Annotated in this window: 47 protein-coding genes and 2 pseudogenes (2 of these 49 only partly in view); 23 read left to right on the forward strand and 26 right to left on the reverse strand. The window is 44.4% G+C overall.

Annotated elements, in window-relative coordinates; all coding sequences use genetic code 11:
- Positions 1-333: the 5' portion of a hypothetical protein gene (locus ACYX4W_RS19345; protein WP_476056419.1), read on the reverse strand. 942 nt of this gene lie to the left of the window's left edge; 333 of the gene's 1,275 nt are visible here — the first part of the coding sequence; it begins with the start codon at positions 331-333; its stop codon lies beyond the left edge, outside the window.
- 667 nt (positions 334-1,000) lie between these two features.
- Between ACYX4W_RS19345 and ACYX4W_RS19350 the strand changes: the two genes are divergently transcribed.
- On the forward strand, positions 1,001-2,029 hold the full coding sequence (locus ACYX4W_RS19350; protein ID WP_476074248.1) for an alpha/beta fold hydrolase: 1,029 nt from the start codon (positions 1,001-1,003) through the stop codon (positions 2,027-2,029).
- A 118-nt stretch (positions 2,030-2,147) separates the two neighbouring features.
- Here ACYX4W_RS19350 and ACYX4W_RS19355 read toward each other — a convergent pair whose 3' ends face one another.
- The 4 genes from ACYX4W_RS19355 to ACYX4W_RS19370 all read right to left on the reverse strand — a co-directional run bounded on the left by ACYX4W_RS19355 (position 2,148) and on the right by ACYX4W_RS19370 (position 7,374).
- On the reverse strand, positions 2,148-3,419 hold the full coding sequence (locus tag ACYX4W_RS19355) for a beta-propeller fold lactonase family protein (protein ID WP_476074249.1): 1,272 nt from the start codon (positions 3,417-3,419) through the stop codon (positions 2,148-2,150).
- 167 nt (positions 3,420-3,586) lie between these two features.
- Positions 3,587-4,084, reverse strand: a complete 498-nt coding sequence (pedF, locus tag ACYX4W_RS19360; protein WP_014950662.1) for a cytochrome c-550 PedF — start codon at positions 4,082-4,084, stop codon at positions 3,587-3,589.
- Between the two features lie 293 nt (positions 4,085-4,377).
- A complete protein-coding gene (locus ACYX4W_RS19365) occupies positions 4,378-6,165 on the reverse strand; it encodes a PQQ-dependent methanol/ethanol family dehydrogenase (RefSeq protein ID WP_014977357.1) in 1,788 nt (595 codons plus the stop codon).
- A gap of 300 nt (positions 6,166-6,465) precedes the next feature.
- Positions 6,466-7,374, reverse strand: a complete 909-nt coding sequence (locus tag ACYX4W_RS19370; protein WP_476074250.1) for a substrate-binding periplasmic protein — start codon at positions 7,372-7,374, stop codon at positions 6,466-6,468.
- Between the two features lie 184 nt (positions 7,375-7,558).
- Here ACYX4W_RS19370 and ACYX4W_RS19375 point away from each other — a divergent pair, with 184 nt between their 5' ends.
- The 15 genes from ACYX4W_RS19375 to ACYX4W_RS19445 all read left to right on the forward strand — a co-directional run bounded on the left by ACYX4W_RS19375 (position 7,559) and on the right by ACYX4W_RS19445 (position 26,542).
- On the forward strand, positions 7,559-8,908 hold the full coding sequence (locus ACYX4W_RS19375; RefSeq protein WP_476074251.1) for a type 1 periplasmic-binding domain-containing protein: 1,350 nt from the start codon (positions 7,559-7,561) through the stop codon (positions 8,906-8,908).
- Complete coding sequence (locus ACYX4W_RS19380; RefSeq protein ID WP_476074252.1) at positions 8,905-9,882, forward strand: PQQ-dependent catabolism-associated beta-propeller protein; 978 nt, start codon at positions 8,905-8,907, stop codon at positions 9,880-9,882. Before ACYX4W_RS19375 ends, ACYX4W_RS19380 begins: the two co-directional genes overlap by 4 nt.
- Positions 9,873-10,595: an ATP-binding cassette domain-containing protein gene (locus ACYX4W_RS19385; protein ID WP_476074253.1), complete on the forward strand. Its 723-nt coding sequence runs from the start codon at positions 9,873-9,875 to the stop codon at positions 10,593-10,595. The genes ACYX4W_RS19380 and ACYX4W_RS19385 overlap by 10 nt, the downstream gene beginning before the upstream one ends.
- Positions 10,595-11,377 carry an ABC transporter permease gene (locus ACYX4W_RS19390; protein ID WP_476075505.1) on the forward strand — a complete coding sequence of 261 codons (783 nt, stop codon included), beginning with the start codon at positions 10,595-10,597 and terminating at the stop codon, positions 11,375-11,377. The genes ACYX4W_RS19385 and ACYX4W_RS19390 overlap by 1 nt, the downstream gene beginning before the upstream one ends.
- Positions 11,374-13,209: a leucyl aminopeptidase gene (locus tag ACYX4W_RS19395; protein WP_476074254.1), complete on the forward strand. Its 1,836-nt coding sequence runs from the start codon at positions 11,374-11,376 to the stop codon at positions 13,207-13,209. The genes ACYX4W_RS19390 and ACYX4W_RS19395 overlap by 4 nt, the downstream gene beginning before the upstream one ends.
- A gap of 104 nt (positions 13,210-13,313) precedes the next feature.
- Positions 13,314-13,385 (forward strand): pyrroloquinoline quinone precursor peptide PqqA, encoded by a 72-nt coding sequence (pqqA, locus tag ACYX4W_RS19400; RefSeq protein WP_071953288.1) that lies wholly within the window; start codon positions 13,314-13,316, stop codon positions 13,383-13,385.
- Positions 13,386-13,457: 72 nt separating this feature from the next.
- Positions 13,458-14,378 (forward strand): pyrroloquinoline quinone biosynthesis protein PqqB, encoded by a 921-nt coding sequence (gene pqqB, locus ACYX4W_RS19405; RefSeq protein WP_474834831.1) that lies wholly within the window; start codon positions 13,458-13,460, stop codon positions 14,376-14,378.
- A gap of 2 nt (positions 14,379-14,380) precedes the next feature.
- Positions 14,381-15,136, forward strand: a complete 756-nt coding sequence (gene pqqC, locus ACYX4W_RS19410) for a pyrroloquinoline-quinone synthase PqqC (RefSeq protein WP_476074255.1) — start codon at positions 14,381-14,383, stop codon at positions 15,134-15,136.
- A gap of 2 nt (positions 15,137-15,138) precedes the next feature.
- Positions 15,139-15,540 carry a pyrroloquinoline quinone biosynthesis peptide chaperone PqqD gene (pqqD, locus tag ACYX4W_RS19415; protein WP_476074256.1) on the forward strand — a complete coding sequence of 134 codons (402 nt, stop codon included), beginning with the start codon at positions 15,139-15,141 and terminating at the stop codon, positions 15,538-15,540.
- Positions 15,530-16,690: a pyrroloquinoline quinone biosynthesis protein PqqE gene (gene pqqE / locus ACYX4W_RS19420; RefSeq protein WP_476074257.1), complete on the forward strand. Its 1,161-nt coding sequence runs from the start codon at positions 15,530-15,532 to the stop codon at positions 16,688-16,690. Before pqqD ends, pqqE begins: the two co-directional genes overlap by 11 nt.
- 87 nt (positions 16,691-16,777) lie before the next feature.
- On the forward strand, positions 16,778-17,410 hold the full coding sequence (locus tag ACYX4W_RS19425) for an insulinase family protein (RefSeq protein WP_476074258.1): 633 nt from the start codon (positions 16,778-16,780) through the stop codon (positions 17,408-17,410).
- Entirely contained in the window at positions 17,382-18,581 is a 1,200-nt protein-coding gene (locus ACYX4W_RS19430) for a hypothetical protein (RefSeq protein ID WP_476074259.1), read from the forward strand. Before ACYX4W_RS19425 ends, ACYX4W_RS19430 begins: the two co-directional genes overlap by 29 nt.
- 120 nt (positions 18,582-18,701) lie before the next feature.
- Positions 18,702-21,194 carry a TonB-dependent receptor gene (locus ACYX4W_RS19435; RefSeq protein WP_476074260.1) on the forward strand — a complete coding sequence of 831 codons (2,493 nt, stop codon included), beginning with the start codon at positions 18,702-18,704 and terminating at the stop codon, positions 21,192-21,194.
- 509 nt (positions 21,195-21,703) lie between these two features.
- Positions 21,704-23,260 carry a rhamnogalacturonan acetylesterase gene (locus ACYX4W_RS19440; RefSeq protein WP_476074261.1) on the forward strand — a complete coding sequence of 519 codons (1,557 nt, stop codon included), beginning with the start codon at positions 21,704-21,706 and terminating at the stop codon, positions 23,258-23,260.
- A 363-nt stretch (positions 23,261-23,623) separates the two neighbouring features.
- Entirely contained in the window at positions 23,624-26,542 is a 2,919-nt protein-coding gene (locus ACYX4W_RS19445; RefSeq protein WP_476074262.1) for a TonB-dependent receptor, read from the forward strand.
- 98 nt (positions 26,543-26,640) lie between these two features.
- On the opposite strand, the pseudogene ACYX4W_RS19450 reads toward ACYX4W_RS19445, so the two are convergent.
- Positions 26,641-27,034: pseudogene (locus ACYX4W_RS19450) on the reverse strand (YaaA family protein); the annotation flags it as partial.
- A 277-nt stretch (positions 27,035-27,311) separates the two neighbouring features.
- Here ACYX4W_RS19450 and ACYX4W_RS19455 point away from each other — a divergent pair.
- Complete coding sequence (locus ACYX4W_RS19455; protein ID WP_476074263.1) at positions 27,312-27,614, forward strand: ATP-binding protein; 303 nt, start codon at positions 27,312-27,314, stop codon at positions 27,612-27,614.
- Between the two features lie 105 nt (positions 27,615-27,719).
- On the opposite strand, the gene ACYX4W_RS19460 is transcribed toward ACYX4W_RS19455, so the two are convergent.
- The 15 genes and pseudogenes from ACYX4W_RS19460 to ACYX4W_RS19530 all read right to left on the reverse strand — a co-directional run bounded on the left by ACYX4W_RS19460 (position 27,720) and on the right by ACYX4W_RS19530 (position 45,489).
- The gene (locus ACYX4W_RS19460) at positions 27,720-28,358 is read right to left on the reverse strand and encodes an RpiB/LacA/LacB family sugar-phosphate isomerase (RefSeq protein ID WP_474805005.1); all 639 of its coding nucleotides are present in this window, start codon (positions 28,356-28,358) and stop codon (positions 27,720-27,722) included.
- Positions 28,359-28,534: 176 nt separating this feature from the next.
- The gene (locus ACYX4W_RS19465; protein ID WP_476074264.1) at positions 28,535-29,680 is read right to left on the reverse strand and encodes an alpha-hydroxy acid oxidase; all 1,146 of its coding nucleotides are present in this window, start codon (positions 29,678-29,680) and stop codon (positions 28,535-28,537) included.
- 137 nt (positions 29,681-29,817) lie between these two features.
- Positions 29,818-31,113: an L-rhamnose catabolism isomerase gene (gene rhaI / locus ACYX4W_RS19470; protein ID WP_474854605.1), complete on the reverse strand. Its 1,296-nt coding sequence runs from the start codon at positions 31,111-31,113 to the stop codon at positions 29,818-29,820.
- 10 nt (positions 31,114-31,123) lie between these two features.
- Positions 31,124-33,316, reverse strand: coding sequence for a bifunctional rhamnulose-1-phosphate aldolase/short-chain dehydrogenase (locus ACYX4W_RS19475; protein WP_474804999.1), 2,193 nt, complete (start codon positions 33,314-33,316; stop codon positions 31,124-31,126).
- A 315-nt stretch (positions 33,317-33,631) separates the two neighbouring features.
- Complete coding sequence (locus tag ACYX4W_RS19480) at positions 33,632-34,417, reverse strand: DeoR/GlpR family DNA-binding transcription regulator (protein WP_474804997.1); 786 nt, start codon at positions 34,415-34,417, stop codon at positions 33,632-33,634.
- Positions 34,418-34,503: 86 nt separating this feature from the next.
- A complete protein-coding gene (locus ACYX4W_RS19485) occupies positions 34,504-35,892 on the reverse strand; it encodes an FGGY-family carbohydrate kinase (RefSeq protein WP_476074265.1) in 1,389 nt (462 codons plus the stop codon).
- A gap of 43 nt (positions 35,893-35,935) precedes the next feature.
- Positions 35,936-36,877, reverse strand: coding sequence for a sugar kinase (locus ACYX4W_RS19490; protein ID WP_476074266.1), 942 nt, complete (start codon positions 36,875-36,877; stop codon positions 35,936-35,938).
- 45 nt (positions 36,878-36,922) lie between these two features.
- Positions 36,923-37,246 (reverse strand): annotated as a pseudogene (locus ACYX4W_RS19495) (IclR family transcriptional regulator domain-containing protein); the annotation flags it as partial.
- The gene (locus ACYX4W_RS19500) at positions 37,189-37,695 is read right to left on the reverse strand and encodes an IclR family transcriptional regulator (protein ID WP_474804991.1); all 507 of its coding nucleotides are present in this window, start codon (positions 37,693-37,695) and stop codon (positions 37,189-37,191) included. The pseudogene ACYX4W_RS19495 and the gene ACYX4W_RS19500, both read right to left, overlap by 58 nt.
- Positions 37,696-37,751: 56 nt before the next feature.
- Positions 37,752-38,513: a 2-dehydro-3-deoxy-D-gluconate 5-dehydrogenase KduD gene (gene kduD, locus ACYX4W_RS19505; protein WP_476074267.1), complete on the reverse strand. Its 762-nt coding sequence runs from the start codon at positions 38,511-38,513 to the stop codon at positions 37,752-37,754.
- A gap of 50 nt (positions 38,514-38,563) precedes the next feature.
- Complete coding sequence (locus ACYX4W_RS19510; RefSeq protein WP_476074268.1) at positions 38,564-39,910, reverse strand: oligogalacturonate lyase family protein; 1,347 nt, start codon at positions 39,908-39,910, stop codon at positions 38,564-38,566.
- Entirely contained in the window at positions 39,891-41,438 is a 1,548-nt protein-coding gene (locus ACYX4W_RS19515) for an MFS transporter (RefSeq protein WP_474854593.1), read from the reverse strand. The genes ACYX4W_RS19510 and ACYX4W_RS19515 overlap by 20 nt, the downstream gene beginning before the upstream one ends.
- Positions 41,439-41,470: 32 nt before the next feature.
- Positions 41,471-42,577, reverse strand: a complete 1,107-nt coding sequence (gene bglB, locus ACYX4W_RS19520) for a beta-galactosidase BglB (protein WP_476074269.1) — start codon at positions 42,575-42,577, stop codon at positions 41,471-41,473.
- A gap of 213 nt (positions 42,578-42,790) precedes the next feature.
- Positions 42,791-43,405, reverse strand: a complete 615-nt coding sequence (locus tag ACYX4W_RS19525; RefSeq protein ID WP_476074270.1) for an exo-rhamnogalacturonan lyase family protein — start codon at positions 43,403-43,405, stop codon at positions 42,791-42,793.
- A 50-nt stretch (positions 43,406-43,455) separates the two neighbouring features.
- Positions 43,456-45,489, reverse strand: a complete 2,034-nt coding sequence (locus ACYX4W_RS19530; protein ID WP_476074271.1) for an exo-rhamnogalacturonan lyase family protein — start codon at positions 45,487-45,489, stop codon at positions 43,456-43,458.
- 138 nt (positions 45,490-45,627) lie between these two features.
- Between ACYX4W_RS19530 and ACYX4W_RS19535 the strand changes: the two genes are divergently transcribed.
- The gene (locus ACYX4W_RS19535; protein ID WP_476074272.1) at positions 45,628-46,416 is read left to right on the forward strand and encodes a DUF1961 family protein; all 789 of its coding nucleotides are present in this window, start codon (positions 45,628-45,630) and stop codon (positions 46,414-46,416) included.
- A 114-nt stretch (positions 46,417-46,530) separates the two neighbouring features.
- On the opposite strand, the gene rhaM is transcribed toward ACYX4W_RS19535, so the two are convergent.
- Both rhaM and ACYX4W_RS19545 read right to left on the reverse strand, forming a co-directional pair.
- On the reverse strand, positions 46,531-46,845 hold the full coding sequence (gene rhaM / locus ACYX4W_RS19540; RefSeq protein ID WP_474804981.1) for an L-rhamnose mutarotase: 315 nt from the start codon (positions 46,843-46,845) through the stop codon (positions 46,531-46,533).
- A 366-nt stretch (positions 46,846-47,211) separates the two neighbouring features.
- Entirely contained in the window at positions 47,212-48,114 is a 903-nt protein-coding gene (locus ACYX4W_RS19545; RefSeq protein ID WP_476074273.1) for a HEAT repeat domain-containing protein, read from the reverse strand.
- Positions 48,115-48,272: 158 nt separating this feature from the next.
- On the opposite strand from ACYX4W_RS19545, the gene ACYX4W_RS19550 reads away from it, so the two are divergent.
- The 5 genes from ACYX4W_RS19550 to ACYX4W_RS19570 all read left to right on the forward strand — a co-directional run bounded on the left by ACYX4W_RS19550 (position 48,273) and on the right by ACYX4W_RS19570 (position 52,601).
- Positions 48,273-48,992: a right-handed parallel beta-helix repeat-containing protein gene (locus ACYX4W_RS19550; RefSeq protein ID WP_476074274.1), complete on the forward strand. Its 720-nt coding sequence runs from the start codon at positions 48,273-48,275 to the stop codon at positions 48,990-48,992.
- A gap of 7 nt (positions 48,993-48,999) precedes the next feature.
- The gene (locus tag ACYX4W_RS19555; RefSeq protein WP_476075506.1) at positions 49,000-49,128 is read left to right on the forward strand and encodes a hypothetical protein; all 129 of its coding nucleotides are present in this window, start codon (positions 49,000-49,002) and stop codon (positions 49,126-49,128) included.
- 251 nt (positions 49,129-49,379) lie between these two features.
- Positions 49,380-50,609, forward strand: a complete 1,230-nt coding sequence (locus ACYX4W_RS19560; protein ID WP_476074275.1) for a porin family protein — start codon at positions 49,380-49,382, stop codon at positions 50,607-50,609.
- A gap of 199 nt (positions 50,610-50,808) precedes the next feature.
- Complete coding sequence (locus tag ACYX4W_RS19565) at positions 50,809-51,669, forward strand: hypothetical protein (RefSeq protein WP_476074276.1); 861 nt, start codon at positions 50,809-50,811, stop codon at positions 51,667-51,669.
- A 272-nt stretch (positions 51,670-51,941) separates the two neighbouring features.
- Entirely contained in the window at positions 51,942-52,601 is a 660-nt protein-coding gene (locus ACYX4W_RS19570; protein ID WP_014950680.1) for a response regulator, read from the forward strand.
- A gap of 56 nt (positions 52,602-52,657) precedes the next feature.
- On the opposite strand, the gene ACYX4W_RS19575 is transcribed toward ACYX4W_RS19570, so the two are convergent.
- The 3 genes in view from ACYX4W_RS19575 to ACYX4W_RS19585 are tightly spaced (each overlapping or abutting the next) and all read right to left on the reverse strand, a layout consistent with a single transcriptional unit that may run on beyond the window.
- Positions 52,658-55,171, reverse strand: a complete 2,514-nt coding sequence (locus ACYX4W_RS19575; RefSeq protein WP_476074277.1) for a hybrid sensor histidine kinase/response regulator — start codon at positions 55,169-55,171, stop codon at positions 52,658-52,660.
- The gene (nosP, locus tag ACYX4W_RS19580) at positions 55,158-56,348 is read right to left on the reverse strand and encodes a nitric oxide-sensing protein NosP (RefSeq protein WP_476074278.1); all 1,191 of its coding nucleotides are present in this window, start codon (positions 56,346-56,348) and stop codon (positions 55,158-55,160) included. The genes ACYX4W_RS19575 and nosP overlap by 14 nt, the downstream gene beginning before the upstream one ends.
- Positions 56,317-57,671: the 3' portion of a 4Fe-4S binding protein gene (locus ACYX4W_RS19585; protein ID WP_476074279.1), read on the reverse strand. Its footprint extends 742 nt past the window's final position; the window shows 1,355 of its 2,097 coding nt (coding positions 743-2,097); the start codon falls outside the window, past its right edge; it ends in the stop codon at positions 56,317-56,319. Before ACYX4W_RS19585 ends, nosP begins: the two co-directional genes overlap by 32 nt.

Genomic DNA, 57,671 nt, shown 5'->3' on the forward strand with positions numbered 1-57,671 from the left:
AAGGCTAGCGTTCTCTTTTTCATAGCCAGTCAGTCCAAACATATCAAACTCAACGCCGGCAAAATCTTGGTGGAATGAGAAGTCTCTGTCGCCATTATTACCAAAGTCATTAGGCTCTTCAGCGATATCAATATCGGCAGTTATGTTTTCGGTAATTTTGAACTTAAACATTAAGTTAACGCGAAGGCGTCCGAATCCGTCAGACTGAGTTTCATCTTCTGGGCGAAACGCACCATCTTTGGCTTGGATAGCTTGGTAGTTCTGCATAGCTAAGAAGTTAACTTGCACTCGTCCATCAAGAAATTCATTGGGTTCACTAGGTGGTACGTACATCGGCTTTTCTTGGCTTAGCTCTTGCGCCATACCTAATGTTGGCACGGTGGCCGCCAATACAGCGGCAGCGATCAGACTTAAAGATGCGCGTTTAGCGCACTTAGTTGATTGCGTCACGTGTTTCGTTGAATCTAGTCCCATTGTGAACCCTCTATTATTCTTTCGTAATTGTGTGGAGTGTAATTTTTGAAGAGTCTTCGTATCTTGGAGAAATCGGGATAAACATCACTAAAACCCAAATGCTCACATAAAGATCAAATGCTCAACACGTGGGAATATGACCACCATTTGTTATCCCCGTCAACCAAAAAATTAACAAGTTTTTATCAATGCATAGCACAAACATTGCAAGCGATTGATAATAAAGAGCTTTAAATTATTAATTTTAATTGTAAATTTTCAAAACTTAATAAAAAGTAAAATCACTTTTTACACACCCTTACCTTTAAAGGCTATCAAAAGGGTTATTTTTGATTACAAATAATGAACAAATAAAGAAAGGATAATCAAAAGAACACAGCAAGAGCATTTGCGCCATATTGAGATTATCGGGAAGCATCGCTAAATTTTGTACTGTTGTCGTATCTAGGCGAGGATGAGTGGGTAGATAAAAGCGGGTATGCCATACTGGGCTCGTTCCGCTTTTGATCCGGCCAGAAGGTGATTTATGCTCAAAAATGTAAAGGTATTGCTAATTCATGGCATGCTGTCATTGCTACTCTTTTCACAAGTCTCTCTTGCACTGGGAACCGACGCCAATTCGCTAGCCCGCCCCGCATTTGATAAACGCTTAAGCACGGTGGAATATCCATTCGATGTAAAAATGTTTAGCTTCTCTTCACAGGGGATCGATCTTGAAATGGCTTATATGTTTTTGCCCCCTAAAAAAGACAAGCCGGTTGTAACACTTTTTCACGGCAAAAATTTCAACGGCTCTTATTGGGAAAGTACAGCTCGCCTTCTGCAAAGTCAGGGCTATGGTGTGCTTATACCCGACCAAATAGGCTTTGGAAAATCGTCTAAACCTACACAATATCAATACAGTTTTGCCACGCTTGCGAACAATACGCGACAACTAATGCAGTCTTTAAATATCGAAAAAAGTATTATCGTTGGGCACTCCATGGGCGGTATGTTGGCTACGCGATTTGCATTGCTTTCCCCCGACAAAAGCGAAGAGCTGATATTAATAAACCCAATTGGTCTAGAAAATTATCTTCTATATGAAAGTTACACCGATATAGAAAAGGTGTATCAAAACGAGCTTAAGAAAACGCCAGAGATGATCGTTAATTATCAAACAAAAAACTATTACGATGGTACTTGGAACAACACATATGCCGAGCATGCCGATTTTTTGCAAGGGTGGATTAACGGCCCAGACTGGCAAACGCTAGCGCGCGTTAATGCGCTGACCTACGATATGATATTTACGCAGCCGGTTATTGAAGAGTTTGATGATTTAACTCTGCCAACCACACTAATATTAGGTACCCGCGATCGCACTGCGCCCGGACGTGCGAATAAACATGACAACGTAAGTAGAGAATTAGGTCGTTACGACAAATTAGGCAATGAAGTAAAAGCGCGTAATTCAAACATCCATGTTATTGAATTAGAAGGGTTAGGCCACTTGCCTCACATTGAAGCTTTTGAGCGATTTAAGGTGCCATTTTTAAACGCATTGCATGACTAATTTCTGCGTAGTTATTACTTTTTAAAAAACCGATGGTAAATTTCTGGGGCGCGTTTAGGTATTTTTCTTTGCCTTTACGCCCAAATCCGAAAACGGTCATGACCGTCATACAAGGGCGTTATTTCACGCCCTGAAATACCAGCTTTTGAACTCGTCTACCCGTATTAACTTCGGTGGTATATAGGTTTCCTTCGCTATCGGTATCAATACTGTGTAGCCATATAAATTGGCCTGGATAGCGACCGTTTTTACCTATCGAACCTAGCTTTTCATGAGACTTTCTATCGTAAATCCAAATACGCCCGTTCATCATATCGGCTACGTACAAGTATTTTCCATCTGGTGAAAATACCACGTCAGTTGCAGTACCTAGACCGCCGGTTTCAGGTCGTACGGCAAAGTTTTTTACAAAGCGGATATCTCCGCTTTTTTCCCGTTTAAATATTTGAAGGCGGTTGTTTCGACGATCGCAAACATAGATAAACCCGTCGCTGTCTTGATTTATACAATGCACGATATTCCCAAACAAAGGATTTTCCGGGTCTATTCCCTGTTTTTGCGGCTGAGTAGCTTGGGACTGATCGAAATCTCCTTCGCGAGTGGGCCCTAATGGCTTTTCTCCATAAGCACCAAGCACGTGAGTGGCCTTCTCTTTCTCAACATCAAAACTTGCAATGCGCGCATTAATATAGCCATCTGCAATCACTAACTCGTTGTGTGTACTGTCCATGAACATATCTGCGGGGTTACCCAAAGTATGCAGGTCCATATTGCCGTTGGTCTGCCCTCGCCTACCTATGCCTTTCACAAACTCGCCATCAAAAGTAAAACCCACAGACACATGGTCATCTTTGCCGTTGCCAGCTAACCAAACCGTGTCATTCTCATCAACATACAGCCCGTGTACGTTTACCGGCCATTGGTTTACACCGTCAATCGTAGGCGCATTGTTTTCACCGCCCCATGCTGTAGCTACCTCGCCATCGGGCGTAAAACGAATAACATGGGGTGCTGGTTCACAACACACCGCGGTGGGAGGTGTTGCAACAAGCCCTGTATCGGTTTTACCCAGAGAGTTGGGACGCTGCAATATCCACACGTGATCATATTTATCGATAGAAAGACCCGACACCTGCCCTAACGTCCAGGTTTCTGGCAACGATGGCCAACTTGCATCAACGCTAAATTGCGGCATAGGCTTGTTATCTAACGGATAGGTTGTCATAGGGATAAGCGGTGTTTTATTTTCTAATAACGAAGCGCTTTTTACTGTTTCGATCCCATCTGATGGAGACGCGACTTGTGTCGCTTTGGCATAGGACGAACTCCACAACATAGGAGAAGTGATTAACGTGATGACACAAAAAGAGCGAGCAATTGACGTGGTCATTAGGTTTCCAATTGAAGAGAGCATTTTAAACGGTAAACACAAACACCATGCTGCTAAGTTACCGACACTATTGCAATAGAAACAGCCAAGCTGTACAAAAATCACGCTAAAACGAAAAGCGCCGGGCAACTCGACGTTAACCCGGCGAAAAAGGTGTAGCAGTCACCTTAATCTGCTTCTATCTCACCCTCTTCAATAGCGACAACGCGACGTGCTTCAACGTAGGTTTTAATAGCCCAAAGTGTTTCTTGATCTAGGATAGGATCGGTTTGACCTTCAGGAATACCGCCAAGTGCGGGCATGCCTTTAGCCGAGCCAAAACGCAAGCGCTCAACGAACCATTCGTCGTCTTCAAAGCTTTCTGGGTCGAGTTCACGAAGGTCTGGGTTTATTCCGCCAGACTGCGCGTGCAGGCCGTGACAACCCGCACAGTTATTTGCATAAGCTGACTCACCAAACTTGATGACCTTCGTTTTGGTTTCTTCATCAAGGCTTCGATATGGGTTTTCAAACACCCAGCCATTTTCAGACTCATCGCCATCAGTGATTGGCGGCATAGCTGAGCTATCTGCTCCTTGAGGGATAACATTTCCATGTGCAAGCACGTGGCCAGACAAGCCAGTTACCACGAGTGCCGCAAACAACATCGATATTTTTGTTTTCATAATTCATACATCCTCAAAAGACTATGAATCAAGTATACGTACGAGGAAATAAGGGGTAACTCTACTTTGGTTTTGAAAGGCTCCTCCTTTGGTAGGAGTCCACAATGATAGCCTCTGAAAGCGCAAGCTTTACCGTAGCTGCTTCAACGTCAGAGCTAAAGTCAGAGTCGAAATAACGTCCATAAGAATGATAAAGACTTACCTTGCAACAGGTTAATGAATAGGTGATGAAAAAAGGCCAGCGCACGTAGGCGCTGGCCATGTATTAATCACTATTTACTGCTCAGCTAAGATTAGTTTTTTGCCACCTGCTGATAGCGCTTGGGCAATTTAAACGTCCACACTGTGCCGCCTTGGTTGAAGTGCTTCACGCGTTTTGCAACTTCACCGCCCCATAATGGCACTGCGCCGCCCCATCCTGATAGTACAGAGATGTACTGCTCACCATCCATTTCCCATGTCACTGGAGAGCCAACAATACCTGAGCCAGTTTGAAACTTGTAAACCATTTCGCCGGTTTTGTCGTCAAAGGCCATCAGATAACCTTCAGGGTTACCGGTCCAAACCAAACCACCACCTGTGGTTAACACGCCGCCCCAAAGTGGAGAGAAGTTGTTATAGCGCCAAACGGTTTTACCTGTTTTAGGGTCAATCGCTTTAAGTACGCCGATAAAGTCCTCATTCACTGATTTGATGGTGAAGCCCGCACCAAGGTACGCTGCACCTTTCTTGTAAGAGGTTGGCTCGTTCCAGATATCCATTTCCCATTCGTTTGAAGGCACATAAAAGAGTTCAGTATCCTTTGAATAGGCCATTGGCATCCAGTTTTTACCGCCTAAGAACGCAGGGCGAGCGACAACCTGTGCGCCTTGTTTACCATCAGCTGATTGCGCTGGGCTTCCTGGGCGATTTTCTTCAATGTAGATAGGTCGACCTTTTTCATCTAGCCCCTTTGCCCAGTTCAATTTATCAACGAACGGGAAGCCGCGAATGAAGTCACCGTTTTCGCGGTTAAGGACGTAGAAAAAGCCATTTCTGTCGGCGGTTGCCGCCGCTTTCACTGTCTTGCCATTTTCCTGGTAGTCAAACGAGATAAGCTCGTTTACGCCATCGAAGTCCCAGCCATCGTGTGGTGTGGTTTGGAAGTGCCAAACAATTTTTCCTGTATTAGGGTCGATAGCTAAGCGCGACGACGAGAAGTAGTTATCGCCCGGACGTAGGTGAGAGTTCCACGGTGCAGGGTTACCCGTACCGAAGAATAGCAAACCTGTATCTGAGTCGTAAGTGCCGCCTAGCCAGGTTGCTGCACCACCGGTTTTCCATAAATCAGCAGGCCATGTTTTGCCTGGCGCGCCGCCTGAAATTCCATTTTCGGTTTTCTTACCGTCTTTCCATAAGTACCCCATGTGCCCTTCAACGGTAGGTCTAACCCATAGCTGTTTGCCAGACTTCGCGTCGTAAGCATACACTTTACCGACGATACCGAATTCACCACCGGAGATGCCTGTAATGACTTTTCCGTCAACAACAATAGGCGCTGCAGTAATGGCGTAGCCCGCTCGGTAGTCTTCAACTTTTTTCTTCCAAACGGTTTTGCCCGTGTCTTTATCCAGTGCTACTAGCTTGGCGTCCAAGGTGCCAAATATGACCAGGTTATCGTAAAGCGCAACGCCACGGTTTATAACGTCACAGCAAGGCATAATGCCGTCGGGCAAACGCGCCTCATATTGCCATAATTCTTCACCAGTTCTCGCATCGATGGCCCACACACGAGAGTAAGATCCGGTTACATACATCACACCATCTTTTACCAGAGGCTGCGATTCTTGACCCCGCTGCTTTTCACCACCTAATGAGAACGCCCACACAGGACGTACTTCTTCTACTGTATCGCGGTTAATGGCGGTTAGCGGGCTATAGCGCTGAGCTTTCAAGCCCATTCCATACGTCACTACGTCGTCAGTGGTAACGTGGTCATTTTGAATATCTTTGTCGGTGACAACAGCATGGACAGGAGTTAACGCACTTGCACAAACCAGCATAGATAGGGCAAGTTTTTTAATTGGCATATTATTATTCATAACGGTTCCTAGTTGCATGTAGGCCATAAATGGTCTGTTTCAGACTATTCGTTAGGATTAGCATAGCTAGGGGGGATGTCGATGCCTATGCAACAGCGGAGTGATTTGACTCCTCCTTTAGGAGGAGGAATGAAGGGCTATTTTCCCTTTTGATTAACGCCTTTACGCTTTCACGTCTTTTTAAAGTAATGCGTGACTGATGACGGCGCTAGAGGTAAGAAGGCGGTTGGTCATAGAGTTATTGCCTAAAGTACTATCGCGCTGAATGCTATTGGTCAGATGCTTTTATACTGAATTATCTTATTCTGAACGCTCTTGCCCCGTAAAATAGGGCGGCACCTCATAAATGGTTTTGTATTTCTCAAATAACCGTTGCATATCGCCCTCGACCACCATTCGCGTAATTACATCACCAATTTCATAGCCTAGCGCGCGATAATTAGTATGAACAGCAAGTCCTATATCCCACTTTTGCTTTCCAATAAGCGGAAACGCGTTGCTTGCAAGGCGATATTGCTCATTATCAACAAACTGACTGAGGTAGGATATTTGCGAGCGCAATCCCATTACCGCTTCGACGGTTCCCGCTTTCATCGCGTCAAACGCTTCTGCGTTTGAGCCATAGTGCGATGTTTTTTCTCGCAATCGGCCGCCAAACGCTGACGTTAAGTAAAAGTGGGGAATGCTGTCTATTTCCGCACCAATCGTGTGATACTGAAACATGCCCATGGTTTCCACTTCGGGCAAGGTTTGCGTGTTGTGAATGATTTGCCAGCTTTCACGCTGATAGGGGGCAAACATATGAACAAACTCATTAACCAACAAGCCCACGTCGTCACGTTTTTGAGAAAAGCTTGGGTCGTAAGGCGCGCGCATCATCACATCAGCCTTAATGCGATGAATTATATGGCCCTTCCATAGGTAATTTCTGAAATCGTCCTCTGTCGTTTCACCTGGTGTCATCCATATCAGTTCTAGCTCAACATCAAGGGCGCTCGCGATTTCACAGGCGATATCAATATCAATACCTGTGGGGCTGTCGTTTTCAATAAATGAAAATGGAGGATAGTCGGTGTACACCGCAATTCTAATTAAACCGCTGTCTTTAATATCGTCTAACGATCTCGCTTCCCCGAACGCAGAAAGCGCAGAACCCGTTATCAGGCAGAGTAAAATGAAAATAACTCGAAAAGGTTTAACTAACTGCACAGCTTACCCACTTATTCAATCGAACTTCTTAAGCATACTAAGGGGTTAGCGTGATTTTACTAATGCTACTTTAGCGCCATAGCATTCCTCCTTTAGGAGGATGTTCTTCGGGAAAATTGCCATATACCCTTATGTCAGACAAACAGATATCAGCAAAAGCATGCAGCTGAGCTCGGGGTGATATATGGCAAAGGGTGTAAAAAGCACGGTTAAAAGACGATTAACCGGTAGGCGCTATCAAAAATGTATAGCGTCACTTTTTTGCTGCGTTCTGTTGCCGTTTTTAAACAGCGCGCTCGCGTTTAATGAAGCGCATCCTTCACAGGCTCAACAAGCTGCACCACAGGCCTCTTTTGCCACTATTGTGGTCATTTACATAAAAGTTGCGGGCACATCTCCACCAGGCACACCAGACTATTTAAAGTCCCCCAGCAATGAGGGGACAGCTGGCGCAAGTGTGGCGATAAAGGATGCCAATATCACGGGAAAATTTCTTGGTTATCAGTTTGAGTTAACTGAAATCATTGTGCCTTCTATCGGCGAACTGCAAGCTTCTTTAGCTAAAACACGCCAGCAATCAGCTTCAAGTGCTAACACAAATTACATAGAAATAAGCAGCAATCAGCAAGGCAACATCGCACCTGTTGTACTACTGGATATGCGAAGCAGTGATAAGGTAAAGGCTGCCTCAATTGAGCAGTTGATTGCCACTATTCAAAGCACGTTTCCTAATGCCGTATTTTTTAACGTAGCGAATAGCGATGATCTGCTGAGACAAAATTCATGTCGCTTGCCCTTGTTCCATACAATCCCCAGCTATCAGATGAAAGCCGACGCGCTAGCCCAGTGGTTTCGCACTAAGCGTATTGACGAGATATTTGCAGTTTACGGAAAAACCGCTGACGATGCTGCATACCTAGCCGCGTTTAAACGCAGCGCTAAAAAATTTAAGCTTTCACTTGTTGAAACTAAACAGTGGCAGGACAGTTTTGATTTACGCAGGGCTGCCTTTGCTGAAATTCCTCAATTTACGCGAACAACAGAAACCTATCAGGCTGTTTTTAGCGCCGATAGCGCGGCGCAATTCGCGTATAGCCTACCCTTTAACACCTATTATCCCGTACCTGTGGTAGGCGCTGCCGGCCTAAAAGCAATAGGTTGGCATTTTACCCACGAACAATGGGGCGCCCGTCAGCTTCAAAGCCGCTTTAACGATGGGTTTAACAGACACATGAATGAAGTCGACTTCGCCGCGTATCTTGCGGTAATGGCAGTGGCAAATGCGGCGCAGCAAGGAAGCGATTTAACGCAGAAAGGAATACTTAAAACCTTGCTTAGCGAGCTCTACACGCTGGGTGCCTATAAAGGCCGCCCTCTTTCTATTCGCCCCTACACCCACCAATTTCGTCAGCCTATTGCGCTGGCCCACGAAGACGCATTGGTGACTCATGCGCCCCTTGAAGGCTTTTTGCACCAAACCAACGAACTGGACACATTAGGCGCAACACACACTACCTGTAAGGACAAGTTATGAGCTATCGCTTTGCACTCTTGCTTGGCAGTTTAATGGCTGCCTTTGCACTTCCTCAAGCCTTTGCACTTCCTCAGGCGTATGTCACTAACGAAAAAGACAACACGCTATCTGTCATTGATATGACGACATTTAATGTGATTGAAACTATCGAGGTTGGAGAGCGACCCCGAGGGTTTATTTTAAGTGCAGACCAGTCCCACGCGTATATCTGTGCCTCTGATGCTGATCGCATTCAAATTATGGATTTGTCTACCCATTCCATAGTGGGCGATCTTCCCTCAGGTGCAGATCCTGAAACCATAGCATTACATCCTAACGGCACCACTATTTACACAGCTAATGAAGACGATGCCCTTCTTACTGTTATCGACATTCCAACGGCTCAGGTCATTTCTCAGATAGATGTAGGCGTAGAGCCTGAGGGGCTGGCGGTGAGTCACGACGGCAGCATGATGGTCGTTACATCAGAGACCACTAACATGGTGCACTGGATAGATACCAATACGCATGAAAATATTGCAAATAACTTAGTTGATGCAAGACCCAGAGATGCTCACTTTACCAAAGATGACAAGTACCTTTGGGTAAGCTCGGAAATAGGTGGCACCGTTAGTATTTTCGATACTGCTACTAAGCAAAAAGTGAAGACCCTTTCCTTTGCCATTAAAGGCGTTTATCGCGACAAGGTTCAGCCAGTGGGTATTGTGCTTATGAAAGATAAACCCTACGCCTTCGTGGCGCTTGGTCCTGCGAATCGCATAGCGGTCATCAATACCGATACCTTCGAAGTGGAAGACTACATTTTGGTTGGGCGACGAGTGTGGCAATTAGCGTTTAATCAAGATCAGTCTTTATTGCTGACCACTAACGGTGTGAGCGGTGATGTTTCTGTCATCAATACCCACTCGTTAAACGTAGAGCATACCGTAAAAGTGGGGCGATACCCTTGGGGCGTGGCGGTTAAATGGAAATAGCGGTTCAAGCGGTTTCACATCAGTACGGCAGCCACAACGCGCTGGACAATATAAGCCTTTGCCTAAAACCAGGCTTAACCATGCTGCTTGGACCAAATGGCGCAGGCAAAAGTACCTTATTTGCGCTTATTACGGGCCTTCAAAAACTCACGCAAGGCAGCATTACCTTTGATAGTGCTACTCTGTCTCAATCTCGCACAAGTATTATGGCGAAAATGGGCGTGGTATTTCAGCAAAGTACTTTAGATATCGACTTATCGGTAAAACAAAATTTGTCCTATTTTGCTTCGCTCCACGACATAAGTACCACTAGCGCGCTGTCTCATATTCAAGGCCTGCTCGACGAGCTCGACCTTACGACCAAGCTCAACACAAAAATTCGAAATTTAAATGGCGGGCACAGACGTCGGGTCGAGTTAGCTCGCTGCCTTATTCACAAGCCATCCTTGCTGCTATTAGACGAGCCTACCGTTGGCTTAGATATAGAATCCCGTCATCTTATTTTGCGGGTAGTACAAGCGCTCGCCCATTCCCAAAACGTAAGTGTACTGTGGGCCACGCATTTATTTGAAGAAGTGAAGCACAACAACAACTTGATAGTCTTATCAAAAGGACGAGTGTTAGCCCACGATAAATGTGAAGCCTTGTTAGCCAAGTATCATCAACAGGATATTGAGCACCTTTGGCAGCATTTGATGCAGGAAGGCTCCTGATGTATTGGCGCTGTTTTGTGGGCGTACTTACCCGAGAGATGCTGAAGTTCTGGCAGCAACGTACACGCCTGTTAAGTGCATTGGTGCGCCCGCTGCTTTGGCTATTTGTTTTTGCCGCAGGGTTTCGTTCGGCCTTGGGTCTTTCAATGACCGAGCCTTACGAGAGTTATATTTTGTACGAAGAGTACATTGTACCTGGGCTTGCCGCCATGATTGTGCTTTTTAATAGTATGCAAAGTTCATTGTCCATGGTGTACGACAGAGAAATGGGCAGCATGAAAGTACTGCTGTTAAGCCCGGTTCCCCGCCCTTTTCTGCTAGGCAGCAAGCTTATAGCCAACACCTTGGTAAGCGCTATTCAGGTGTACATCTTCTTTGCCTTTGCGCTTTTACTAGATGTACGCCTATCTGCGTTGGGATACGTTTATGCGTTGCCTGTTATTGCGCTACTGTCATTGTTTTTAGGTTCGTTAGGCTTATTACTGGCAAACTATATTAAGCAGCTAGAGAACTTTGCTGGTGTCATGAATTTTGTCATTTTCCCGTTGTTCTTTCTATCAAGCGCCCTATACCCTCTTTGGAAAATGCGTGAGGCCAGCGAATGGCTGTATCAGATTTGTGCCTTTAACCCCTTTAGTAGCGGCGTAGAATTACTGCGATTTGCGCTCTACGAAAAACTCGAACACAAAGCGCTTGCCGTTGTACTTTGCCTTACGGCTATCACTTTTATTTTCGCTGTGAGAAGCTTTCGCCCCAAAGCCTCAAAAGGGCGCTTCTCGTGATAAAAACAAACCTAATCTGGGCTGACGAAAGCAATAAAATTCAAACGTTAGAAGATAGTGACTGCTTACTTATTTTAACTACGCCCACGTTGCTGGCGAGCCAACTATTTCACTTTTCAACACCCGCTAAGACATACATTGAGCAGGTTTTTGACGATGAAGGCTTTGCAGGAAATAAAGGCCAATGTGTATTCGTACAGGGCCTTAAGGCGTTTAAAACAAGTTACATCTCAGACACTGAAAACAGCGGAAAAAACAAAATTAGCCAACAATTAGCTGAAGTAAAACGGGTGCTGTTTTATGGTGTCGATTTTGCGCTTTTTGAAGCGTCAGATGCACCCAACGCCTCTAGCCGTGCCTCGACTTTATCTAAAACTAATGACCCTTCCATGGTTAACCGCTCAAGCTACGCTAGCGATTCAAATTCTGCGTTTAATTCAAAAAGCAGCAGTGACTTGAAGCAAAATGACGCGCCAGCTTTTCGCTACGTAGAACAGCAGTTCGATGCATTGTTTAAAAAGCTTAAAAGCATGTCGGTAACCTTAGAAAAGCTGTCGTTAATGGCGCATTCTAATACTGAAACAGCAAGCAGCGACCCTGTTAACACCATTGCGAGCCACTCACAGTTTCTAAGTGCGCTACTTAGAAGCTATTTTAAGCATGGCTATCCCTTTAAAGGCTATAAGACGAATAACACGCCGGTTTCCAACAGTCGAACTCGTAATGACAACAACGATGCAAATAATGAAGCAATTAACCAAGCAACTGATATTAGAGGCACGCTTTATCTTGCATTAGATGCCAAGCATTTTAATAACGCGCAAAAGCGTCTCGTCTCACACACTATACGCTATGAAACAGCCCTTAATGACGCGATGACCTGGGCTAAAGATCTCGCTCACATGCCAGCCAACTTATGTACACCAGATTATCTGGCCGAACAAGCTCAGCATCTGGCGCAAACCTTTAATACGGTTTCTTGCGATATCCTCAATGAAAGTGCGCTCAAGCAGCTAGGTATGAACGGTTATTTAGCGGTAAATGCAGGTTCACAGTTTGCTGCCACCATGCCTATTCTTCGCTACACAGCCAAAGGTTTAGAGAATTCACCGCCGGTAGTGTTGATTGGCAAAGGTGTAACCTTTGACAGCGGCGGCATAACCTTAAAACGCAGCCCTGATATGCGCCATATGATTTACGACATGGCAGGCGCTGGCTGTGTATTGGGCGTCATTCAGGCGGTTGCCACGCTGGGGTTAAATATAAATATTATTGGTATTGTGGCGAGCGCCGATAATGCGATTGATGGCAAAGCCTATCGCCCGGGTGACATCATTACTATGCACTCAGGAAAAACCGTGGAAGTAATGAGTACCGATGCAGAGGGGCGTATGCTTATGGCCGATGCAATCAGCTACGCGAAACAGTTCTCCCCCTCGGTTATTATTGATATTGCAACCCTAACCGGCGCGGCTATTAGCGCACTGGGGTACAAAGCCACTGCGCTTTTTAGCAACGCTCCAGTGCTTGAAAGTGCGTTAGTTGAAGCGGGTGAACAGGCTAACGACAGGTGCTGGCCTTTCCCACTGTGGCCAGAATATCAAGACGCCATTACCTCTCAGCACGCGGATATGATGAATACGGGCATAAATTCTCCCGGTGCTATTTCGGCAAGCTGCTTTCTCTCTCGCTTTGCTGACGGCACCCCGTGGGCTCACCTCGATGTAGCAGGAACCGCTTTTACCTACACCAAATCGTTATCGGCGACCGGCCGCCCTATTCCTTTGCTGTTATCTTACTTAAGCCGCTGCGCAATCAAAAATAATCAATAAATCATCAAAATTCATGACAGTTCTCCTCCCTTAGGAGGATATCTGTTAACACATATTCAACATATACTCAGTCATGCGTTTAATCATAAAGAAGAGGAACAATTATGTGGACTAAACCCCAATACACAGAAATGCGCCTTGGTTTTGAAGTAACTCTTTACATCAATAACCGCTAGGCAACGCCCTCTGGGATGATGAACAAAAAGGCTGCCGATGCAGCCTTTTTTTACTTGTAGTATGGAGTTGTTATGCACGTATTGATTCTTGGTGCTGCCGCCGGGGGTGGATTTCCGCAATGGAATTGTCACTGCCCAAATTGTAAGGGTTTACGCGAAGGTAAAATAAAGGCGAAAGGCAGAACACAGTCGAGCATTGCTGTCAGTAGCGATGGTAAAAATTGGGTTCTCATTAATGCCTCCCCCGATTTAAGGGAGCAGATAAATAGCCATCCGCAGCTGTGGCCCGACGCCCATGTGTCTCGCGGCACACGCATAAGCGCAATTGTGCTTACCGACAGTCAAATAGACCATACGACAGGCCTGCTAACATTGCGCGAAGGCTTACCCCTTCCCGTTTACTGTACCGATGTTGTGGCCGAAGACCTAACCACCAGCTTCCCGCTTTTTACCGTATTAAAACACTGGCACGGCGGACTACAGCAGCATTCAATTAATACCGATTATCATCAACGCTTTGTACCAAAAGGAGCAGAAGGCCTGACTTTCCAACCTGTGGTATTAGAGTCTAATGCGCCCCCTTACTCGACGTATCGCGACAACATTGTGCCGGGCAACAATATCGGCCTGAAGATAACTGACGACACCACGGGCAACGTGCTTTTTTACGCGCCGGGATGTATGCAGGCAAACGACACAGTAAAACAGGTGATGCGCGAATCTCACTGCGTACTATTTGACGGTACGCTGTGGGCTAATGAAGAAATGATAGATCACGGCTTTAGCAACAAGCTGGGCACTGATATGGGACACATGCCGGTTAATGGAAAGGGCGGAGCCATTGCGCTGCTAAAGGAATTTAACGTTGAGCGTAAAGTACTTATTCATATCAACAACACAAATCGCGTGCTTGACGAAGACTCCAGTGCCTATCACAGCCTGTGTGAGCAAGGTATTGAATTGGCCTACGACGGTATGGAAATTGAGGTGTAGAAATGACAGAACACGCATGGTCTAGACAAGAATTCGAACAAAAACTGAGAGAAAAAGGCGCTTACTACCATATTCATCACCCCTTTCATAAACGCATGAATGAAGGACACTGCAGCGTTGATGAAATTCAGGGCTGGGTGGCCAACCGACTGTATTATCAAATGGCGATACCGGTTAAAGACGCGGCAATCTTAGCGAATTGCGAAGATCAATCGGTTCGCAGAACCTGGATCCAACGAATAATCGATCATGATGGACGGGAAGGTGAAGACGGACTGGGCGGCATAGAAGCCTGGTTGCGGTTGGGCGAAGCGGTAGGCTTGAACCGCAGTGAATTACTTGATGAAACCCACCTGTTGCCAGCGGTTAAGTTTGCAGTAAATGCCTATGTGAATTTTGCCCGCCGTGCGTCGTGGGAAGAGGCTGCCTGCTCATCGTTAACTGAAATGTTCGCCCCTGAAATACATCAAAGCCGATTAGATACCTGGCCTAGGCACTATACATGGATTGATAGTGAAGGCTTTACCTACTTTCAAATGCGGTTAAGTCAGGCGCGCCGTGATGTAGAGCATGGCCTGCAGATTACCCTTGAGCACTTTATTACCCGACAACAGCAAGAACATGCGCTCAATATACTGCAGTTCAAAATTGATATTTTGTGGAGCATTGCTGATGCCATTTGCTTTGCCTATGAATACAAGAGAAAGCCGTTCGATGGTATTGCCGATCAGCGGGTGTGCCATAAAGGGAGGTTTTAACGATGTCGAATTTACAATCGCAAACCGAACACCACTTAGATGCTGATAGCGTCGGTGCTGATGACATTGGTTCAAATAACCCGGAAGACAACATTGAAAATAGCAGCAATCACAGCAACGAGGGCGGCCGCACAAGAGACAAAATAGCTTCTTTAAATCCGCTTTTTCGTATGCAGTACGAGAAAGCTCAGGGTTGTTATGTTTTGTTGTTCCCCGAAGGAATGATCAAACTTAACCCTTCTGCGGCAGAAATTCTTAAGCGAGTAAATGGAAGCAATACGGAAAATGCCATTTGTGCTGAACTTCGCCAAGCGTTTCCAGATGCACCCGATGATTTAGAAGAAGATGTTCATGCATTTCTACTTCATGCCGAGCAAAAGAAGTGGATCCGCTATGACGAATAATACAGACGTTGATTTACAAACCGACGTACCAAATACCATAACGCCTCCGCTGTGGCTCCTAGCCGAAATTACCTATCAGTGCCCATTGCATTGCCCCTATTGCTCAAACCCAGTAAATATGGAAGAAACATTTAATGAGCTCTCTACTGAGCATTGGGAGCGTGTACTGCGTGAAGCGCGGGAAATGGGCGCCGTGCAATTGGGCTTTTCTGGCGGTGAGCCATTGATTCGAAAAGACTTAGAGCACTTAGTCGCTTATGCGCGGGCTTTGGGTTTTTACACCAACTTGATCACCTCTGGCATTGGCATGACAGAAAAACGTATTGCCAAACTCAAAGAAGCCGGCCTTGACCACATTCAGCTGAGCTTTCAGGCAGCCAATGCTGAAGTCAACGACCTAATAGGCAACAAGCGTCACTCATTTGAACAAAAACTTAAAATTGCGAAACTGGTAAAACAATACAACTACCCTATGGTGCTTAACTTCTGTATTACCGCGCAGAACATTCACGAAATAGAAGACGTGATGGCGCTCAGCGAGCAGCTGAACGCTGATTTTGTCGAGCTAGCTACCGTACAGTATTACGGCTGGGCCTATGAAAATAGAGACCATTTGCTGCCTACGTCACAGCAATTACAGGAAGCTGAGACCGCAGTGAACCGCTACCGCGCGCAACAAAACGGTAAAGGCCCAACCTTCATATTTGTATCGCCCGACTACTACGAATCTCGCCCTAAGGCGTGCATGAATGGCTGGGGCACAACGTTTTTAACCGTAACGCCAGATGGCAGTGCCCTTCCGTGTCACAGTGCAAAAATATTGCCCCTTCGTTTTCCTAATGTGAAAGAACGCTCGTTGCACGATATTTGGCACCAAGACTTTAGCTTTAATCATTTCCGTGGCGATAGCTGGATGCCTTCGCCCTGTAGGGACTGCGATGAAAAAGATAAAGACTTTGGCGGCTGCCGATGTCAGGCCTACCTACTAACAGGTGATATGTATAAGACGGATCCGGTTTGCAGTAAGTCGCCCGATCACCATTTGATGAAAGACATTACCGATAAAGCAGGTACTGCACCGTCGAAGGCACTACAGTATCGGAAGGTGGAAAAGCCGATTCCCATTCTAGAAGTAAATACATCAAGCTAAGTGTTTGGGATAAATACTATGTGGCGAGTACGAAATGGTGAGCGCTAAGTGGTAAGAGAGACTGTTAACCCGTTATGATAAAAGTGTATGTCTGAATTTCATTTCATTGATGCCGGCTCTGGGTCAAAAGTGCATAGCGTCGTTTTTGCGCTAAAAACCCCTGCTGAAGGCTACACTGGGTTGTCTCATTTAGCTGAGCACATGAGCTTTCGACGCTCTCACCCATACCCTGCTGCCCACGAGCTTTTTACGGCCAATACACTTCTGCCTGTTACTATTAACGCTACCACACTCGCCGAGTACACCTTCTTTTTCGCCTCGTCTGAAAAAGCGAACCTACTGCTTGATACTATAAATTACTTATACTGTGGCCTGCTTAACTGGGATTACGGTACCGATGAGGTTATCTTAGAGCGTGACGGGGTTATTTTTAACGAGCTCGCCATGCTAGAGGCAAACAGCGACTATGCGTTAAACGCCGCTATTCGATTAGCCGATACCGATAATAATGCCTATCAACACGCAGGTGGTTTTACACAAACCATAGGCAGCAACAGTATTCAAGCGCTTCAAGACTACAAACGCCAGTGGTATCAGCCAAACAATATCACTACGCTGGTTTACAGCGATTCAACCCTATTATTTGAACAGTGCAAAGAGGTGGTTACAGCCTTGAGTCTCGGAAACAGCCTTGAGCGAAAAAACAGCCTTGAGCGCTGAAAAAAACCTGAGCGAGAAAGCGGCTTTAAGCGAAGGTCCACCCCTGAACAGAGACGCCCCTCTGAATCAGCACCCACCTCAACGCGAACACTCATATTCAGACAAAGAAGCCTCTCTTGATGCACAAACAATAAATGGCAAAAATGAATCAATAAGCCATGTCTTAACCTGGTGGTTTCCTCAGTGCTTTCTAAATGGTTTACAGAAGCAAGAGGCAACGCTTAACACTGTAGTAGGCCCTGAAAACACCTTATTTATTGACCCCGAAATTAATCAACAAGGTAAATTCGCAATTCGCCTCGTCACAAAAGAAGCGATTAAAGAAGAAGCAAGAGAGTTTTCGATAGAAGCACTTCCAAAGCTTTCACAACATCTGACACACAAGCTCGTGAGCGATGATTATGATAAAAGGCTGCGACGACTAAAAAATGTGGTATCCACGTGTCTCGCCTCATTAGATATCGCGCCTTCAAACCCGATGGCAAACACTGATAAACACGCAGAAGGTGTGGGGGCGGCTATTCGCTATTTTGCGCAACTAACGAATGGGTTGTCTTTGAACGGGCGTGCCGCCAAAGATTGTGCCACCAAAAGCGCTTATTTGGCGAGTGCTAATAAGGTATCGCTCTCCTATTTAGGGGCTCTACCTCCACCTAAAAAGTCAATAGCTCTCGAGCGGATTAGAAAGGCACGTAAAGGCTTTTCCGCGCAGGCCAGCGCTTCCAATAGCGACCAGTCACTTTTAATGCCGCGTCTTGTCTCCAAGTACCAACATTTTATTACTTTAGAGAACATGCCTTCGCTCCCACGGTTGTTACACCCCCTCGCTAAAAACACCACTGCTTTAGCGCGATTTAACGCAGAACAAATTGCTTCGCACTTAGCACCATTTTTAAACCCGTCCTCCCCCACAACAGTACAGTCAGTGCCTCTAAATTCAGTTTCTAGTTATTCAGCCTCGCACTGGGTGTATCGCATTGCTTTCTATCAACAAGCAAGACTACACGAGGTATTGGCTGACCAGCTTTTTTGGCAACCAAGAACCTCGGGGGAATGCTACGCACTGGGCGCTGCGACTTTTGAAAATAATCTTTTTCTATTTGGTGCCAGCGATACAAATATCACAGAGCGTGAAAACTGGTGTCATAAGGTTTTATCGATGCTCTCGTAGGGAATTCAGGAAAAAACACTGCTACTAATTTATGATACTTCCTCCCACTTAAGGAGGATATTTTTAGGGAATGGTTAAGGCAATACTGAAAGTATAAATAATAACGAAGCAGTCAAGACCATGCCTACGCGAATTTCTACTAAAAGCTCTAGCCAAAACGTTTCACAATTTCCAACACACCAACTTGCCCGTTCACCATTTGCTCTTGCGATTATTGCAAGCGCTGTAACCTATGCGTTTAGCTCTGCTGCAGAAGCTAACGATGCAATGGACCACTACGAGGTTATAGAGGTGCAGGGAGCGACGCCGCTTAGCGCCAACAGCAATAACTCTGCCGTATTTGGTAACGTTCAAACAATCACTCAAGATGACATTGAAGGGGGCGTCAACCGTTCACTCCCGGAGCTACTCAAAACTCAGCTAGCAAGCGTGAACCTAAACGATGTTCAAAACAATCCGTTCCAACCCGATCTACAATACCGCGGGTTTACTGCCTCTCCGCTGCTTGGCCTACCTCAGGGCATTTCGGTGTACTTGAACGGCGGTCGGGTTAATGAAGCGTTTGGCGATACTGTACATTGGGACCTAATGCCGCTAGATGCTATAGATACCGTTTCTTTGTACTCTGGTTCAAACCCTCTGTTTGGCCAAAACACGCTAGGCGGCGCCCTTGCGCTAAGAACGAAAACAGGGTTTAGCTTCAACGCCAACGAAATAGATTTACAGGCTGGACAATTCGGCCAGAAAGCCGCGTCTGTGGAATCAGGTGGTCATAACGATCATTGGGCGTATTATGTGAACCTGAATCACTATGAAGAAGGTGGCTGGCGCGACTATTCGCCATCTGAAGTGCAGCAAGTATTTACGTCCCTTGCCTATAAAAGTGACAAAATGCATCTCGACATGAACCTGTTTATGGCCGATAACGAGTTACTCGGAAATGGTGCGTCACCTATAGAACTGCTGGATATTGAAGGAAGAGAAGCGGTCTACACCCACCCCGATCAGACCAACAACGAGCTTACGCACGTTAATATAACCGGTGATTTCGTTTTAACTGACACCTTATCTTTAACCGCCAATATGTTTTATCGCGACACACAAACTCAATCAATCAACGGCGATGACAGTGATTTTGGTGCCTGCCAGTTCGCTGATGGACGCGTAACACTGTGTGAATTTGAAGATGATGACGACGATGACGATGATGATCCGCTTGATAGTGATGATGATGGCGACGACGATGACGATGATTTGCCTGTTGTAGGAGAAGGTGACGATATAGAAGCGGTTGAATTTATTGGCTTTGATGACGACACCGCGCTTGCCGAAATATCAGATGTGGACGCAGATGAACTTGATGGAACATACAATACGGGCCGCACAGACGCCAAAGCTACTGGGTTATCTTTTCAGCTAGCAAAACAATATGCCTTAAGCGGCTTCAGTTCAGAGTTAATTGTTGGTGCCAGCTACACCAAAGGAGATGTTAACTACGCCGCTGATACTACATTTGGTATTTTGGAAAACGAATCTGCACAAGACTCACGCACCGTTTTACCCATCGACGGGCTTATGGCACAAGAAGCACGAGTTAGATTAGATGTAGACACCACCGCATGGTCGCTATTTTTCATGAATAGTACACAGCTCTCTTCAGCCGTATCACTCAATCTTGGTGGACGTTTTAACCGAGACCACATTGTTATGGAAGACCTGATTGATGACGGTGAAGGTTCATTGGACGGTAATCACCGTTTTACCCAATTTAATCCAGCGGTAGGTGTAGACATTACTATTGATGAGCAAAGCCAGTTGAATCTTGCAATCAGCCAGTCTTCAAGAACGCCAAGCCCAGCGGAGTTAAGCTGTGCTGATGAAGACGACCCGTGTCGGTTACCGAATGGATTTGTGGCCGATCCTCCTCTTGATCAGGTGGTCACCCAAACTATTGAAGCGAACTACACCACACGCATTGATAACATCGACCTGATGCTAAATGTTTTTCATAGTAGGAGTAAGGACGACATTATCTTCCAACAAGCTGGCTCTGTTGCCTCTCGCGGATACTTTATTAACGTTGATGAAACCCAGCGTCAGGGCGTTGAATTCAGCGTAGGCTCAACGTGGGAAAAGCTAACCTACCGGTTAAACTACAACTATCTTAACGCAACCTATGAATCGACATTCACGTCGTTTAGCCCCTTTAACCCTCAGGGTCCAGACAGACTCGTAACGCCAGGTGACAAAATTCCAGGCCAGCCAGAGCATTTAGTCAAACTCTACGCAGATTACGCCTTAACGGATAAAGCGCGTTTGGGGGCAGAAGTTATTTCAGCATCCAGTCAGTACTTTAGGGGCGATGAGGCTAACGAAAATGAAAAGATTGACGGATACGTTATTGCAAACATTTATGCATCGTACCGTTTCAACGACACATTTACCGCATCGCTACGTGTGAACAATGTGTTCGACAAAGACTACGAAACCTTTGGCACTTATGGCGAGGCTGATGAGGTATTAGAAGACATTTATCCCGACGTAGAAGGTGCAGAGTTCGTGGGCCCCGCACAACCGCGAATGGTCAGTGTAAATCTAAAAGCGAGATTCTAATAAGGTAGCAGTTGTTAGCACATGCGTTTCTACCGACAATTTGTTCTGCAATATCGGGTTGGCAACCCATCGCATCAATTGATATCAAACAGCCTTTTATATGCAGCAGGTTAAGTAAAGCAGGAATGGCAGTGATTTCTTTTGGCCTACTCTGGTTCTTAATCTGCTCACTGCGTAACTCAATTCAATTAATGTTGACTGTAAGGTTTATAAAAACATGTGTTCACCTGCTCTATAGCCTTGATCCCAGTGCATTACCTTTTCGAAAAAGATACCTCTCGCTTGACCCCACGTCTTTGAAAACAAATTTCAATGGAAAAATACGCTTTTTCCAAATATGGAACAAATTATCAAATCACGTACATCCACAGAGTTACGACATTTTCGCTTAAATAATGCAGTGTTAATGTCCTAATAAATAAATTAACAAAAATTCAAACTTACATTAATTGCGGCTACAGCTATTTGGTTATCGCGTTGACAACCGCTCATCAATGAGATTTATACACATGAAATTTATAACAAAAAACGCTTTTTTCCTATTTATATTATTATTCGCCCATAAAGCGAGCGCGGAGTCTTTCGATCCCCTAACTCCTTCAACAATTTTCATCGCTGGAGATTCAACAGCAGCTAGTTATACAAACTCGGCGCAGCAAGGTTGGGGTTCGATGTTCCAGCGCTATTTTAACAATGACAACATAAGTATTGAAAATCACGCTAGTGGCGGTAAAAGTTCACGGACATTCATAACTGAAGGATTGTGGCAGAAATTGATTGCTAATGTGACTGCCGGAGATGTAGTCATAATTCAATTTGGTCATAATGATGCAAGCCCAATTAATGATAGTCGGAGGGCACGCGGCACACTAGCAGGGATTGGTGATAATACTGTTGATATACAAAACCTGATAACCAATCAACAAGAGCGCGTATATTCTTTTGGCCACTATATTCGCAAAATGGTCGAGGATGTGAAAGCAAAAAAGGCGCTACCTATATTAGTCTCTCTTACTGTTAGGAACATCTGGAAAAACCACCGAATAGAACGAGGCTCAGGACAGTATGGCTTATGGATGTATCAGTTAGCAAAAGAACTCGACATTCCTTATATCGACCTTTCAAATTCCGCAGCTGACGAACTTGAGATCCTAGGTAAAACAAGCACTGACGCCTTATACCCCAAAGATCATACTCATTTCAATAGTGAAGGAGCAGACCTCCATGCCCGTTTAATAGTGGCCCAGCTTAAAGGTTTACGTCCGTCATTAGCTCAATCTCTTTATTCTGATAAAGGAAACGCGGTAAAAGGTTATGAGTGGACTTTTGTAAAACTACCGGTTGTAGCCAATAAAGAGCACAGAAGTGTTTTCTTTGTAGGAGATTCTACGGTGAGAAATGGTCGAGGAGACGGCGCTGATCAACAATGGGGTTGGGGTGATTTTGTTTATGAGTGGCTAGATGATTCTGGGATAAATATTGTTAATCGCGCGGTAGGAGGGTTATCTAGCCGAACTTACATTACCCAAGGACATTGGAAACGCGCTCTTGCTATGATGAAACCTGGAGACATCGTTCTTGTGCAGTTTGGTCATAATGATTCAAGTCAAATCAATGATGCCACTCGGGCACGTGGTACGCTTCCAGGAATAGGACATGAGCGAAAAGCAATAGAAAATATGCTAACAGGACAAAAGGAAGTTGTGAAAAGTTATGGTGCTTATTTGCGGCAAATTATCGGTGATGCAAAAGCAAATGGAATACTTCCAATAATATGCTCGCCTGTCCCCCGCAAAATATGGCATGAAAATACACCCTTTATTGCTAGAGATGATGAAAGTTATCCTTTGTGGGCTTTGCAGGTAGCGCGACAAAGCAACACGCCTTTTATCGATTTACATAATTTAGTTGCCCAACGCTACGAAGCGCTAGGTCGAGATGAAGTCAACGCTCTCTTTGGCGATGCCCGCACTCACACGAATAAAGAGGGCGCGAAGCTCACTGCAGGTATCGTGGCAAAGCAACTTGCGCCAATAGTTGGAATCTCAGCAATTCCAGAGAGTTAAAACCTAAATTAATATGCTTCTAGCCAGTTCGAACTGTGTGCGTGGGTAAAGCTAAACCCTTTACCCACACATGGTCAAATAGATTCTACAAGCAATTAGAATATCAACCTTATTGAGCACCAAGCACTTTACCAACGTTATAGTATATTCGAAACTTTGAAAATTCATATATGAAACTCATTGAGCAATAAAGCTTCATTATGAGTGGTTTTGATGGATTTTGTGTTGACTTGACACCTAAATTGTCACTAGCATGCAACATATGTAAACAAGATATTAATAAAAAGTTTATTTAGGTTGGTTTAGGTCATTCATTAATTGCCAGATTGTTAAACCAGTTTTGATATGGAGAACGAGGTTACAATGAAAAACACAAAATACGCCGATGGTTCATTGCCTGCTACACGTAAATTTATTGCCAACAGTATTTCAATTGCACTATTGACTGGAGTCACTTTTGCTTCGATACCAACATTTGCCCAAGAGCAAGTTTCCGATAAAGATGAAGAAGCGAAAGAGGAGCAAACGGAAATTATTGAAGTCTATGGAATGCGCTCTAGCTTGAGAAGTGCTATCGATAGAAAAAAAGAAGCTGGCACAGCAACGGATTCTATCGTAGCTGAAGATATTAGTGAGTTTCCTGACAAAAATATTGGTGAAGCATTACAACGCGTAACTGGTGTTCAATTAGGGCGAGAATTCGGTGAGGGTACAGCTGTAAGTATCCGCGGTGTCGAGCCTCAATTAGTGAATGTTGAAGTTAACGGCGTTGCTGCTGTAGGGGCATCTGATCCATTTGCCGGCTCTGGACGCTCCGTTGACTTTGCTAGCATGTCTTCTGAACTGGTAAAAGCGCTAGACGTCATTAAAGGCTCTGAGGCTCGTTTAACCGAAGGGGGCATTGGTGGCACAATTAAAGTGATAACCCGTAAGCCTAACGATTTCGAAGAAAACTTCTTGCAAGTAAGCGCTGAAAATCAGTACAACGACTTAACTGAAATTAATAATCAGAAGTACAATTTCACAGGTGTTTATAAGTTTAGCGATGACGTTGGCGCCATGTTAAACCTTACAACTCAAGATCGTGCAACAGCGTTTCATGCATTGAGAAATACCGAATGGGTACGACAAGCTGATTACGATGGCTCTTTAGAAAAGACTTTTGTTGATGAAGACTATGCCGATATAACTGACGTATCGGATTGCCCCGACTCTGCCTGTGAAGCTCAATGGTATGATTTCCGTGCGAGAATTCCGCGAAACAGTGTATGGTCTAGAGATGAAGACAGAATAAGTGCTAACGCTATGTTTCAGTATCGGATTAGTACAGACCTTTCAACTCATTTTGGTGTTACATATACCGAGCGCGACTTCACTCAAGTCGATACTAATCTTCAATTAGAAGTTCCTAGTGAAAGTCATCTATACGAAGACAGCTTTACTGTTGGCGATAATCACAACGCCTCATCTTTCCTCACACGTGACGCCACAATAGTAAATCGTAGCATTAATAATGATTGGAATTTAAAAACGGCAATATACGATGCAGGTTTTGACTATAGCAACGATCTATTTTCAGTCTCAGGGGTGCTAGGTTATACCAAGCAGACTCAAAATATTTATCAAATCGAATCACGTGTAAATGCCAACAGAGTCGAGAATGTCTTGGTAGAATTTGCTGATAATGGCGCTCCGATATATGACCTCAATACCGGTAACAATCGCGCCGATGTCGATCAAATGTTTGACGCAAATAGCGCAGACTCATATTGGTTTTACTCTCGAATCTACGATAAGCCAATTGCGCAAGATAATGACCAACTAATGGGTAAACTTGATTTTACTTACTATATACCAGAAGGCTTTTTCTCCAAAGTCCGTTCAGGTGTACGCGTAAGCTCAGAGTACCAAGATCATGAATTACTAGACCGCCGTATTACTAGAATTGCCGGCAATGAATACGGCGGTACTGAGTGGACCTTAGAAGACCAGGCCTCGTTAATTGACGCTAACTCCTATACTGTTGATAACTATTTTGGAAACTATGATCCTGGTGTGCCAGTTATTGATAGCTGGTTGGCACTTAAGCCCCTAGAGTTTTACAACGGCTTTATGGACATTCACGGAGACAATATATCCGACGCTGAAAAAGCCTTTACTCAGGCAGGCTACTATGAAGTAGAGATGGATTCCCAAGCCTTTTATGTCCAGGCTGATTTTGAATCTGAAATAGGCGATATTCCCTATTGGGGAAACATGGGCATGCGTTACGTTCGCACTCAAGTAGATACAACGGGCAATGCTATCGTTCAAGTTCAGGTCGATGTGGTAGATGGCGATCCAGATCAAGGTAATATGATTGACCCAGACCATCCAGAAGCTTTTAACGACCAAACGACGTTATCAAACGACTACAGTGAGCTTTTGCCCAGCTTTAATGTAAACTTTGGATTGATTCCTGATGAACTAATTCTTTATTTTGGCGCTGCCAAAGTTATGGCCCACCCAAAAGCTAAAGATCTCAATATATCAGCGAGCTGTACTCTTCGTTTAGACGCACTCTCACAACAAGAAGGTCGCCCAAATACGTGTACTGCGGGTAACCCTCGCCTTCAGCCCTACGTGGCTAAGCAACTGGACGTGGCATTAAATTGGTATCCTAACGAGGATTCAATGCTTTCTGGGGCGTATTTTACCAAAAAAATGGATAGTTGGATTCTAGATGCAATTGAAACGTTTGATCAGGACTTTTTTGGTGACGGGAACTTATACGATGTAAGACAGAAAATTAATGGAAGTGGCGTAACAACAAATGGTATAGAATTGGCAGGGTCGACCTTCTTCTCTATGCTACCAGCCCCGTTTAACAATATGGGGATCAACGCAAACTACACTTACATGACTTCCGAAGATGTCGGCTTGTTCAATCAACTAACGGGAGAGGAACTAGACTTCCCTTCTCAATCGCAAAATAGCTATAACATAACGTGGTTTTATGAGACGCCACAAGTGAGTGTTAAATTCGCTTATAATTACAGAGATAGCTATCTCCAAGCACCTGCAGATAGGGGCGGTAACCCTGTATACGTAGATGATGCAGGTTTCTTAGACGCGAAAGTGGTCTATCGCCCTCAAGATGGTATGTTGGAAAACTTCAAATTTCATTTCGACGTTAGAAATCTACTTAAAGAAGGCAATATATATGTCAATGGCCCAGGCCGTATCAGTGACATCCGATACTCTGGAAGAGAGTTTTCTGTAGGCTTCACTTATAAGATGTAAATAGCAGTATGTAGATATAGGGGCTAATAGCCCCTATTTTACTTAACTAATAGTCACTCTTGGTTACGTATAAACACGAGTTCAGTTGATGAACTTTGTTATTCACCAAACGCATAATCGTCTACGTCGAAGTTTTTCAAACCTTTTACATCTTCTACTTGGTTTTCAAGAATATAGCGCGCCATTAAACCACGCGCTTTCTTCGCAAAAAAACTCATAAATTTTACTGACCGTTTTACAGTCTTTAAACGTTGGCGTGATGTTCATGCCGTCTAAAGACTTCTTCTTAATCGCTTTAAAGTACTCATTTGGAGCAAGGTTCTTCAACACATTGTCACGCTGTGCTTCTAATGCCCTATTTAGCAAATAAGTTATGCGAGCGTCCCATAACGCATACAGGTCTTTACCTTCAGGGTTTGCTAATTTAGTGCCCATTTCTAAACGATAGGTCTGCATTAAGTCTAAAGGACGAAGAAATCCGTACAGGCCGCTTTTTTAAACAAAGAAAAAATCGAAGATGACCAACTTAGGGAAGACACAACGCAAGAAGCAGATAACCTGCTTAATATGTTTAATAGCTTGCTACACATAAGTAGCCTTGAAACTCCTAACAAAAAAGAAGGCTTTTGTATCACCGACGTGCGCGCCATCGTGGAAGACGTGGCTGACCTTTCCATTCCCTTGCAGAGGAGCGCAATATCGCCCTATCGAGCTCGACGCAGCCACAATGCTTGCTGATCCTAATCTACTCTTTTAAGCTGTAGCGAACGTGTTAGATGGTGCCATAAAGTACTGTAACGAAAACAATGTAGTTACCGTAGAACTTTCTATCACGGCGAGTCATATCGTGACTGCCGTGAACTGTGCTGGAGTTGGCGTGGGTGAACATGTAATTGTGAATCGAGAACGCCGGTTTTATCGGGCAGACGGGAGTAGAACCAGCAAAGAAAATGGGTTGGGCTTATCACTCGTATACGACATTGTGAAGCTACACGATGGAAGCATTTGGTTTATTCATTACCCGCTTCTTAAAGGGCGCGGGTTAGGCGTGTTATTTACGTTTACGCGTTAAGCCTTGAGCTATCGCTTTTGTCGACAAATAAAAAAACGCTGAAGCTTTTTTCTGAGCATCAGCGTTTTTTCCGACATTTTCATTGTCTCACTATATGTCGACCGCCTATGCCAATAACGACTTCACGTATGCTTTAATATCTTCATCTTGACCGTGGTCAAATAGACATTGTTGAAAACGCTCGCCAGATACAGCTGTTTTAACCAGTTCAACGTCCATTTTTTTCAGTGAATCAACATAGCTCTCCGGAGCCAACCCACGTTTCAAATCTGCGAGAATACCAGCGTTTCGTACTTGGGGTTCTTTACGTTCAACAGGATAGCCAGCACCACGCTCTCCTGTTAACGCTTTCTCAAAGATATAGCGCGCATTAAGTTCAGCGCCCCACCCAAAGCCTTTGGCAAAAGGTAGCGCTAACGCATTTCCATTGTTAACTTGGTTAAACAGAAATGCATCTGAAGGGTCGATGCAGTAACCGCAAAAAACGCCTGGGTGAGCATTCAAAGACATCATTGCTCCTTGACCCGTACCACAGCCGGAAATGACGAAATCGACAGCCTTAGAATTGAGTAAGATAGCTCCCATTATGCCCAAGTGCACATAGGTAAGGTGATGATCCGTTTCACTATTCATACCCACGTTGAATACATCGTGTCCCAACGAGTCTGCGACGCTCGTGAGCTCATTTAATATTATCGGATTCTTAGTCGCTTGACTGTTTTCCATCATTAGTGCAATTTTCATAACTTCTCCAAACTGATTCTTTCTTTATCCGAGATTGAGCTAGCCTAGCATACCTACAATTTACACCTCACTGTGTACTCTCAACTACTATGACTTAGTTCCATATTTGAAATAAACGATGTATATGCTTTTGCTTCTGATGCAAAAAGAAGTTTTTGCTTTGGTTGCCATAGAGGCTAACGAAAACGAATATGGTCTCGATTAAGTTCACATATACAGCTACACCCCATCAAACGCATATCACGCTCAATTTCAGCCACCATTAGTTTCATTGCGCGCTCAACGCCCTTCTCTCCAGCCGCGGCGAGGGCGTAGAGGTAGTAGCGCCCTAATCCGACCGCCTTAGCACCGAGCGCCAGCGCTTTCAACACATGCGTACCTCGTTGAATACCGCTGTCAAATATCACGTCGATTTGCTCACCGACCGCATCCACTATCTCAGCGAGTTGATCAAATGAGCTCCTTGAACCGTCTAATTGCCTACCACCATGGTTAGAAATAACAATGCCCGTACAGCCTATATCAACAGCACGCTTGGCATCTTCTACACTCATAATCCCCTTAAGACAAAATTGACCATCCCAAAACTTAACCATTTCGGCCACATCGTCCCAGTTCATGGATGGGTCTAACATGTTGGTAAAATAGTCGCCTATCGAACTTGTTCCGCCCCCCATATTGATGTGTGCATCTAATTGAGGCAGAGAAAACTTTTCATGCGTGACGTAGTTAATGCCCCAAGCGGGCTTCGATAAAAATTGCCACAGGCCAGCAGCATTCAATTTAAACGGAATTGAAAATCCAGTCCGTAAATCACGCTCTCGATTCCCCCCAGTAATGGAGTCAACGGTCAACATCATTACTTCGATCCCAGACGCTTTAGCCCGCTCCATCATTGCTTGGTTTAAACCACGGTCTTTATGAAAGTAAAATTGATAAACTTGTGGGGTGTTAAATTGCTTAGCTATCTCCTCCATACTCACAGTACCTAGTGAGGATACGCCAAACATGGTGCCGTACTTCTCTGCAACCGACGCCACTGCCCTTTCCCCTTGGTGATGAAAGAGTCGTTGCAGCGCGGTAGGTGAAAGATATACAGGCAACTTGAGCTGTTGCCCCATTACGCTCACGCTTAAATCAATCTCTTTAACACCAGTTAGTACATTAGGCACTAGGTCGCAGTCATTGAAAGCATTGGAATTGCGTCGTAACGTTGTTTCGTCGTCTGCGCCCCCATCAATGTAATTAAATATGGGGCCGGGTAATTTCTTTTGTGCCAACTTTCTGAAATCATGGAAGTTGTGACAATGACTCAATTTCATGAAAACTCCGCCATCAAAAGTGATGAATGAAACGAAAACAGCCCGCGTAAACGGGCTGAAAATTAATGATAAAGCACACTTACACTGATGACACTACTTGCCAGCAATAGTGTAAATATGTTGTCGAGCCTTCCTCATTACACAATCCCTGAGCCCGTTGCATTAGGATCTCTCGGGCGTGCTTTCGCCATATTCTCTCGATAATTAGATTTGCGATAAACCGCCAGCGGATCTATTGCCGCCCCTTTGCGCAATCGAGCCATTGCCAAAATAGGCGACACGTCCAGATTAAACGCATTTTTTAGTTCAAGAGATGCCATTAGTGCGTCGTTTTCATCTTGATAACCATATAGCTTTTCACGGTCAACGATGAGCGCTTTCACATATGAACGTTGAACCTCAATCGCTGAGTTAATCAAACTCTCCGCAGGGTCAGTCACATTGTGCGACTGGTCCAACATATATGCAGGCCCAAACTCTTCTTGCTGACGATATTCTGCATCAACCAATTCATTAAAAATAAGAAATTGCTGATAAGGATGCAGAGAGCCACTGTCTAAATCGTCATCTCCGTATTTACTGTCATTGAAGTGGAACCCGCCCAATTTTTTAAATTGAATTAGACGAGACACAATCATCTCAATATTGGTATTGGGTGCATGATGCCCTAAATCAACAAGCGATTTACATTTAGGTCCTAGCTGCATAGCTGCTAGAATATTTGACCCCCAATCTTGAATAATGGTCGAGTAAAACGCAGGCTCGAACATTTTGTGCTCAATATGCATTTCCCAATCGTCAGGCAACCCTTTATAAATTTCTTCCATGCTTGACAGATAACGTTCAAATGCGCGTTGGAAGTGTTGTTGACCGGGGTGATTTGAGCCGTCACCTACCCATACCGTGAGACTTTTCGCACCGAGTTTTCTACCGTATTCAATACAGTCTAAATTGTGGGCAATAGCGAGTTCTCGAGAGGCTTTTTGTGTATTGCTCAAGCTGCCGTACTTGTAAGACGCGGTTTGCCCCACTTGATCTTGAAAGGTATTAGAATTGACCGATACCCACTTTATGCCATATTCGTCTGCTTTCTCTTTTAGCTCACTAAAATCTGAGACCTTGTCCCACGGAAAGTGCGGAGAAACACTATCAGTACAACCAGAAAGCTCATTGATTACGGCGCAATCCTCCAGCTTTTCCCAAATATTGCGAGGCTCGCCTTCGCCAGGAAAACGCGCAAACCGTGTTCCACCCGTACCGGTTCCCCAAGAAGGAACAGCAATCTGAAATTCGCCCGCGGCGCAGGTAAGCCGCTCAATATCCACGTCACTCCGTGCTAGCTTCTCGCCTAGCGCTGCATAATCTGCTTCTAAATCACGCTTTAGTGTGACGTTCTCTTTTTCTAGTAATGTTTGATCTATTCGTTTTAACATAAAGTCGCTCCTACCGCAGAAATGCTTCGTGTAAACCACCATCAACACTGATAACTTGTCCGGTAGTTTTGCTCAACTGTCCCGACACAAGTAAATACGCCGCCTCAGCTTGGTCTTCTGGTGTAATAGGTTGTTTTGTTAGTGTGCGTTGTGCGTAAAATTGCGCTAGCTTATTTCTCAGTGACTCTGTTGATTCACTATCTTCAAAGGCTATATCATATTTTGAAAGAGAAGAGATAACGCGATCTCTAGGGAACATGTTGCTTCCTTGTACCACAGTCGCTGGCGCTAATGCATTCACATTGATCAACGGCGAGAGCGTCACCGCAAGTTCACGCATCAAGTGATTTGCAGCGGCTTTACTCGTGTCATAAGCAAGTGAACCCTTTTTCGATACCGCGGCGTTAACACTCGTCGTTAAAACCATGGCGCCATTCAGCCCCTGCTTTTCCCAAATTTTTTGCGCTTCAGACGCCACAATGTAACCGCCTTTAACGTTCACACCGAAGCTAACATCAAAGACGCTGTCGTTTTTAATTAGATCTGGCCCTTCGGCAATAAAGACGCCTGCAGTAACAATGACCTTATCAATACCGCCATAGGCGAAAACAACCTCTGCCAACATTGCTTCAACGGCTTCACGCCGTGTGATATCGACAGCTAAAGCAATAGCAGGGCCACAAGCTGATATTCCACTGCCTGCAACGCCAATACCTTGGCCATATATATCAGTTAGCTCTTTAGCCGTCGCTTCAGCACTATCCAAATTAAGGTCAGCGCATACAACATGTGCCCCTTCTCTGGCAACCCGGTGCGCCGTAGCTTTACCGATGCCATCACCAGCACCAATAACCACCACTACATCTCTTGCCAGTGTTTTCTCGGCCGGCATACGCTGCAGTTTAGCTTCTTCAAGTGCCCAGTATTCTATGTCAAAAGCTTCTTGAGCAGGCAGCGCCGTATATTCAGAGATAGCCTCTGCCCCACGCATCACTTCAATAGCACAATTGTAGAATTCTGCGGTAACCCGCGACTCACTTTTGTTTTTGCCCCAAGCAATCATACCCACACCGGGAATCAATACGACCGTTGGACTCGGGTCGCGCATCTTAGGAGAATCGGCCCGTTTACACGCGTTATAGTAAGCCGTGTAATCCTCGCGATATTTCGCAAGACCGCGTTCGAACTTCTCAATCAGGATATGTATGTCGTCTTGCTCAGGATTAAAATCGACATAAAGCGGTTTTATCTTCGTACGTAAGAAATGATCTGGACAAGACGTACCTAATTCGGCTAATCGTGGCGCATCAACACTGTTAACAAAACGCAATGTAGCTTCATCGTTTTGGACTGTGCCTATAAACTTCACATTGTTAGACAACATACCACGTGCTACGGGTAGAAACTTAGTTAGCATCGATTTACTACTATATTCATCGAGCGATGGGTATTTTTGACCACCAAATGTCATTTCACCTTTATCGTGTTCTTCAATATAGCGCGCCGCCGTTTCAACAACCCATAATGATGTTTCATAACAGCTTTTGCTTTCATTCGACCAATTGGTGTGACCGTGTTGGCCTAACAGAATACCCCATATTTCCGGGTTTTCAGCATAAGTATCTTCACACAGTTTCGCAGCTTCCCACCCCGGACGCATCCAAGGTACATAAGCTAACTTACCTCCCCATATAACCTCAGTTAATACTCTTTGATCTTTGCAAGATGCGACAGATATCACTGCATTCGGGTGTAAATGATCGACATGCTTCTCACTAATCATTGAGTGCAAAGGTGTATCAATTGAAGAAGCGCGAGGGTTTAAACAAAAGTTACAGTGTTTAAACATACCGACCATGCGGTCTTCACCAGCAGATTTGTAACCCTTATCGCTAAACGACTGATAAGTATTATCCAGGGCATTCAACTTATCCTGATAAAGTGATGAAAAGTTCTCTTTTTTAGATGTTCTTAAGTCACCACCAGACCCTTTTACCCACAATACTTCGACGTCCTCTCCAGTAAGGGGGTCCGTTTCAATAAGTTTCGCTGACGTATTGCCGCCACCGGTATTAGTAATTCGCTGGTCTTCACCAAGTTTATTGGAGCGATATACAAGGTTTTCGACGGGATCAAGTTTGTCAGCAACGTCATCTTCCCATAGGTACTTTACGAATTTGTAGTCTTCTGGCTTATAAGGCATGTAAGCGCGTCCTGTGAATGTATTTTACGAGTTTTGGGCAAAAAGCAAACTAAACCAGCCCACTAACGCTCAATATACATCCACAACAATCTATGTCAATCATTTTCAATCACAATTAAACATTAATGTTACATATGAAACACATGAAGATTACATCAGCAATAAGTTAATAAAGAGAGAAAGGCATTGTAGGAGTGACCCCTAGCTAAGACGCTTAAGGTATGCAGCAATAGAAGAGTGTTTTATAAAAAATGGAGTTGATGTTTAGCGCGTTACAAAACAAAAACGCGGTAGTAAAGCGCTAACAAACACGAGTTAATCGCAGGCCTGTACCACAATCACATTTACGCCGTTGTCTTCCAATTTTTTCAAGGTTGCAGCGTCGGCATTACTATCAGTAATTACGGTATCTACGTCTTTTATCCCGCAAAAGATAAGATTCCCTTTCACGCCAATTTTTGAGCTATCGGCAAGCACAATAAGCTTCTCAGCCCGTTTTCGTAGCTTCTGCTCGGCAAGTATAAGCAGCGGGTCTCCCTCCACTACACCGAATTCACTTACGCCAGGGGAACCCATGAACATTTTACTGCCGCGATAATTTTGCGTGGTGTCATTCTCAAACGAACTTAAAATTATGCTTTGTTTTCGGTACACCTCACCGCCAGGCAAAGTTACCTGATTCTGACTATTTTCAAGCAGCTCATGAGCAAGTACAAACGAGTTGGTTAATACATTCATACGTCGATCAACTAAGAACTCCGACATCATGAACGTCGAGCTTCCACCATTGATAATAATTGATTCGCCATCTTCACACATTTCCGTAGCAGCCTTGGCAATCATACGTTTAGTGTTGGTATTTTTTTCTCTATCGACTAGGAATGCATTACCTGATAGGCGTATATTCGATACGGATCGACTCTCTATCACTTGAGCGCCGCCACGTATTTTCTCTAGCTTATTTTGTGCCGCCAATTTATTGAGGTCTCGGCGTATAGTGGCTTCTGATGAATTCAGCTGCGTGCACAAATCTCGCACGCTGATGAAGGTGGCTTCATCAAGAATATCGAGAATCAATTGGTGGCGCTGTTTCTCAAGCATGAATATCCCTTGTCGTTAGGTCTTTTTGTTAACATTAATATAACCACAGTTACGCTCAACATCAATCATACACTATTGAAAACGCGTTAATTTGATTGGTTTATGCGAAATAGCCATTGTGCTCTGTACTTTTCCATACCGCTAAAATTTGACGCTAAGCATGGCTCTACTGCGATATCACTTCCATCATAATGCTCAAATTCCGTCAATGCCGATGCTCCCAGTACAGTACCGGTATTGTCAGCAGACAACCAAACTTTTTGATGAGGGCGTAATTGAGCTACCAACGCACAGAGTAGTTGGTTTTTTAAGAATGCGCCCTCAATATAAATTTCGCCGTGCGCGTCTAAATCGTCTAATCGCCGATCAATCATCAATGCACAATATAAGGTTGCAATGGCGTGCACAGAACTCGAGTTCTCTGGGCAATACTGTCTGGGCGAAAGTCCACCAAAAGGCCCATTTCCGTTACTGTAATCGGGCGTTACCATCCACAAATTATCTATGGCGGTTTGAAGATCTTGCTGGGTCGGTGACATCACTATATTGCCCCCCAAAGAAGCACAGATTCGTTCGTATTCACGGCCTCCCATAAAACGGGCGCAAGCAACGGGGTTACCATAAACATCGACGTTTGACAGGGTATCCTGATGATTTCCCAAGCCTTCAAGGTTACCGTTTACTTGCATTAAAATGGTCCAGGTTCCCGTTGAAATGACAGAGAATGCTTTATTATGGTTTAGTTTCAAATACCGCAGTAAGCTCGCATTGCTGTCATGGACCCCCGTATAAACTTTGCAACTTATCGGCAACCCCGTCTCTTCACTAACCTCATCTGTCACAGTGCCTAAACAATCCCACGCATTTTTTAAAGGGGGAAAAAGCTGGTGCCAACTTTGTTTCTCGACTAAGGTGGAATACTGACCTGAAACCGGTTCCCATAGATCCGTATGGCACCCTAGGGAGGTGACTTCTGTAGCCAGTTCACCGCAGAGCCTCCAGGCCCAATATTGCGGGTACATCAACATCGCGGTTGCAGAGGAAAATGCTTTTGGGTAATGACTCTCAAGCCAAAACAACTGTTTACCAAGGTTTAGACCGCAAGGTAGCGAAGGAGAGAACGTTTCATTGAAACTTGGTTTCACAGTCATATAATCTTTTTCGCAACTATCTACACCTTCGTATTCGTAGTCTAATATAGGCAGTACCAACCCCGTAGGGTTAGATTTATCTGTATGATTAATTAAAGCACCAGCTGCTCCGTGCGTTGTTACGCTAATCGCTTCTACCGAGGCTGTGAAATTACATGAGCGTAGTGTCTCGGTAAGCCAAGACCAGATTGCATTGACATCGCACTGACTATACATACCTATAACCGGCGAGTTTTTACAGCTAAAACTGGCTAATTCAGTATTATTTTCGAGAAACAACAGCTTAATGTGTGTTTTCCCTATGTCTAAAACGGCTTTTCTCATGAATGAATACTTCCTTATGGTATTTGTGCCTAAATTAAGGCGATTAACCTACCGGGCTAGATAATAAATCAACATGGTTACAGTCCATCACTTGGCGAGGAATGATAGCGCCAGGATGGCGAATAATCGTACCCGCTAATTTTGCGGCAACTTCAACAGCGTGCGTTACTGACATTTTTTTTGCCCTGCACGCCAAGTACCCTGCGGTAAAACCGTCGCCCGCTGATGTGGTATCGACTACGTCTGTTACTGGTACGATAGAGACAGAGGTGTCTTCGAATGGAGTAACGACTCTTACAGGTTTAACCCCATCTTTTAAGATCATCTCCTGTGGCGACATAGAGGAAAAAAAGTCTACTATTTTAGGTATAGAAGCATGTCCAAATAATGCGGTATGATCTTCCAACCCTGGAAATACAATATCGCTTAAAGAATAAGCTTTTTGTGTCCAATAGACTGCATCTTCAAGCCCTTCCCACAACATAGGGCGATAGTTCGGATCAAAAGCAATGGTTGCCCCCTTGGCCTTACTCTCTTCTAGGAAGTCGAGCAACATCTGTCGTTGAGCCGCACAAAGCACGGCAAGGGTTATGCCTGTAAAATAAATGAGATCAGCGTTGTCTAGCGTTACACCGTGATTAAAAGCAAGATTCATAAGATCTTTAGCGGCGGACCTATCACGCCAATAATGAAAAGAGCGCTCACCTTGTGAGTCGGTTTCTATTGCATAAAGTCCAGGCAAACGGTTGCGATGTTTTAACATCAGCGAGCTATCTATCCCCTCCTCTTCAGCGAAATGGCTTATACGCTGACTAAATTTATCAGTACCAATTGCGGTTAAATAGCTCACCTGACTCTCATTAAACACCCGCTTGAAGTAGATTGCACTATTGAAGGTATCACCTGCGACGTTTAGGGTAACGTTTTTACTCTCTGTCATAGGCAGCTCTACCATCACCTCGCCAATAAAAACACTGTGGTACATAAATTTGCTCTAGGTTGTTTGTGGTTTTGCGATAATCGGAAAAATTTATTTTGCTCTATCTAGCTGATACGTATCTTTATAGATGCCACGAGCGGCTTCTTTAACCAAGTCGGATACTTGTTGGATATTACCTTTAGGAAATACTGCCGCAGGAGTTGTGATACCAAGTGCGGCTACTACTGTGCCCATGCTATCTCTGACAGGTACAGCGACACAGCGTATATCCTTGTTGTATTCCCTTTCATCGACGGCATACCCCATGGCTCTTACCCTAGATAACTCTTTCTCGAGCACATCAATCTCAGTAATCGTCAGGTCAGTATGTTTTTCCATCGGATGCTCTTCCATAAGTAGCTCGACATTATCTGCATATAAGAATGCGAGAAATACCTTTCCTGTGGCAGAGCAATGAAGCTGAGCTTCCCCCCCGGACGCTTAGACACCATCAAGGGGCTAGGACTGTCAAACACTTCCACTATTAGTGCTTTCCCATGGTTTGGCACCGCTAAGTGGGCGGTATACCCCGTTTGCAGCGCTAAACGTTGAATATGGGGGATGGCAAAATGCTGCAGACGGTCAGAATGGATAACTTGTAACCCTAGCTGTAATAGACTTGCTCCGCTGAAATAGAGTTTGCCCCGCTTTTCGAGCAGGTTTTCTGCCAGTAGCGTTTTTAACAAACGAAACACTGTGGTTCTTGGAAGAGACAACGCTTCCTCTAGGGCTTGCATACTTAACCCTTGCTCGCTATTTGCCATCAATCGTAAAATTTCGCAAGCATGAACCACACTGGGTATTGTGTAACGTTCTGTCGCCATGTTGACTCCATCTTTTTGAAGTGCTGAAGCGCTTTCGCGCCTCGGACTCAAGGTTATTAACGCGCTAAGAAACCGCCATCGACTGCAAGGATATGACCATTTACATAGGCACTGGCATCGCTGGCTAAGAATACCGCCGCACCTTGTAAATCTTCTGCCTCGCCCCAACGATTTGCTGGGATACGCTTGAGTATTTCATTGCTGCGTTCACTGTCATCTTGAAGCGCTTGCGTGTTATCGGTACGAATGTAGCCAGGAGCAATGGCGTTAACTTGAATATTGTGCTGCCCCCACTCGTTCGCTAATGCCTTAGTTAAGCCAGCGATAGCATGTTTGCTAGCGGTGTATGCAGGCACCGTAATACCCCCGCTGTAACTGAGCATTGAAGCTATATTGATGATTTTTCCACGCCCGTGTTTGACCATAGTCTTACCAATTGCTTGGGACAATATAAATGCAGAATCAATATTCACATGCATCACATTCTGCCATTGTTCAAGTGGAAATTCCGTTGCTGGCGCGCGATAAATGGTACCGCCGTTGTTAACTAAAATATCTACGCTACCTGTTACTGTCAGTGCTTCATCAGCGAGCGCGCGCGTTGCATCCGCATCACTTAAATCAGCACTAAGGGCATATGCATTCAGGCCTAGTTCCTTAATTTTAGTCACTGTGTCATCACAGCCACCTTTTCGACTACTGGCACAAATTACAGTTGCGCCTGATTGAGCCAGACCCACCGCAAGCGCTTGTCCGATACCTCGGCTTGCTCCTGTAACCAGGGCAGTCTTGCCATGTAGTTCAAAATTTAAAGCCATCGCTTCTTGCTCCCTAATACTAAAATTGATTGCTAAAAGTAGTTATCGATTTACTGCACCTTTGCTGGTGCAACTTCAACGGCATATACGTGGACTGGGCCGTGCATATTGGAACGGAAAACAACCCATTTATTATCTGGTGTGAAGGTAACATTAGGCTCTAACCTGTAATCGTGGTTTTCCATATTCACTAACTTAGTTGCTTTCAAAACTGACGGCTTAATCAAATGCTCAGCATCGGGCGCACTTATTCCTGCCACGTCTTTAACAAGTTGCGAATCAAAAAGGTATATCCATTTGCCATCATTGGCGCGAGCAACCATCTCACTGTCGCCGCCGTCACCGGCAAATAGAATTCCGTTAGGCGCAATATTAAAATGAACCGACCACCAGTCTCGAGGAAGGTGGCGCCATACCCGCTCGTTAGTGTTTATGTTTACACTAGCCAGCCAAAATACCTCTCCTCGCGGCGTTTGCAGGTCGTAGAAAATTCGTTCCCCTGAGGCATCAAAAAACTCATGCCCTGCTATTTCCATATTCATCGTCCGCGCGTGCATTTTTTTACGTTCACTGCCATCTAAATTCATGGTCCAAATGCGATCAACTTTATGCCATGGACCCTCGTGGCAATACATAATCTTGTTAGGATCTTGAGGAGAAAACTGAATGTGATTTAACCAGTCTGTCGCTTTATAGATGGTTCGCTGTTCTCCGGTCTTGATATCGACCACAAACATCTGCATAGGAATTCTAGCTTCAAGGCGTTCATTAATTCTTACCTCTTTGGCTTCAGCAAAAGTAAGTGGTTTACCGTCCTCACCTAGCGCCTCATATCGCGCTTCAAATCGAGCATGTCTTGGTCCCGATTCAAGTTGATAAGCACGCTCTGCAAACGCACCTATAAGCAAAGTTTCATCGGCATTGATTGAGTGAACTTTCCCCCTAGGCACAGTAGCAACGTGCTTTGCATCACCAGTATCAATATCAATCGCAAGTACTTGGGTAGGTTGCTGCAGTTCGTTTTTCGCTACAACTTTCCCGCTACCAACTCCTTCGATCTGTGTTACATACACATTGCGACTTTTCGGCCCCATAAATAACAACCCGACATCAGGATGTTCGTAGAGCCTGCGTACTTCAAAGGTAGTCAAATCTACTGTTGCAATGCCTCGCGGATTATCAACAGAGATAACCAATTTATCTCCTTCGGCGCTGTAACCGTTTTGATGGAAGTACAATGAGCGAGAGCCAGGTTCTTCAGACAGCCTTACAACACGGTGGCCCGTCGTCTCGTCTATCCACTCCTTAGGAATCGTGTTGGCAACACTTGAGGTAGCGAATAATGCCAAAGTGAGTAGGAGGCTAGAAAACGCGTGATTACTTTTCATTGAGTGCATCTCTCACTCCTGGTTTGGTAACTGAAGGAGAAAAACGCCCTACGTTATTGCGTCCCCAGAGGTCGTCGTATTTAAAACCAGATAGATCTTCTACAATGCGCTTGTTTTGTTCCGACGTTGGCGCAGTGGCGCCTGTTTTCAGATGAGCAATCTCTCCCATCAATACTTCATGGGTCTCTTTACTTAATTTAAAGAACGTAGATACGTAGAAGCCGAGCAACAAAACGATAATAGGCCCAACCGCTAGCATGACCACAATAGTGGAAACTGCTTGGTCACTTTGCGCGTCCGCGCCTGAAATAAATCCCCCCATTTCCAGGATGATCCCCACTGACATGACCGCAAGCGCCTGTGTTGCTTTTCGAATGAACGTCATGACACCCGCAAAACTTCCTTCGCGACGCTGAGCGGTCACGATTTGGTCTACATCCGCCATGTAGTTGTACGTGTTCCAAGGAATGTAATTAAGCGCGCCCCGACCAAGACCAGCAATAATCACGCCTGCGGCTAACCATAACAGGTTAAACTCTCCACTCATGACGTACATCAGCACTAGCGCGACAATAGCAACGATATAAAGTGAAATTGCTACGCGATAGGTTGGTGCAGGTCCAAACCGCATAACTAACGGTATTGCCACTGCCACGGCGGCGAGCTGTGCAATGTAAGTTACCGCCATCATTTCAGATGCCACGACAACGGTTCCGCCAATTGCGAATACGACAAAATAGGTGAACACAGCATTAAATACATCTTGGCTAATATAACCACCGAGATACATACCTAGATGTAAACGAAATGCTCGAATCTTCAGTGTAGAAGTGAGATTGGTATATAACACTTTGAAGGTATCAGCCACACTTCCTTTGCGTTCCTGCGCCAGCGCGTCTTCACTCACACCGGTTTGTTCACGTTCCCACGTAAACAACCACACAATGAAAACCACTGCCATAAACAAGGCCGCAAAAATAACCCCCATAATTAGGAAAGTTGATGCTGACTCTTTCCCCCCAACTGAACTGACAATCCAACTAGGTAGAATGCCCGCCAAAATTGCCGACATTTGTCCGGTAAGAATACGCGCACCGGCAAGCTTTGCTTTTTTCTTATAGTCATCTGTCATTTCGGCAGCAAGCGTTTCATAAGGAATGATCACCGCTGCGTAAACTAATTCGAAAAATACGTAAGTAACTAAATAGTAGAGGTAATGCTGACCACTAACCCACATTAATGCAAAGCTCGGAAGCAAGGGAATAGAAAACAATAAAAAGACTCTGCGACGGCCGAACCGGCGCCCAAGTCGCGTATTGCCTAGGCCGTCTGATATATGACCAATAAGAGGACTTGCAACCGCGTCTAGTATACGTGCTATGGCAAAAATACTCGCAGCTTCCACTGCTGATAGACCACAAAACGTTGTATAGAAAAACAAAATCCAACCACTGATGACGGCCATGGAGCCTGCACCGAGGATGTCATTAAGACCATACGCGATATAATTGACGGGTTTTAGTTCTCGTCTTGTCATTATTCTATTCCCTCTTCCCGTGTGATTGTTGATTAGATGTAGTTATTCATATACTCAACCAGAGCCAGTATCGCCATAGACTGGCCATACGGCATCGACGTTAACGGGATATCCTTGTAGCCTTGAAGGGTATCGAAAACAGGCGTACCAAATGAGACCTGCTGAAGTTCACCGGTTTCATCAATATGTTCAATCACCGCTTTGATTGCTTTTTCTGCGCAAGGGAGATACTCCTTACCAACGTAACCTTTTCGCACTGCTTTCAAAATGCCGTAAGCAAATCCTGCGGCTGCAGACGCCTCTAGATAAGAGTCAGGATCATCAAGCAAGGTATGCCATAAACCATTTTCATGCTGTGTCCCAACGAGTGCTTTAATTTGTACTTCTAATGTTTCAATTAAAAACAATCTCAAGCTGTCAGTCTCTGGTAAATCGAGCAACTCGATAAACTCAGGAATAGCGATAGTGACCCAACAGTTTCCCCTAGCCCAACGCGCATCGGCAAAGTTGTGACGACCATCAAATGTCCACCCGTGGAACCAAAGTCCTGTTTTTCTATCAGCGAGGTATTTGGTATGTAACATAAACTGACGCTTCGCTTCTTCAACATAATGAGGTCTGTCTAATAGCAGGCCTATTTTAGCCAGGGGAAGCACACTCATCATTAATGTGTCATCCCACAAGTGCTGATAGTTGTCTGCGTTAAACACAATATGTTGTAAACCATCTTCTTCGGTGCGCGGCATGTCTCGCATTACCCACTCTGCCCACACATCTAAATAAGGGAGGTAACTGCGATTACCCGTGCGTTCTTGCATGTAAGCAAGGGTTAGGAAAGGAGACATAGTGTTGACGTTTTTCGTCGGCGTGCCTTCTGCAAATCGGTCAGCAAACCATGCTTCAATAATTTCCTGCGCCTTGCTGTCGCCGGTAATATCCCAATACTTTAGCAAGCCGTACAGACCTATACCGTGCGTCCACTCCCAATCTCCCCAGCCTTTAGTGTCAATAACACGTCCATCTTCGAGTTTAAGCAAAAACTCGCCGGTTTCATCAGTAATATTGACAAGATTATCGATAAGTAAATCAATCTTATTGCGAACCGTTGAATAGGCGATGTCGTTTACGATAGCAGGCATAACAATTCCTCTAATTAAACAATACGGGCTCAAATATAGCCGCCGTAAAAAATCACTTTCAATCACAATACATCATTTCACATCAATTTAACATGATTACCGAAGTGATTTTTACAATTTAAATTCATATATGAAATTTATTTGTTCAAATAAGAAAAGGCGCTTAAAAATTAAGCGCCTTATAAAAGGTTAAACGATTAATTGTTGGCTGCTCTATAAGGCGTCTTTAATAAGAGCAAGATTTTGGATTGCAGCAAGTCCCCACTGGGACGCATCATTCGTTGCAAGCCAAGCTGCCTCGTCAACCGAATTTAGGGTTCTCGGCCCCGCAATGCAGTCAGTTTGGATGGCACCTTGACTACTAGCCTTATTGAACTCCCGCCAAGCTCGTTTAGCCAGGGTTTCATCATTCTCTTGAGCTGCAACATAGGCTGTAAGTCTAGAATGAGCCACCGTAAGACTGTTGCCTTTCATACGCTTGCCAAGTACTGCTGTTTGTTCACTCGCGGGCGCACTATATAAGCGGCCGTATTGCAGCCATACTTTTTTGTATTCAGGCACGTCGAGTAATTGCAGTAATTCAGTGGATATCTCTATTAGTCCGAATACCGAGCTTAAATGGGATAGCTTAGGCCCTGTATCTTCATAGGGAACTAATTTTTGTGTTTTCACATTGTAGCCAAATGCGCCTGCAAAGAACCCTTGAGGGTGAGAACCAATAACTTTCATCGCATTAACGAGCTTTTCTTTGTACTCGTCGTTACCGCTGCGCTCCCATGCCGTTAGCCAGTTTGCAGCAGTAGAGCCCCAATCTGTTCCTACTCCCATCTTCGCCAATCCAGGAATAGGGTTAACTTTATCTACCTTCCGGGTTGGATTTACCAGCAGCTTAGTGCAGCGTCTGCATTTGCAACTTCGTTGAGAACATCACCAGTTCGTTCGTCACCGGTAATGTAGTAGTGAAAACGACGATAAGCCGCGGTGCTTATGCGCATTTGTTTAGCACTACACCCCCAATGCTGTACGTTGTGACGAGTACCTAGCCCCTTAAATTTACCGGCGTGATATATATCCACATCGCGATTGTGCCGAGTCATGCGCTCAGCTAAATGAAAGCTGGTAGGATCGCCACTGCGTAAAAACGAGTACCATAGCCATAAATCAGGAGACAACTCAGAATTATCCCATGCATACCCCCCTATGTCGTATCGCCAAACGTGACGATCAGCATCATAGGTATGCATAATATCCCCGTAATTCCAAAATCCGTACCAATGACGCTGTTCAACTTGTCCAGCATAATAGTGAACCTGCCATGCTAGTCGGTCCTCTATTTGTTTGCGTGCAGGTGTTGAACGATCTGGTAAGCTCCACACGCCGCCAAATACTTTAGCTTCTAAGTAATCAATTGGCGCCGCCACTAATCTAGAGGGGTGGCGTACTTGCTCCGCCATGCGAATAATATCATCTCTCGCTGGTGTACTGTCTTTCACTGAAAGGGTAAATTCGGTGGTACGCGCGATGCCATGAGCATCGCCAAATCCAGGCTCATAATCTTCGTAGATGATATTGAGGGCGTCGAGTTGCTCCTCATAGGTTTCTTGACCCATTCCGTCGTGATAAAAGCGTACGTCCATGGCGGGAGCTTCAGGGGAGTAAAACCATATTGTGGCGTGAGAAATCGCTTCTCCTGCATCGCGTATATCGATTTGTACTGGGTGCAATTGCCAGAAGTCACGCATGCCAAAAGCGATACCGCCACTACAACCGCCCAGATAACCTACCCCACTTGAACGCGCCCCTTGATCTACACCTATCCAACCGTGACCTGCTTTGGTTCTCTTTTTGATCTCAAAGCCGTTAGCACCTATTTGCGTTAATGTAACATCGTTCCAAACTGGGATGTATTGCAAGCGACTACTTACACGCTCATCCCATTCACTTAAAGGAGGTGTTTTGCGTCCCGCGATCTGGGCATCTTTTACCGCTTGACCGGGGTCTCGCCTAAGTCCCGTAATACCCTTTACCGCTTCTGCCCATAGCCCTTCTCCTTCCCCTACTAAACGCAGATGCCTGTCGTAAAGTGCATCGTTTTGCAGTACCGAGAAACGCAAACCTAAACCTTGTATAAAGTCATTGTTTACATCGCCGTCAAAAACAAAAGAGTGAGTTATGTGTAACGCCTCGCTGCCAGCGTATCCATACAGTCGTATTGTGAAGGGCAACCATTGTTTACTATTTTCTCTAGCATGAACCCCCTTAACTTTGATGACAGCACGCACAGGTCCGGTCTGCTCAACCGTAACGCTTTGTATTTTTGAAGAAAACTGAGTAGTAACTGCATCGAAGTCAGGGGAGGACTTTACCAATCCGACAAGATGTGCGTTTTGCCCAACTAACTTGTTACCACGCATCAACTTACTAACAATATGCGTACCCTGTTTAGGAATTTCAAACTGCGCTATGCCTGTTGAAAGTGTCACCGCATTGGCGTTTTCACTTACCTTGACCGGTGTTCTGGGAATCTTTGGAGCCGATTTTATGATCTTTGCCGCGCGACCGACTTCTGCTGATGCAGGTATAGCATGAGCCGTCCACTTTATAGAACCATCAGGCCAAAATGCTGTTACCCATGTTTGCAGAGGAATCTGCTCGCTTTTTTCATTAACAAGCGAAAGTGGCTCTCCTTTACGCAACGCACCCTGTTTCCATGGATAACCAAAAGTCGTCCCTTTTAGTTCGCCGGGCTCATCACCGTCTAGCCAATTGAGAGCACCTTTAATACGCTCTATTTTTTTTGATGATTGAAGAGGCGTACCGCTAGACGGCTTGGTTGATGTTGAACACGCTGTGAATGAAAATGGCACAGATGCTGCCACCCCAGAACGGATAATAAATTCTCGTCTATCCATGTGGACTCCGATAACGCTTATTGTTAATTAGTTTTTAATCTTTGTTTAATTTTTATCACAAAAGAAATAAAATAACCAATTATGATTGGACTTGATTGATAATAATTGCGCATTTAAACCTTCAGGGGAGAGATCACTGTGTCGAATATATTTACTTTACTAGCCAAAGCTAGCTTATTTACACTCGTAGGGCTGTCATTGCCTGGCTGCCAAAAGGCACGTGAAACCACGCCCTCCAACGCGATCCCTGCACAAGTAACGCAACATATGCAGCTTATCTATGACAATCCCATGCACAGTGACGAAGATATGGCTGGTTGGCGAATGGAGGGACCTGGGCAGGTAAACTTCAAGAGTAATTGGATGCAAATGTGGTCACCTGATGAAGCCATGCATCATGTGTATTGGGCTCCCGTGTCATTTCCAGACAGCTTTGTAGCGAGTTGGCAAGCGCAAGCCCTCAATACTGACGCTGGGTTAGTCATTATTTTTTTCGCAGCTAAAGGGGTAAATGGAGAGTCTATTTTCGACGACCAGCTTGGACCTCGAAATGGTACTTTCACTCAATATACCGAGGGTGATATTAAAAGCTATCATATATCTTACTATGCAAACGCGGCCCACAACCCCAATCGTCAACACGCAAATTTGAGAAAAAACAACACATTCTCACTACTGCAAAAAGGAAAAGTAGGCATTCCTGCTCAGTCAACACAGATACATAACATCACGCTAGTGAAGCAAAGCGCGCACATACAGCTGTTTGTTGATGACGAAAAGGTGATTGACTATATAGATAACACTTCGGTTATAGACAACGTCGACACGGGTAAACCTTTGACAGACGGCTTTATAGGTTTTAGACAGATGAAATGGACTCAGTTCCAGTATAGAAATTTTAAAGTATGGGCCAATACAACCCCATAGCACTCACTAAGCCAGTGTCATAGCTGGCTTAATTTTCTCTACATGCGAACTAACAAAAAGTGATACTCGAACCTGTTGTTTTTTGTTGAACTTTTTGGCAGCAGCTAACAGGCTCTAGTCTAGATGAAATACTCGCGTAAGCGGCTGAACAACTGGGCTGTTATCGGGGTTGTGTTCCATAATATCGCCCATAAATGCCCACCACTTTTGCATGATTTCGTATTCGGGTAAGTTATCCATATCGTGAGTCGATTCCCGTTTTAACACCGCGAACAACTGCAAGGTGTCTGGGTGCAGAAATATTGAGTAGTCGTGGATACCCGCTTTTTTCAATAAAGCCACAAGTTCAGGCCAAATCTCATCGTGACGTTTTTTATATTCATCCTCAAAACCGGGCAGCAACTGCATTACAAACGCTATTTTTTCCATTTCAAATATCCTATTAGAGCTCACTGACAACGCACTTACCCAGCACTGATTTCGTTAAATGAAAACGATTATGCCGAGTCCCCCTGTGGCGCAAGGTTTAAATAAGGCGGCGCGCCTACATGTAGGGTTTGAGGTGATTATGCGTAAACGCGCCAAAAAATATACAAACGACTCTCGCGTTTACTTTGACAGCGACGATGGTTTTCTCGTATTAACACGAAAACCTATGTAACACCGGTCAAACTTCACACACCAGCCTTTAACATTCAAATTCAATCATAAATGCTCAAGAAATGTAAATACTAGGAAACATTAAAGTTCAAATGAGAAACATAACAATAGATGAATTATGAGCGCGCGAATACTTCATAGGCCGTGAAAATGTATAATATCCTCAGCCAGTTTTTGTAAGGAATTTTCTTGAGATTGGTTTTTTGCAATGTGTTCTACTTCATGAATCAAGTTGGCGTGGAGCCACGATGCTTCGACACTGTACATTGCTTTAATGGCCGCTCGCCTTAGTGCCAGATCAGGTTGGAATAATAGTTTCTCTATTGCCGATACGAGACTTAATTGAGTTCCGTAGAGCGTAATACCTGCGATAGCTTGAATCTGGATATCCTGATTTTGATGTTGTAATAATGCCTCCATATGCTGCGCTATGTCTTCTTTCTTGTACGCCTGAGCGCTACGTAAATTTAGCAACCTAGTGATATCAGCTATATGGGACGATTTCTCCATTTGATAACTCTGCTCAATCAAAAGCGCTTCTACTTCCATAGCAGTATTTGAAAAGTGATGCTTTTTGACAATATCAAGCGCTAAATCAACCGCTTGCGGTGTACTCTCATGAAAAAGACCGTTTAACACGGAGAATCTTAGGTTTTCATCCTCGAGAGAGAGGGCATCAAGTAAAATTCTCTGCTCGGAATAATTCGCGCTTAATAGTTTGTGAACCATAAACTCATGGGGTGATGGATGGGTTCGGAGCAAAAACAAGAAATCCAGAAGTTTTGATTTATCGCCGCTGATCAACGCGTTATAACCAGCGTCTATATTAGCTGTTACGTTGCTCTCTGAACGCGAACTTTGCCATGATATTAAAGAAGGCATAGTACAATTTACGATTGCTTCGTTGCCATTACTCACTTCGCTCAGCAAAGGCTTGTTGTTGTCGTAAGTCATTTCTCCATACCATTTTGTGAATACTAGAAATGAAACAGCTACGCCAATTGCGACACCTAGTACAATGCCATCCCCCTTTTTCATTCGCTCACCTCACTGCATGTTTTCCTATTTAGTACCATCCGCGTAATAGGTTTCAATTATGAATCAAATTGAATATTAGCAATTGATTCTGACCAATATTGATTGAAAAAATAAAAATTTAACACACGGTTAACATAACAACACAATAGGAATGCTTTATGTCTTTAAAAATAGCAAGAAAACAGGCTTTGTGGATATCACCACTGGGTGCATTGGCAATTGCTCTATCATTGGTAAGTGTGGCTGATGCAGCGGACACCACTCAGATTCCAAATAAACCCTCCTCTGCTATTAATTTAATTGATAATGAGACCTACGACTTTGGAGGCAGAACCATTGATGGAGGCAATATTTCAGACAATGGTTTGTTCCGTTGCTTCAACCGGCGGGGCGTAACGATAAAAAATGTAACGGTAACCAACAGCCCTCGCTACGCCTTACTTGCAAGAGGGTGTAGTAGTTTCACCATCGAGAACTTTAAAATGAAAAATATGAGCAATAGTGTTGGCGGAATAAGGTTTGATAAAGGCACCGAAAATAAAACCGTCACCATAAACAACGTTGAAGCCGACAATGTGGGTGGCCATGCCGTGGAATTGTGGGACACCAACGGGTTTACAATAGGTACAATCAAAGCGAACAATACAGATGGATGTGGTTTACTACTTAATCGCAGCAGAAATGGTACTGTTTCTCGCGTAGAAGGCGACAAAAATGATCAATATGGGGGATACGCCACGTTCAGAGTTGCGAATAATAATGGCGGAAATATTCAAGTAGGCTCAGTCAAATCTCGTAATTCCGGACGCGGCTTCTTTAGCGTCAGCGGTCTCAAGTGGTACAACAGTAAACTATGTAGATATAGCGTCGAGCAATAAAGAAGGTATTTACATTCAAGACTCATCCAACACTAAGGTAAATAGCGGAAAAGTAAGAGGGACACCCAATTGTAGAATAAGAGGTGGTTCTAATAATAGCATAAACGCTGATTGCGGTGGGTCGATCGCCAACTAATTAAGCCGCTATAACTGCAACAAAAACCAAAAAAACGCGACTTACTTTTTCACAGTAGTCGCGTTTTTTATCATTTATACATTTAATTTTCCCGCTACTAAAGAAGGAGATTAACACGCCTTACGGCCGATGGTTCAAAATTCAATAAAACCTATTATCAATTTACTGGACACCGAAAGCATTAAACCAGTCAAAAATAAAAATAAAAAGCCACTGTAATTAATCAACACTACCAATATTGGGACAGTAAAATGAAAAAAAATACATTTACAAAAACCTGTTTATCTATTGCCATTTTAAGCACAGTCAGTAGCCATAGTTTTGCCCAAGACGAGCCCTATTCATGGAATATCTCTGGGTGGATAAACGAAGGCTTAACCTATTACGACGACGGTGTGGGTAGTGATGTGGCACAACTTTCAGACAACGGTACAACGCTAGGCAGCCGTATTACGCTTTCAGGGAATTATAAACTGGAAGAACAAGGCATGGACGTGGGCTTTGAGGTCATTATTGAACCTCTTTCAGGCGCACCGAACTACGCCGGTGGTGGCCATCAAACCCCGCTTTTGTTTGCAAACCAGGATAACTTAGACACCTTCAATGGCGGCGACATAGGCCTGTTGGGCAGTAGCCTCTACTTTGGTGGCGACTGGGGTAAAATCACCATTGGTTTACAAAGCCTTCCCACCGATAACATTGCCGTTCTAGCCGATCCCTCTGGCACAATCTGGTCGGGAATTTCTCCATTATTTAGAGCAAATGGCTTCTTTATTCGAGGCGTAGAAGAAGGTTCAACCAATGTCGTGTGGGGTCAATTTGCTCAGTGCTTGGCTACGCCTGGCTTGGGTATTGGTATTGACTGTAACGGTATATATCGCAACGGCGTGCGCTACGATCTCCCTCAAATAGGCAACGTGAGTATTGCAGTAGGTTATGCAAACGACGAAATTTACGATATTGCGGTTAAGTATGCGGCTGAGCACGAAGGCTTCAAAACTAACCTTCATGCAGGTTACTCAGTGAATAAAGATGGCGGTAGCAATGTTGGGGGCAACAGTTCAACTACGCTGCAACTGCAAGCAGGGCTCATGCATATTGAGTCAGGTGTATTTGGGGTAGCCACTTATCAGATGGAAGAAGCTGACGACGCGATTGTTGGGTCGGGTGACGATACGGATGCCTATTACTTTAAAGCGGGTATTAGAAAACAGTTTAATCGCTTTGGAGATTCTGCTTTCTATGCTGAATATGCCAGTTATAACGACCAATACGGCATGGCTCATTTAGATGGCGTTACCGGCTCAGAGCTTAGTCAGTGGGGTGTTGCAGCAGAACAATATTTTGGCTCGCGCTTCTTGGTGTACGCGAAATACGAAAACCTAAGTTTAGATATTGATGGTTCAGAATTTGCGCAAGGAATTTATAACAGCGCAGAAGACTTAACCCTAATTCAACTAGGTGGCACTGTGTTCTTTTAATTGAGAATTAAAAATCAGTCATATTTTAACATTGAACTTATATCTAATTATCCTGAATTTTAAAAATCACTCGATTCATTTAATTAATGATAAAAACTGATCAATTTTAAACTTAAGTCAGAAATTAAAATTAAGCTAAAAGATATGACATAAAAAAGCGAGATTCACTCTCGCTTTTCCTATTTAAAAAGGAAAGATCATGAAAAATATATCTCTATTTTCATTACGTTCAGCTCAACCCATTCTGTTAGCCCTACTCTTCATAACGACAGTACATATCGCAGACGCACAGGTCATATTTCAGGAGGACAAAAACAATTTTATTCGCCTTGTTGAAAAGCAAAACGAAACAGACAGTGACGTGCGTGCCAACCAGCACCCCTTTACGCTGCAAGAGCAGGATGTATCCGCCATACTTAGCGCTATTGATGTGGTTAAGAACAAAAATACGTCAACACCGCTTTTTTCCAACGAACAGGTTGCGTTACTTGCCGCCTATCTGCCTGAGGCGCTGCGAACAGCGACTGCTCAGCAAGACGTAATTTTTGCTCTTAGTAAAGAGAAGCGATATTTGGCAGGCCTTAAAACCCAAACGTATTACGTTGCAGGCAGTATTTTCGTTGCAGACGACCAGCTCAATATTCTTATTGGCGAGTTCGATAAAGTAGCCAATAAAGCCTACGAAATGGCCTATGATCCTACTTCTCAGGGCTTGGTAAAATACGACTTTGATTTTGGTAATCGCAAACAAGCAAAGTTCTCATTCGATTCCCCACTCTCTTTTTCCGCACCTGGTATAGAGCTGAAAACGAAAAATCGCTTCGATTGGGTGGTCGCACCGACTCAGCTGGCATTTGAAGCACCTGTAGAAAAGGAGACACTTTCCCCAGCGAATAGGGAAAACACACCCAGTAAGAAAGACGTAGCTGGCTCGGCCCCCTTACCAGCAGAAAACGATATCGTTGCTCGTTTTAAACGGTTAGACGCACTAAAAAAGGCAAACCTAATTAGCGAAACAGAATACGCCGAAAAAAGAAGGCAGTTACTTGACGAGTTATAGAACGAAAGTCCCGTCCGTACTGGTCTTACGTGCTTTTTTATTATAAGCCATTGGTCTTATTAGGCCTGATTTAATGTTATATTAATGTTAACATTGTAAACATGTGAAGTGACTGTTTAGCTTTTAATATTTCGGAGAATTTGGTCACTTTGAAGCGTTTCATTTACGCCATAATTTTGTCTTACTAAAAGGCTTATGTGTGAATAAAACGCCAGCCCAAATAAGTCACAAGGCCAGCGGCAAATGTCGCTTTTTTAGCTGAGGGAAAGACCATGCACCGTATCTTGATAATTGACGACCACCCTATTTTTCGTCACGCGATGATTACTATCTTAGGGAAAAAGTTTCCCGACTCAGAAACCCTCGAAGCCAATTCAATTTCTGAAGCGTTAACGTTACTAGAGCAAGACGCGAAGTTCGACTTAATCATGCTTGATTTAAATATGCCGGAAACCTGTGGCCTAAACGGACTTTTAGAAATTCGAAACCAACACCCTAACGTACCTGTAGTGATTATTTCCGCTGAAACGGAAAAGCAAAATATACTGCAAACCATTTCTTATGGTGCCGTTGGCTTTATTTCCAAAAGCAGCAAGATTGAAGAAATAGCCACATCTATCGAGAGTATTTTTGAAGGGAACGTGTGTTTACCATCAGAGATATTGAGAACGCCGTCTACCAGAACACGCATGACCAATGACAACGGTATTTCGCCGGAGCAAATTCGTTCATTAACACGAAAAGAGCTGACTGTACTCAAATATCTAACTCAAGGGTTAGCCAATAAAGTGATTGCTTACGAGCTTAATATTTCTGAAACCACAGTTAAGTCTCATGTATCATCTATTCTCAAAAAATTAGGCGCCAGCAACCGAGTAAAGGTTGTCGCCAGTGCCGCGAATATCGACTTTAATCAATACGTATTTAATTAAGACCTGTTGATCTTTGCTGTGCACCGAAGATTAACAGGCCCCATGTTTCTATACTTTTATCCATTCAAGCTTGAGACTAGCGCCGCCTTAAGCACCGAAGAGTTAACAGGTTTGTGCAGCAGCTGAATGTCGGTGCCTTCAAGTTCATTCGCTAACGCTTTCGAGTGATTAGCGGTGCAAATCATAATGGGCATTGAAGGCGCGATTTTTCTTACGCGTTTCGCAATGTCTAAACCGGTTTCTTCTTCATCTAAGTGGTAATCGACAATAAGCATGTCGCACTCGTCAAAGCTGCCATTATTTACGGCACTGCATTGTTCAAAACCTGAGAAGGTGTCTACCTCCATGTCCCAGTTTGCGAACAACGTTTGCATAGCAATGCGCATATTCGCATCGTTATCAATGTGCCATATATGCTTATCCAAAACGTAATCTGGTAACGATGGCTCCAAAGTATAAAGATAGTCTTGCTCCTGGCTCGTATCACACACTTCGGTAATAGGAATGGTCACCGTGAAGCACGCGCCTACGCCCTCTTTCGAGCGCACTCGAATATCGTGCTCTAGCAACTTACTCATTTTATCTACAATGTATAGTCCCAGCCCCAAACTGTAAGAGTAGTTAAAATCGTTTTCTAATCTGGAAAACTCTTTAAAAATAACTTTCTGATCGTCTTCGCTTATACCCACACCTTGATCATAGATGCTAATTTCTAGGTTCTCATTCACCTTCCGTGCTGCCAGTAACACCTTGCCGTTAGCACCGTATTTCATTGCATTTATTAGTAAATTTCGCAATATTCGAGAAAGTAAGTTCACGTCTGTCACCACGAAGGCTTCTTTCAAGCGATAGCGAAAATCTACACTGTAGTCTTTACTGATATGCGTAAACTCTTCGGCTAGCTGCATAAGTAACGGCAATATATTTTCTTGCTGCTTATCGGGCTGTAACACCCCAGCGTCCAGTTTGGATGTTTCAATAAGCGTGCGAATAAGGCCATGTAAATCAGACAGTGAATTATCGAGTGCGGCAACAATGGGGCTGGATGAACTATCCACTTGATCTTTCAATGTTTCGTTGAACAAGATGGCAGCGCTAAGGGGCTGCATAAGATCGTGGCTAATAGCAGCCAAAAATTTGCTCTTTGAATCAATGGCTTCTTGAAGGGCAATGTTGGCGTGATTGAGTTCACGGGTACGCTTTTCTACATTCGATTCTAATTGGTCTTTAGCCGCTTTAAGCTGGAGTTGGCTTTCTACCTGCTGCGACACGTCTGTTGCCAAGACAAAGTGCCCGGTGATATCGCCAGACTCATTGAAATGAGGCAAATAAACTTTCTGTAAAAAACCAACGTCGCCATGAGCATTTTTTTCTTTGCTTTGAAAGCTCACCACTTCGCCTTGGTTAACACGGCGCAAGTACTGAATAAGATTGGGGTAAACCTCTTTCAGATGGCTTCGATCCATAGGCATATCATTAATGTCTTGCTCACTAACGCCATACCAATCGCGATAACCTTTATTGGTGTATTGAAACTTTTTATCGGTACCAATGTAAGCAATAAGCGCCGGTACATTATCGGTTATCATGCGGATCCAGCTTTCGTTTTGCTTCAGCGTTTCCGCGTAGTGATGCTGCGAAGTAACATTGGTGAACGTGCACAGCGTATTGCCGTCGGGCAGTGTAGTGATGTTGCGTTCAACCACCAGTTGCTCGTGGATAATCTGGGTACTTGGCCCCACCGGGTTTAAGTTGAGCCCGCTCCAGTGACGGTTATTTTGAAGGGCATAAATATTCTTACTGTTTACCAGTACGTGCTGAGGCACGTTTGACTGGGTCAAAAACGTGTTGTTCCAAAACGCGATGCCACCTTCTTTATCAATAAGCAATATTCCAACATCAATATTATCGATAAGGCTTTGCAACAGCTTGTTTTTCTCTTTAATGACTTGCTCGTAACGATTCGATTCAAGCAGTTTTACTTCAGTGATGTCGTTAAACAGAATAACGTTCCCGCCTTCTTGCGTGGGTCGATTGGTCAGCTGATACCACCGCCGGTTCGACAACTGATAAATCATCCTACCTTCGACATCAGCAGGCAGGGCGCGGCGAATAACCCCGGAATGCTTGGCAGCTTGAGTGATATCGTAATAGTTGTCGCCAATTTTAGGGGTAATGGAAAGGTCATCCCACACAGTTTCAAAGTGCCGATTAAAGAAGATGATCCCGCCCAGCCTATCTAGCAACACCATCGCCTGATTGGTACTTTCAATGGCATCGTGTAAACGCTGTTTAACCTGATGGGTTTCTTCGTGAGCCCGCACCAGTTCGGCATTTGACTGCTCCAGCTTTTGCAGTACTGACTGCAGCTCCTCTGTTTTCTGACTCACTTTTTCAGAAAGTTGAACCGAATGTTCGAAGGCGCGGTAACTGTGATGATTAAAACCGCCCTCTTCCATCCGATACATCAGCGCTGCGTTTATTTTTTCAAGCTTTTCGTTTTCACGCCGTTGCTCATAAAGGGCCTTTTGGAGCGCTTCCACGTCGGTAAATTGATTATTGGGCTGCAAAATACACCCCCGTAAACGTTTGGTTCAAGTGAACCGAGTGGATATGCTCGCCATAGGCATTGAAGCCCGCAACCTTGTATTTTTGCTGTAAGCGTTTTATCTCGTAGTCATTTTTGCCCTGTTGAATTTCGAGCCTTCGTAAGAAACAGTCACAGGCATAAACGAACTCGGGCTCGCCAAGCTCGGTTTGCAATTTATCCAACTTGTCTTCTAGTGCTTCAATACAATCGCCTAGCTGAATGAACGTAAGAATAATGCCAATATCAACCGCGCAATAGAACGTAATAGCGTTAGTCGCCAGATCTACTTTCTGGATTGAGCGAATAAAGTATTTTCCACCCACCAATACTGCCAAAGGGAAAAGAGAAAACACATCCGGCGTTAAGTCTTCAGCTTTCATTCCCAATAAACTGGCGTAATACTGCGCTGCGGGTTCACCGTTAATCTCATACACAGTTCGCGACTCAGGATCGGCGTGGGTGACCACCAGCTTTGAAACGGGAGAGTTAATGTGGTCAATGGAGAACACGGTGAAGGGCTTTCCCGTGCCAACAAGCAGCAGTACTGCTGCGTCTCGATGAAATTCACCGTTATAAAACACATAGGTGGCTTCAAGCTTTAGATCGTCGCCAGCGCTACCGCCTAAGTGTGGAATATTACCAAATGCAGTCGCAAAGGTTTCTAGAAAATGTTCCTCATGGCGGGTAAGTCCATCGAGCACAGAAATAACGAAGTGCTGCTCTGTATCGTAACGACGCTCCCTCCCCTGTAAGGCTCGGCGCAAACCACTGGCAATATCGTGGGCTTCATCAAAGTTTACTTCGCCCAAATTAGGCACCAATGCTGTGGCAATAGAAAATTCGTTTTTCAAAAACGCGACGGCCAAAAGTTTTTCTGTTCCGTAGCCGTTTTTATTAAATTCTCCTGCACTGGTGCAGCCAACAATATTCACGTGCGGAAAACGTGCGGAGATTTCCTTTGCTACGGTGTCTAAGTCAAAAAGCGTGCTGGTATGAAAAAGTAATAGCTCTATTTCATCGCACTTAACGTTGGCTAAAATCTCATTGGCCACATCACGGCAGGCTTCTTTAGCACCGTATAAACTAGAATGGTTGTCATCGTTAACCTTGCTATTAGCAGGTTGACTAAGTGCGGACAGGATTGAGGTTTTTGACACGCGTTGGCACCTTTTTCTTTTTATATTTATCGATTTTGCACAAGTCAGGGTTATCTAACGTAACCACACACTCTAGGCACTGAATACATTCAGCATAGTCAATGCTGCCGTCTTGTTCTATAGCATCAATACCACATTTCTTTTGTTTGCACAGCTGACACGGATTACCACAGGCATCTTTACGTGTAAGCAACTTAACTAAAGGGAAACGCCCCAGAATGGCGAGCCCTGCTCCCAACGGACATAAATAGCGGCAGTACACTTTATGAATTTTTAAGCTAAGTAGCAGCAATAAAACCGAATACAGCACAAAGGGCCAATATCGAACAAAGTGTAGGGTTATGGACGTTTTGAACGGCTCTATCTCAGCGAGCTTCTCCGCAAGGTTCAGCGAATAGAATGAACACGCAACTAGGCCTAGAAGCAATACATATTTAATTTTTTGCGCCCGTTTGTGGTGCTGAGGCTTAATTCTAATTTGTTTTATCCTGAGCTTTTCAGCCAGTATTCCCATCATTTCCTGAAGTGCTCCGAAGGGGCAAAGCCAGCCACAAAATAGTCCCCGACCAACAATAAACAACGAGACAAATACAAAGCTCCACAAAATAAAAATGACCGGGTCGAGAAGATATACCTCTAGGGAAAATCCATCGACAATATCCAGTAGCAGCGTGTATATGTTGACAACAGACAGTTGCCCTTGAGCGTAAAAGCCAATAAAAAACAGCACGAACACAAGGGAAAATGCCCGCACTGTATGCACAAACTTGGTGTAAGGCGTTAGCCTTTGCTGGAATGCAAAAAACAACGACAGCGCTACAAGATAAACAACGGTGATGCTTATCGTTAAGGCTCTGTCCCCCCAAATTTTCTGCCACAACGGAATGGGCTTCGCTAACTGAGCCTCAGGATTTTCCATAAATAGTTCACTAGGCAGTGTCACTTTCAAAGGGAACAGATGCTCATCTTGGTCGAAGAAACTTGGCTTAAACGGCACACTAATCGCTATTTCCATTTCTTGGTCAAGTGACAGCCCACCTTTCGATTTTACGCGAAGTACTTTGATCTCGTTGTAGTCGGGCAATGGTTGTGAAAATGCGGGGTCATAGAAGCTATAGAAATCGATATCGCGGATTGCCGTGGGAAAACCGCCTTGAGATACCCGTAAATGCTCAGGCGTGGTTTGGGGAATAAACTCATCGCTGATAAAACTGAACCCTTTCGTATTCAGTACCATCAGTGCCATTTCTCCTGGATTTAGATTTTCCTGTAACCGAGCAAACTCCTCTTCATCCAGCAGGTTTTTCCCCACAATAGGAAGAC

It is taken from the genome of Alteromonas sp. ABH4_454 (assembly GCF_056311775.1).

Bases quoted from the DNA above. Each gene is read 5' to 3' on its own strand.
- ACYX4W_RS19545 (WP_476074273.1), bottom strand. From the start codon at position 48,114: ATGAAAAAGGGGGATGGCATTGTACTAGGTGTCGCAATTGGCGTAGCT.
- ACYX4W_RS19435 (WP_476074260.1), top strand. From the start codon at position 18,702: ATGCCTACGCGAATTTCTACTAAAAGCTCTAGCCAAAACGTTTCACAA.
- ACYX4W_RS19375 (WP_476074251.1), top strand. From the start codon at position 7,559: ATGGCAAAGGGTGTAAAAAGCACGGTTAAAAGACGATTAACCGGTAGG.
- ACYX4W_RS19550 (WP_476074274.1), top strand. From the start codon at position 48,273: ATGTCTTTAAAAATAGCAAGAAAACAGGCTTTGTGGATATCACCACTG.
- ACYX4W_RS19425 (WP_476074258.1), top strand. From the start codon at position 16,778: ATGTCTGAATTTCATTTCATTGATGCCGGCTCTGGGTCAAAAGTGCAT.
- ACYX4W_RS19355 (WP_476074249.1), bottom strand. From the start codon at position 3,419: ATGACCACGTCAATTGCTCGCTCTTTTTGTGTCATCACGTTAATCACT.
- ACYX4W_RS19385 (WP_476074253.1), top strand. From the start codon at position 9,873: ATGGAAATAGCGGTTCAAGCGGTTTCACATCAGTACGGCAGCCACAAC.
- ACYX4W_RS19390 (WP_476075505.1), top strand. From the start codon at position 10,595: ATGTATTGGCGCTGTTTTGTGGGCGTACTTACCCGAGAGATGCTGAAG.
- ACYX4W_RS19440 (WP_476074261.1), top strand. From the start codon at position 21,704: ATGAAATTTATAACAAAAAACGCTTTTTTCCTATTTATATTATTATTC.
- pedF (WP_014950662.1), bottom strand. From the start codon at position 4,084: ATGAAAACAAAAATATCGATGTTGTTTGCGGCACTCGTGGTAACTGGC.
- ACYX4W_RS19525 (WP_476074270.1), bottom strand. From the start codon at position 43,405: ATGGGAGTAGGAACAGATTGGGGCTCTACTGCTGCAAACTGGCTAACG.
- rhaI (WP_474854605.1), bottom strand. From the start codon at position 31,113: ATGTTAAAACGAATAGATCAAACATTACTAGAAAAAGAGAACGTCACA.
- ACYX4W_RS19510 (WP_476074268.1), bottom strand. From the start codon at position 39,910: ATGCACTCAATGAAAAGTAATCACGCGTTTTCTAGCCTCCTACTCACT.
- ACYX4W_RS19570 (WP_014950680.1), top strand. From the start codon at position 51,942: ATGCACCGTATCTTGATAATTGACGACCACCCTATTTTTCGTCACGCG.
- pqqE (WP_476074257.1), top strand. From the start codon at position 15,530: ATGACGAATAATACAGACGTTGATTTACAAACCGACGTACCAAATACC.
- bglB (WP_476074269.1), bottom strand. From the start codon at position 42,577: ATGCCTGCTATCGTAAACGACATCGCCTATTCAACGGTTCGCAATAAG.
- ACYX4W_RS19380 (WP_476074252.1), top strand. From the start codon at position 8,905: ATGAGCTATCGCTTTGCACTCTTGCTTGGCAGTTTAATGGCTGCCTTT.
- pqqB (WP_474834831.1), top strand. From the start codon at position 13,458: ATGCACGTATTGATTCTTGGTGCTGCCGCCGGGGGTGGATTTCCGCAA.
- ACYX4W_RS19350 (WP_476074248.1), top strand. From the start codon at position 1,001: ATGCTCAAAAATGTAAAGGTATTGCTAATTCATGGCATGCTGTCATTG.
- rhaM (WP_474804981.1), bottom strand. From the start codon at position 46,845: ATGGAAAAAATAGCGTTTGTAATGCAGTTGCTGCCCGGTTTTGAGGAT.
- ACYX4W_RS19365 (WP_014977357.1), bottom strand. From the start codon at position 6,165: ATGAATAATAATATGCCAATTAAAAAACTTGCCCTATCTATGCTGGTT.
- ACYX4W_RS19485 (WP_476074265.1), bottom strand. From the start codon at position 35,892: ATGAGAAAAGCCGTTTTAGACATAGGGAAAACACACATTAAGCTGTTG.
- ACYX4W_RS19560 (WP_476074275.1), top strand. From the start codon at position 49,380: ATGAAAAAAAATACATTTACAAAAACCTGTTTATCTATTGCCATTTTA.
- pqqD (WP_476074256.1), top strand. From the start codon at position 15,139: ATGTCGAATTTACAATCGCAAACCGAACACCACTTAGATGCTGATAGC.
- ACYX4W_RS19475 (WP_474804999.1), bottom strand. From the start codon at position 33,316: ATGCCTTATAAGCCAGAAGACTACAAATTCGTAAAGTACCTATGGGAA.
- pqqC (WP_476074255.1), top strand. From the start codon at position 14,381: ATGACAGAACACGCATGGTCTAGACAAGAATTCGAACAAAAACTGAGA.
- ACYX4W_RS19460 (WP_474805005.1), bottom strand. From the start codon at position 28,358: ATGAAAATTGCACTAATGATGGAAAACAGTCAAGCGACTAAGAATCCG.
- ACYX4W_RS19565 (WP_476074276.1), top strand. From the start codon at position 50,809: ATGAAAAATATATCTCTATTTTCATTACGTTCAGCTCAACCCATTCTG.
- ACYX4W_RS19445 (WP_476074262.1), top strand. From the start codon at position 23,624: ATGAAAAACACAAAATACGCCGATGGTTCATTGCCTGCTACACGTAAA.
- ACYX4W_RS19465 (WP_476074264.1), bottom strand. From the start codon at position 29,680: ATGAAATTGAGTCATTGTCACAACTTCCATGATTTCAGAAAGTTGGCA.
- ACYX4W_RS19530 (WP_476074271.1), bottom strand. From the start codon at position 45,489: ATGGATAGACGAGAATTTATTATCCGTTCTGGGGTGGCAGCATCTGTG.
- ACYX4W_RS19515 (WP_474854593.1), bottom strand. From the start codon at position 41,438: ATGACAAGACGAGAACTAAAACCCGTCAATTATATCGCGTATGGTCTT.
- ACYX4W_RS19500 (WP_474804991.1), bottom strand. From the start codon at position 37,695: ATGGCGACAGAACGTTACACAATACCCAGTGTGGTTCATGCTTGCGAA.
- ACYX4W_RS19490 (WP_476074266.1), bottom strand. From the start codon at position 36,877: ATGTACCACAGTGTTTTTATTGGCGAGGTGATGGTAGAGCTGCCTATG.
- kduD (WP_476074267.1), bottom strand. From the start codon at position 38,513: ATGGCTTTAAATTTTGAACTACATGGCAAGACTGCCCTGGTTACAGGA.
- ACYX4W_RS19480 (WP_474804997.1), bottom strand. From the start codon at position 34,417: ATGCTTGAGAAACAGCGCCACCAATTGATTCTCGATATTCTTGATGAA.